Source organism: Campylobacter sp. B0100352/1, assembly GCF_020135855.1.
GTDB lineage: Bacteria > Campylobacterota > Campylobacteria > Campylobacterales > Campylobacteraceae > Campylobacter_D > Campylobacter_D taeniopygiae.
Map to the genome: position 1 here is coordinate 1 of NZ_JACHTP010000007.1, position 57,671 is coordinate 57,671.

The window sequence follows — 57,671 nt, forward strand, 5'->3', positions numbered from 1 at the left end:
TTTATTATTATTGCGCATCATCATACAGGAACTTATGCTTTAAGGGTATTTTTACAAGAGGCTTGTAATACTATAATTAGTGGTCATTTTATATGGTCAGAGGGCGCAATACAAAAATATATTTATGCATATGATGATTTATTAAATTTTAAAGACCATCGAAATATAGTGTTATTATTAAAAGATCATCATAAAGAATTTTTTGAAAAATATGTAAGCTTAATTCAAAAAGATACAAAAGCGTTAATTCTTACAAGAGATCCAATAGAAATTTTAAGATCTATTTTAAATTATGGTTATGTTGAAAAAAAAGTTTTTAATGAAGATACTGATTTAAATGAAATTTCTCTTTTAAAATATTATTCAGGCGAGCCGGATAATTATTTGGTTTTAAAAAATCATTACAAACCAGAATTTAGAGGCATATTTATAACAAATAAAATTATAAATATGTTGGAAAAATATATAAAAATAAAACCTTATTATATTCATACGAGAGATTTGATTTCTGAAAATATATTGGCAACTATGTTAAAAATATCAAAGGAATTTAACGTAAATTTTAAAAATTTACCCATTTTATATATGCAAATGGAAGGAATCATGCATAAATTATTTCCTATAAATCTAACATTAAAAAAAAATAATATAAATTTAGAAATTATTCATGAGATGACCTATACGGATAATCAAATTATTTGTCAGATAAATATTGAAAATAAATTATTTAAATCAAAATTTAAAGTAACAACTAAGGATTCTTTACAAAATAAAGAAGAGGTAATAAATGATGTTAAAAGATTTATTAGCAAATTGAATGAAAAATTAAATTTAGAATATAAAAAAAGAACTAATGAGGATAAATGCATTGAATATTTTAAAAAAAATAAAGATGAAGCTTTATTTTTAAGGAAAATCTTAGATGAAGAGTTAACTCACATCAAGCAACATCGTCCCGATATAGTAGCTTCTTGGAAGTATTATCAAGAATTTGAAAAAATGTGTGAGGAGTTGGATGGTAAAAATGAAATAAAACAAATCGAAAATAGCAGTGACTAACAAAGTAATTAAAATATTTAAGATATAATTTAAAATCAATTTAAAGGAGAGTTATGAAACAAGGTGATTTTACAGAAGTTGCAAAGCATTATCACAATAGACCTGCTTATAGTCCATTTTTATTGGAAAAACTAGTTACTTGCATCAATGACCATAAAAAAGATTTAAAAGATCTTAATATCGTTGAAGTTGGTGCAGGAACGGGTAAGCTTACTAAGATGTTAGCTCAAATGCTTGCATGTCAAATCAATGCAGTAGAGCCAAATGATAATATGCGTGAAGAAGGAAAAAAATTCACTCAAGAACTTTCTAATATCTCTTGGCACAAAGGAAGTGGTGAGCAAACTCATATGCAAGATCAAAGTGCGGACTGGGTTATCATGGCTAGTTCTTTTCACTGGACAGATCCAAATAAATCTTTACCCGAATTCGCAAGAGTGCTAAATGGGGGGGGGTATTTCACTGCAATCTGGAATCCTCGTCACATTGTAGAGGGTTCGCTTTTTGATGAGATCGAAAAGGAGATTAAACATATTGTTCCAGAGCTTGCTCGTGTGAGTAGTGGAAGTCAAAATGTTAAAAAATGGGAAGAAATCCTCGTTTCAACAGGGGATTTTACAGACTGCTTTTTTATGGAATGCGATTATAAAGAAATTTGGGATAAAGAACGCTATCTTGGAGCTTGGCATTCTGTAAATGATATACAAGCACAAGCAGGTGAAAAAAGATGGAAAGAAATTTTAGAAATGATAGAGACTAAAATTTCAAAAATGCAAAATATAGAAATACCTTATAAAATAAGGGCTTGGACAGCTAAAAAAGCATAAAAATCCTTTTTTCATCTAGCTTGGAGATGAAAAAAGGAATATAAATGGAAAAATTAGTAGAACAAGTATGGGATTATACCAAGCATGCAAAATTTTATAGCTATAGACCAAACTATGCACCAAAAACTATAGATATGTTGATTACTTTAGTTGGAGGTAAGAATTTAAAAGTTGCTGATATTGGAGCTGGAACGGGAAATTTGAGCATCATGTTGCTTGAGAGAAATTGCAACGTTGTTTCGGTAGAGCCAAATGACGCTATGAGAGAAATTGGTATTGAAAGAACTAAAGGGCAAAGTATAGAGTGGGTTAGAGCAACTGGAATTGACTCAACTTTGGAAAATTCTTGTTTTGATTGGGTTACTTTTGGAAGCAGCTTTAATGTTATGGATAGAAATGAAGCTTTAAATGAAGCGCATCGTTTGCTTAAAAAAGGCGGTTATTTTTCTTGTATGTGGAATCACAGAGATTTAAATGATCCGATGCAAAAGATCGCTGAGGATACTATCATAGAATTTGTGCCAAATTATACAAGAGGAACTAGAAGGGAAGATCAAAGACCTATTATAGAAAGTCGTAAAGATCTTTTTGATAATATAGTTTATATAGAAGAAGATTTTTATTTTCATCAAAGCATTGAAAATTATATCAATGCGTGGAGAAGTGTTAAAAATCCTTATTGGGATTTGGAAACAAAAGAAGGAAATGAGCTTTTTGAAAAGATCAGTCAAAAGATCACAGAAAGACTTCCTAAAGAATTTGATATCAAATACACTACACGTTGTTGGAGTGCTAAAAAAATATAAATGGGGAAAATATGGCGGAGTTAAATTTTCAAACCAAGGCTAAAAATCTTTATAACTTACAATCAAAATTAACCAAAGCAAAAGTTTTGCCTTTGGTTTTAACTTCGCTTAAAGAATTAGAGCAAAATGAAGAAGCGATCTTAGAAAAAATTTCTCATTTAAATACCGAAAAAGTGATTATCAGAAGTTCATCTTCAAGTGAAGATAGTATGGTAAATTCTAACGCTGGAGCTTTTTTATCCCTTGCAAACGTTTTAACTAACGATAAAATAGAACTTTTGCAAGCTTTAAAAAAAGTTGGAAATTCTATGCCTTTACAAGATGATGAAATTCTAATTCAGCCTATGCTCGAAAATATAGAGCTTTGTGGGGTTGGATTTAGTGTAGATAAAGATAATTTTGCACCCTATTTTTGCTTACAATACGATGAAAGCGGTTCGAGCAATTCTATCACTGATGGAAGTGTAAAAAATGCTAAGACTTATTATCATTATCGCCAAAGTTTAGAATTTAAAGATGAAAAAGTAAAGCAAATTATAGAGCTGATTAAAGAGTTAGAGAATTTATATGATTGTCATTTTTTAGATGTTGAATTTGCTTTTGCTAAGTTAGGACATAAAAGCGAGCTTATTTGCTTGCAAGTTAGGCCTCTTATTATGCACAATAAAAACAATCTCTTTGATGCTTTGCCGAAAGAAGCTTTAGAGAGATTTGCTAAGCGTTTTATGTCTTTACAAGAATTACGCCCTAGAATTTTAGGCGATAAAGCACTTTTTGGAGTGATGCCTGATTGGAATCCTGCAGAGATTATAGGCTTAAAACCAAAGCGTTTAGCTTTTAGTTTATATAAAGAAATTATAACAGATAATATTTGGGCTTATCAACGTGATAATTATGGCTATAGGGATTTAAGATCTCATCCTTTGATCCATTCTTTTTTGGGTATACCTTTTGTAGATGTAAGACTTTCTTTTAATTCTTTTATTCCAAAGAATTTGGATGAAAAGATCGCTGAAAAACTAGCGAATTTCTATCTTGATAAATTAAATAAAAATCATGAATTACATGATAAAATCGAATTTAGTATAGTTTATTCTTGTTATGATTTTAACACCCCGGCTAAACTCAAAGAGCTTTTAACACATGGTTTTAATGAAAATGAAATCAAGCGTTTAGAATTTAGCTTACTTGAATTAACTAATAAAATTATCAATCCTTCTTCTGGACTTTATTTAAAGGATATTAAAAAAGCTTCTAAATTAAGGCAAAGATACGAAAACATTATCAAATCCGATTTTTCTTTGATTGATAAAATTTATTGGCTTTTAGAAGAGTGCAAGCGTTATGGAACTTTACCTTTTGCGGGTGTTGCAAGAGCGGGTTTTGTAGCGATGCAACTTCTTAATTCTTTAGTTGAAATTAATTTTTTTACCAAAGAAGAAAAAAATGGTTTTTTAAATTCTTTAAATACTGTGAGTAAAATTTTAAGTGAAAAAACCTGCGAACTTAGTGAAAACAATAAAGAAGAATTTTTATATGAATTTGGACATTTAAGGGCTGGAACTTATAATATTTTATCACCTAGATATGATGAAAATTTTGATTTGTATTTTAATATCAGCGAGAAAAAAGAAAATAAATCACATTTTAACGATGAGGCATTTAAAATGTCAAAGCAAAAACAAGATCAGTTAAATACTTTACTTAAAGAGCATGGCTTAGAAATTGATTTTAAAGAATTTTTTGATTTTTTAAAGCAGGCCATAGAAGGAAGAGAATGGGTAAAATTTGAATTCACGCGTTTATTATCTAAAGCTTTATTTTATATAGAAGAACTAGGGCATTACTATAAAATCGAAAAAGAAGATTTAGCGCATCTTGATATAAAAAGTATTTTAAATCTTTATTCAAGTCTTTATTCTATCAATCCTAAAGAGCAGTTTTTAGAAGAAATTTCACGTCATAAAAAAGAATACGAATTAACTCAAGCTATAAAATTACCTTCTTTATTATCTAGTTCTGATCAAATTTTTTCTTTTTACACGCATCGTATTATTCCTAATTTTATTACTCAAAAAAGTATTGTTGCAAATACAGCTAGAGAAAATGATCAGGATTTGGAAGGAAAAATAGTTTTAATTTACGCTGCAGATCCAGGGTATGATTATTTGTTCGCTAAAAAAATTGCAGGGCTTATTACTTGCTATGGAGGTGCTAATTCTCATATGGCGATCAGAGCTTCAGAGTTAGGACTCCCTGCTGTAATAGGTGTTGGAGAAGAAAATTTTAAAACCTATCTTAAGGCAAGTAGAATTAATATAGAATGTGAAAGTGAGCAAATATTTTGTTTATAGGGATTACTCAAAGACTTATTTGCAATCAAAGCTATTTTGAAGAAAGAGAAACATTGGCTTTAGATTGGGGTAGGCTTTTTAATTTAGAAATATTTTCAGGATTTTTACCTTTGCCTTTAAGCTACGAAATCGATTTTAGCATGTATGAAAAACATCTTAGCGCTGTGATTTTAAGCGGAGGAAATGATTTAAGCATTTATGATCATGGTGCTTTATCTTGTAAAAGAGATGATTATGAGAAAAAAATTATCAAGTATTGTTTAAAAACAAATACTCCACTTTTAGGAATTTGCAGAGGTGCGCAAATGATCGCACATTATTTTGATTCTTCTTTAAATTCTTGTATAAATCACATAGGAAATCACGAAATTCTTTTAAATGATGATGCAAATTGCGTGGTTAATTCTTTTCATAATTATGCTATTACAGCTTTAGGAAAGGATTTAATAAGTTTAGCAAAAGCAAACGATAAAAGCATAGAGGCTTTTAAGCATAAAGATAAAAATATTTATGGCATAATGTGGCATATAGAAAGAGAAAACGGGCTTGAAAATGTAAATATTTTAAAAGAATGGCTTAATCTTATAAAGGAGAAGCAATGAGAGCTATTATTTTAGCGGCTGGTTTTGGATCAAGATTAATGCCTTTAACACAAAATAATCCAAAATGTATGGTTAAATATAAAAATCAAGAGCTTATATCTTATGAAATTCAGGCTTTAAAAGAAGCTGGGGTTGATGAAATTGCTATTGTGGGTGGATATTCATTTGACGTTTTAAAGAAATTTGTTCAAGAACGCTTTAAATTGGATTGTTTTTACGTCAATGAAAATTATTTTTCGACTAATATGTTGCACACTCTTTTTTGTGCTAGAGAATTTTTGCAAATCTGTGTTCAAGATAAGCAAGATTTGATTGTTTCTTATGCGGATATTGTTTATTTTAAAAACACAATCGAGCTTTTAAAAAAAGCAAAAGATCCTTTATCTATCGTTGTTGATGAGGATTGGAAAAAACTTTGGGAAAAAAGATTTGAAAATCCTCTTGAGGATGCAGAAACTTTAAGAATAGATGAAAATGGCTTTATAATAGAACTAGGCAAGAAAGCACAAAATTATGATCAAATTCAAGGACAATATATAGGTCTTTTTAAGATAAGTGCTGAATTTTTATCCTCTTTCATTGATTTTTACGATCATTTGGATAGAAATGCTTTATACGATGGAAAAGATTTTGATAATATGTACATGACAAGTTTTTTGCAAGCCTTAATTGATCATTTTCACAATGCTAAAGCTGTGAAAATTCAGGGAAATTGGTGTGAAATTGATTTTAAAAGCGATTTGGAAATTCAAATTTAATTTATAGTATTTTTAGTATTTTTAGTATTTTTTTTAATTAAAAATGATATTATTCTCTATGCCTAAAAATTAGTTTTAGTTAGTAATTTAAAGGATATAAAGATGAATAAAACATCTGTTGTGTATATAGCTATGTCAGCTGATCTAATACATCCTGGTCATATAAATATTATGAAATTAGCAAGAGAATATGCTGATAAAATTAATGGTAAGGTTGTTCTGGGCTTATTAACCGATTCCGCTATAGCTTCTTATAAGCGTCTCCCATATATGAATTATGAGCAAAGAAAAATTATTGTTGAAAGTATGGAATTTATCGATGAAGTTATTCCGCAAAATACTTTAAGTTATGCTGAAAATATTACAAAGCTAAAACCACGTTTTGTAATTCATGGTGATGATTGGAAAGAGGGGCCTCAAAAAAATGAAAGATCAAATGTGATCGCGTTATTAAAAGAGCTAAATTGTGGAGAGCTTATTGAACCTAAGTATACAGAGGGTATTAGCTCTACTGAATTAAATCAAAATGCAAGATCTTTAGGGATTGCAACTAATACTAGATTATCACTTTTAAGGCGTTTGATTGATGCTAAAAAGCCATTGAGAATTTTAGAAACCCATTCAGCAATTTCTGCATTAATAGCCGAAAATACTTTTGTAACTAAAGATGGTATAAAGGTTGAATTTGATGGTTTTTGGTCAAGTTCTTTGGCTGATTCAACTATTAGAGGTAAGCCTGATATTGAAGCTGTAGAATTATCAAGTCGCTTAAATACCCTTAATGAAATTTTTGAAGTTACTACCAAACCTTTAATTTATGATGCAGATACGGGTGGAAAATTAGAACATTTTGTGTTTACGGTTAGAAGTCTTGAAAGAATTGGCGTCTCTGCTGTGATTATTGAAGATAAAATAGGTCTAAAAAAGAATTCCTTACTTGGCAATGATGTGGTTCAAAATCAAGATAATATTGAGGATTTTTGTGCAAAAATTCAAGCTGGAAAAAAAGCTCAAATAACAAATGATTTTATGATTATTGCTAGAATAGAGTCTCTAATTTTAGATAAAGGTATGGATGATGCCTTACAAAGGGCTTTTGCTTATATTAAAGCAGGTGCTGATGGAATAATGATACATTCGCGTCATAAAGATGCAAATGAAATTATTGAATTTTTAAAAATATTTAGATCTAAAGATCAAGAGACTCCTATTGTTGTTGTTCCTACGAGTTTTTGTGGAATTAAAGCCGATGAATTAGCTAAATATGGTGTTAATATAGTTGTATATGCAAATCATATGATTCGTTCTTCTTTTGTGGCAATGCAAAGTATAGCTAAAGAAATTTTAGAGAACGATAGAAGTGAAGAATCTGAAAAAAAATGTATGAAAATTGATGAAATTTTAAATCTCATACCTGGGACAGTTTAATGCTAAAAATGGAGTTATTTGGAGAATCTTTAAAGCAAATCGGATGTTTTCAATTTAGCGGTGTTCCTTGTTCTTATCTTGCTCCTATGATTAATTATGCGATTAATACTAATTCTTTCATTATGTCTAATAATGAAGGTGATGCAGTGGCAATCGCTAGTGGTATTAGTTTAGCAAACTATAAAAAAAGTTTCGGCGTTGTTTTAATGCAAAATAGTGGACTAAGTAATGCCTTATCTCCTCTTACTTCTTTAAATTATACTTTTGAAATTCCTATTTTAGGTTTTGTATCCTTAAGAGGTGAAAGAGACGATATGGGGAATAATACAGATGAGCCTCAGCACGAACTTTTGGGAATAATTACAGATAAATTACTTCGAACTTGTGATATTGCTTATGATTTTTTAGATAGTGATTTTAATGAGGCTGAGCAGCAATTGCAAGTAGCTTACGATTATCTAGCAAAAGGAAAAAGTTATTTTTTTATTGTTAAAAACAATACTTTTGAAAAATGTGCTTTAAATCACGATAAGAATATTTTTTTTGAAAAAAAAATAAATACACTTCAAGTAAAAGATTCTAATTCTAATTTTTTACCAAAAAGAATAGAAGTGCTACAGCATTTAAGTTATTTTTCTAAAATGAATGAAATTGCTTTATTTGCAACCACAGGAAAAACAGGTAGAGAGTTATATGAAGTTGAAGACTTAGATAATCAATTATATATGGTTGGTTCAATGGGGTGCGTGAGTTCTTTAGCTTTGGGGGTAACTTTGCAAACTTCTAAAAAAGTCATTGCTATTGATGGAGATTCTGCTTTGCTTATGAGGCTTGGAGCTTTAAGCACAAATGCTTATTATGCTAGTTTGCATAATAAAGGTAATTTTTGTCATATATTATTAGATAATGAAAGCCATGATAGCACTGGAGGTCAATTTAATCTTTCTCCTAATGTAAATTTTGCAGAAGTGGCATATTTTTGTGGTTATGAGAAAGTTTTTATTATATCTTCATTTGAAGAACTTGAGCAAGCTTTGTGCTTTTTTAAAAATAGAAATACTGGAGGAGCAATTTTAATTTATGTTAAAATTCTTAAAGGAAGTAAAGAAAAATTAGGAAGACCTAAAGTTACTCCAAAGCAAGTTGCTTCAAGAATGGCAAATTTTTTGAGTAAAGATTAACAAGATGAATTTCAAATACTACAATCCTGTAAAAATGAATTTTAATGTTGAATATACTAAAGTATTAGACAGTCTTAAAACGAATTCTATATTGCTTATTACATCTAAAAGTTTTTATGAAAAAGGTTTTGTTGGAGTTTTTAAAGAAAGATTAGGACAGCGTTTAAAAGCTTACATCTTTAATATAGCTTCTAATCCTGAAATAGAATTTGTTAAAGAATTAAAAAAAGAATTCAATGGCTATAGTGAAATTATAGCATTGGGCGGAGGAAGCGTTTTAGATGTGGCAAAATATTTTAGTGTATCTGGTGAAATTTTAAAAGAAGGAAAAGATTTAAAAATTTCAAAGAATTCTTCATTTATTCCTATCTATGCTATACCTACCACAGCTGGAACAAGTAGTGAATTAACTCAATGGGCGACATTTTGGGATAGTGCTAATAATATTAAATTTTCATTATCTAATGAAAATTTATATTGTAAAGAAGCTTTTTATGATCCAAAATTATACTTAAATATACCTAAAGATTTAACAATATATACGGCTTTAGACGCTCTTTCTCATTCTATAGAATCAATTTGGAATAAAAATTCTAATGATATATCTACAAATCATGCAATTAAAGCTATTGAATTGATTTTAAAATATTTACCACAGTTGCAAAATAATTTAAATTCTAAAGAATTAAGATTAAAGTTAATTTTAGCAAGTATTTATGCAGGCTTAGCCTTCTCAAATACACAAACAGCTTTAGCTCATGCAATTAGTTATCCTTTGACTATGCAATTTAGAATTCCACATGGATTGGCTTGTAGTTTTACAATTCCAATTTTGCTTGAATGCATAAGTGATGAAAATAGCATTTTACTGTCTTACAAAAAAGATATTATAGATTTGTTTGATGTTCTTAATATATCAACAAATTTTAAAGATTATAAAATAACCAAAAAAGATTTTGAAAATATTTTTAGCAATCTTAATTCTAGAGCAAAAAATGGACTATTTAACTTGGAAAAAGTAAAACAGAAAATTTTATCTTGTTGTGAAAATATATGAAATTTTATAGTGTTTCAAAAAAATTAATTATTAATGTTCAAAATTTTCATTCTGTTTTATGGTTTAATATTTTTTCAAAATGTGAAAAGCAAGATATTTTTGTAGGCTGGGGACGAAAAAAATCTGGCTTAAAAGCGCAAGAATTAGCCCAAAAGTATAATACAAAATTTATGCTTTTAGAAGATGGTTTCATAAGATCTTTAAATTTGGGCGTTGAAAATGCACCTAGTTTTAGCTTAGTTTGTGATGATATAGGGATTTATTATGATGCCACTAAGCCTTCAAAATTAGAAAATCTTTTAAACACTTATGAGTTAAATCAAGAAGAATTAGACAAAGCTAAAAAAGCTATAGAACTTATAAAAAAATATAAAATTAGCAAATACAATAACAATTTAGATATCCCAAATGATTATTTTTTAAAAGATCAAAACCGCGTTTTAATCATCACTCAAACTGCAAACGATGCATCTTTAAAATACGGTTTAACGCAAAATTTTAATACCAGTGAAATAATAAAAGATGCTATAAAAGAAAATCCAAACTCTCAAATTTATATTAAAATTCATCCTGATGTATTAAGCGGAAAAAAACAAAGCGATTTTGATATACATTCCTTGCCTAAAGAATGCAAGATTATAAGTGAGAATTTTAATCCTATGGCTTTATTAAAACATTTTAATAAAGTTTATACTAAAACCTCTGGGATGGGCTTTGAAGCTTTGATTATGGGTTGTGAGTGTGTTTGTTATGGTATGCCTTTTTATGCGGGTTGGGGTTTGACGCAAGATAAGCAAAAATGTTTAAGAAGGGTTAAAAAAAGAAGTCTTGAAGAAGTGTTTTATATTGCCTATATGCTTTATAGTCAGTATTTTAATCCTTATTTAAATCAAAAAAGTGATATTTTTGATACGATTAAAACCTTGGCAAAATATAAAAGTATAGAACAAGAAAATTCCAATAGATTGTTTATGTTAGGATTTACTCTTTGGAAAAGGTATTTTATGAAACCTTTTTTTAAGGCTAAGGATAATGAAATATTTTTTTTAAATTCTTTAAAAGCTTTAGATAAATATAAGCTAAAAAAAAGTGATAAATTTTTCATTTGGGGTAAGAGAGTCAATTTTAATGAGTTGAGAAATACTCTGATAAAAAAAGCACAAGATGAAAATTTAACTAGCTTTATTCCAAAAATTTCTTTAGTAGAAGATGGTTTTATCCGTTCGATTTCTTTGGGTTCTGATCTTACGCGCCCTTATTCTTTAATTGTTGATGATCAAGGACTTTATATTGACCCAAATCAAGAGAGTCGCTTAGAAAATATCTTGCAAAATGAAGTTTTTGATGAGCAAATTTTATCAAGGGCAAAAAATATTATCCAAATTTTAAAAGAGAATAAATTTTCAAAATATAACGGTATCAAACATCAAGATATTAAGATTAACGCTAAAAAAGGACAAAAAATTATTCTCATCCCTGCGCAAGTTGAGGACGATGCTTCAATGATTTTAGGTGGTTTTGGGCTATCGACTTTGGATTTGATTAAAGAAGTAAGATTGAAAAATCAAGATGCTTATATTGTTTTTAAGCCCCATCCTGATGTTTTAAGTGGAAATCGCAAAGGCTTAAAGGATGAAAAAATTATTTTAAAATATTGCGATGAGATTGTAAAAAATTGTAGCATTGATAGTGCGATAAAAATTTGCCATGAAGTGCATACGATCACTTCTACTTCAGGATTTGATGCACTTTTACGCTCTAAGAAAGTTTTTACTTATGGTATGCCTTTTTATGCAGGTTGGGGTTTAACGCAAGATAAACAAAAATGTTTAAGAAGAATGAGAAAATTGACTTTAGAAGAGCTTGTAGCTGGTGTTTTGGTGCAATATCCAAGATATATTCATCCAAAAACAAAAAACTTATGTGAAATTGAACTTTGTTTAGATATAATGTTAAAAATGCAAAATGATTATTTTTCTAAACCTTGTCAAAAAATAATCATTGATTTTAGAATTTTTATATTAAGAAAAATAAGAAGAATTTACGAATTTGTAGCATTAAAATGGAATTTGATAAAAAAATAAAAAAAGAATTTAGCGGAAAAAATGTCATTCTTTTACAAGGACCAGTGGGTAATTTTTTTTATCGTTTGGCAAAAAAACTAAAAAAATACAATGCTCAAATTTTAAAGATTAATTTTAATGGTGGGGATTTTTTATTTTATCCTAAAGCAAAAATTTACAAGGATAAGGAAGAAAATTTAACACAATTTTATGAAAAACTTTTTAAGCAACACAAGACTCAAGTTATTTTGATGTATAATGATTGCCGATTAATCCATAAAAAGGCTATAGAGGTTGCTAAAAAATTAAACATCGATGTTTGGATTTTTGAAGAAGGGTATCTAAGACCTTATTGTATTACTTTTGAAAAAAATGGCGTTAATGCAAATTCTTTGCTGCCTCGCAATAAAAATTTTTATCTCAATCAAAAAGTATGTAGTAAAAAATCTATAAAAGAAATCCCTGGTGGATTTAAATACATGGCCTTTTATGCTTTTTTATATTGGTTATTTTCTTTTCTTTTAGCTCCATTTTTTAATAATGCTCTTCACCATCGTACCTTATATCCTTTTGAGTTTTTATTTTGGTTTAGATCTTTATATAGAAAATATTTTTATAAATTTGCAGAAAAAAAACTAAACAATAAGATTTATGATCTTAAAAAGAAATATTTTTTAGCCATTTTGCAAGTTTATAATGATACACAAGTTAAATATCACTATAAAAAAAGCATAGAAGAATTTATAGAAGAAACCATACTTTCTTTTGCCAATCATGCTAGGGCTAAATCTTATCTAGTTTTTAAACATCATCCTATGGATAGAGGATATAAAAATTATTCTAAATTGATTCAAGAGCTTAGTGAAAAATATCATGTTGAAGGACGAATTTTATATGTCCATGATTCTCATTTGCCAAGACTTTTAAAAAATGCTTTAGGGTGCATTACTATAAATTCTACTGTTGGCTTAAGTGCTATTTTGGAAGGTTGTCCTACTAAGGTTTGCGGCAAGGCTTTTTATGATTTTGAGGATTTGACCTATCCAAAAAAACTTCATTTTTTCTGGAGAGAAGCTCACGCTTATAGACCAAATCCGGTTTTAGTTTGCCATTTTAAAAATTATCTTTTAAGAAGTAATCAATTTAATGCTAATTTTTATAAAAATTCATTTTTAAATCATAAAAGTAAAAATTTTAATTAACAAAGTTTTTAAAAAAAATTGTTATAATTTTGAAAAAAATAGTTTAAGAAATTGATTTTTTATGGATAGAGAAGTATTTTATATAGCAGGATATGATCCTAAAAGTTATAGATATTATTATGATTTGTTTAAAAAAAATTTAAAAAAATATTCCAATCAATTTGATATTCAAGCCAGTATAAGTAAAGTTGATCATCATAAAACTTTTCCTTTTTTTCAAGTCGATACTCAAAATGTAAAGCTTAAATATCATTTTTTAACTTGGAATGATATAGTAAAAAAAAATTGGTCAGAAAGTTATTTGGATGCTTTAAAAGATTGCTACAGTTTTTTTAGAATTTATACGATTACAGGTCTTTTTATCAAATTTGGTAAAGAATCAATTTATCAATTAATCACTGGATATTATCCATTTTTTTATGTTCTTTTTTCTTTATTTTTTTCTTTATTTGCTGGTTTTGCAGCTTTTTTTCTTGCAAAAAATTATATACATTTTCCTTTTTCCATTATTTTAGGAATTTTACTTTCTTTTTTAATTTTTCGCTTTTTGTTTAAACTTGGTAAAAAATTAGCAGTATTTTGGATAGCTAGAATTTGTGCTTTTTGTGCAAATTGGCACTATAAAAAACAAGGCTTGATGGAAGAGAGAATCAAAATATTTTCCGATACAATCTTGCAAAATTTAAAGCAGAATGAAAATAATGAAAACTATGAATTAATTTTAATAGCTCATAGTGTTGGAACGATAGTTTGTATTGAGGTTTTGGATTTTATTTTAAGGCAAAATTTAGAACAAAAAATATTAAATAAGCTAAAGATTATTACTTTGGGCGAGTGCATTCCTTTGGTGAGTTATCAAAAAAAGTCCAATGATTTTAGAAAAAAATTAGAATTTGTTTCTCGATTTGATTTAAAATGGTATGATTACACTTCGGTTATTGATGGGGCGTGTTTTCCTCAAGTTGATTTTTTTCGTACAAGTGGTGTCAATGCGAAATTTACTCCGCATTTTTTAAGCGCTAAATTTCATACTTTGTATGAAAAAAATGAATATAAAAAAATCAAAAAAGATAAAAACAAAGCACATTTTTTATATCTTTATAGTCCAAGTATTAAGGGCAGTTACGATTTTTTTAATTTTGTTTTGTCATCTCAATTTTTAGAAAAGGAAATAAAAATATGAGCAGGTGTCCTTTCTACCCAAAACCTTATAAAAATAAGGCTTCAACTTTTTTAACCTTTTTGCTTAAGCGTAGATCTTGGCTTGATGGGCTTTATGAGCGTAGCTATAAAATGCAAACAGGCTATGTTAAAATGCCTAATTTTGATCTTTATGTGATCAATGATACCAAAGAAGTAAAAAGAATGATGGTTGATGAGGTTAAGGAATTTCCAAAAAGTGCCTTTTTGCATGAGCTTTTAAGTCCGCTTTTAGGAGAAAGTATTTTTACAACCAACGGAGAGGTTTGGAAAAAACAACGTGAGCTTTTAAGACCTAGTTTTGAAATGACACGCATCAATAAAGTTTTTAATCTCATGAGTGAAGCTGTAGCAGATATGATGGAGCGTTTTGGTAAATATCCGGATAATTCAGTGATTGAAGTGGATGAAGCTATGACTTTTGTTACAGCCGATGTTATTTTTCGCACTATCATGTCTTCTAAACTTGATGCACAAAAAGGTAAAAAAATTCTTGATGCTTTTGTGATTTTTCAAGAACAAAGTGTGCATACGGCTATGCGTCGCATGTTTTATTTTCCAAAATGGCTTTCTTATATTCTAGGAGATCGCAAACGAGCGAAAGCAGGAGATACCATAAGACAAGTTTTAAGCGATATTATAAAGCCCCGCTATGAGGCTGTCAGTTCAGGAGAGTTGGGAAAATTTGAAGATATTTTAAGTTCTTTGCTTTTGGTGGTTGATGCAGAAACCAATCAGCGTTTTTCATTTGAGGAAATTTTAGATCAAGTGGCTATGCTTTTTTTAGCAGGTCATGAAACTACGGCTAGTTCTTTAACTTGGACGCTTTACTTGCTTAGCCTTTATCCTGAGGAACAGCAAAAAGCCTATGAAGAAATTATTGAAATTTTAAAAGATGATACTATTGAGATTTCGCATTTGAAACAATTTAAATATTTGACTAATATTTTTAAAGAGTCATTAAGACTTTATCCTCCTGTGGGATTTTTTGCAAGAGAAGCCAATAAAGACACCATTGTAAGAGATAAAACCATTAAAAAAGGATCAGGAGTTGTAATAGCACCATGGCTTATACATCGCCATGAAAGTTTTTGGCAAAATCCTAATGACTTTAATCCTTCGCGTTTTGATGAAGAATATAAAAAAGATGCATATTTGCCTTTTGGTATGGGAGAGAGAATTTGCATAGGGCAAGGTTTTGCAATGCAAGAGGCTATTTTGATTTTAGCTAATATTTTAAAAACTTATAAATTAGAATTAGAAGAAGGTTTTACTCCTGATGTGGTAGGACGCTTGACTATTAGATCAGCAAATGGGATGAGAATTAAATTTAGCAAAAGGGATGTTAAGGGTGAAAAATAGAAATCGAGCGATTTTTTTTCATTTTAAGCATAAAATTAAAGGGAGTTTAAGAGAGAAGCTAGCGGGAACTTTATTGCTTTGTGCTATTGTTCCTTTAGCGGTTTTAGGTTATATTTTTATTGTAATTGTGGGAATTTTTTTCAATACTGCACGTGCTAGACAAGGCGTAAGAGCGCTTGATCATTTTGTTAATGCAAGTTTGTTTAATGGTTATGCTTGGGAGAGTGTGTCTTCTCATGCGTGGAGAGAAAGAAACCATAAAAAATGGGCTAGAATAGTTATTAAGATTACGGATTTTTTTCAAAAAGATCATTGCAAAAGGGCCAATAAAAGAGAGCAACCAGTTGTTGATTTTATACTTTCAAAGAATCTGGATAAACAAACTATAGGAAATTAAACTAAGACAACGATAGCAATGGCAAAACCGCCATCGTGTGAAATGCTAAGAGATGTTTGCTTGATGCAAAAATGATCCATAATTTTTTTAGAATATTGAAGTTTGGGAGCATTTCTTTCATCTTTGTCAATTTCTATATCTAAAAATCCACAAAGATCGCAAATTCCAGTCCCCAAAGCTTTACTGGCTGCTTCTTTTGCTGCCCAAAGTCCTGCTAAATTTGCAGAACTTTTGATCAATAATTGCTCTTTGGGACTTAAAAATTTATCTAAAAAAAATTTTTCATGCCTTCGATAAATTTTTTCTATTCTGCTAATAGCAACAATATCGCAACCTACACGCATCAAGACACAACAAAATCTGTAAAATAAACGTTTTTAATAAAACCATCGGTTAAAATTTCATTGATTTTACCCACCAATTCATCTTTTAAACGTTCTTTTCCTTTTTGAGTGCTGATTTCTTCAAATGTTTTTGAAGTTAAGGTTCTAATGATAATATCACGAATAACTGGCACTTTTTTATCGAGTTCAGGCTTTAAAAGTTCGCTATTTTGTTCTAGCTCTATTGTGCATTTTACGTATCTTGAGCCACTATCGCTTAAGAGATTTAGCGTGAAAGGATCAAGAGGATACATAGGACCTATATTAGCATAATCACTACCGCGTTGAGTTGGAACTGAATTTTTTGTTTTATTTGTTTTAACCTCTTCTTTAGGAGCTTCTTTGATCTTTGTTTCATCACTAGAGCTACTTGAAATAAGCCAAGCTATAACACCCATAATACTTAAAAGCAATACAAAAAGTAAAACAACTATGATAATAACAAGCATTCCGCCTTTTTTCTTTTTACCTTCTTCGTTTTCTAATTCTTCATCCATAAAAATTTCCTTATTTAGTGAAATTAATGTAAAATTGTATCAAAATTTTCTTTATCTTAATAGTTAAAATTTATTATATTGAAAAATTTTTTAATTATTTTAAGGATTTGCATATGCTTGATGTGATTTTTAGAGAATACGATATACGCGGACTTTATGGAAAGGAACTTCACGAAAAAAGCGTTAAGGCGATAGGTTATTGTTTGGGTCAGACTATGCTTAAAAGATCTTGTAAAAATGTAAGTGTGGGTTATGATGCAAGGTATAGTGCTAAAGAACTTTTTGGATATTTAGTTAGTGGATTAAATAAAGCCGGTATTAAAGTTTATAATATAGGACTTGTTCCAACTCCACTCGGGTACTTTAGTCTTTATGAGGGGTTGAAATTTGATGCAAATATCATGATCACAGCTTCACACAATCCAAAAGAATATAATGGCTTTAAAATTACCATAGGTAAGGAAAGTTTTTTTGGAACTGAATTAAAAGAATTTTCTAAAGAAGTTTATAAGCATTTAGATGATGAAATAGAAGATAATTTTGATACACAGTCATACGATATTTTAAGTCTTTATGTGGAATTTATGACTAAGCAGTTTAGTTTTTTAAAAGATTTTCACTATAAATTTGCTATTGATTGTAGTAATGGAGCAGCTGGAGTTGTGATAGAGCCGCTAATAAAAGCTTTAAATTTAAAAGCTCATCTTATGTTTGCCAATCCTGATGGACAATTTCCAAATCACAATCCTGATCCAACAGAAGAGCGAAATTTAGAGGCTGTAAAAAATTTCTTAAGTCAAAATGAAGATTATGGACTTGCTTTTGCATTTGATGGCGATGCCGATAGAATAGTGGCTTTAAGCAAAACTCATATTTTTTGTGGGGATGAGCTTTGTTATTTATTTGCTAAAAATATCCCAAATCCTAGAATTTTAGGAGAAGTAAAATGCAGCAAAAATCTTTTTGATGAGGTTGCCAAATTTGGAACTATTTTTATGGGAAAAACTGGACATTCAAATATTAAAAAAATGATGAAAGAAAAAGATATTGATTTGGCTGCAGAAGTAAGTGGACATATATTTTTCAAGCATAGATATTTTGGATATGATGATGGAATTTACGCCTTTTTAAGAGCTTTAGAACTTGTTTATAAAGGTTTTGATTTAGAGGGTATGATTAAAGAATTGCCTAAATTATACACTACGCCAGAAATTAAAATTCCAGTAAATGAAGAAGAAAAATTTCAAATCGTTAGCGAATTTCAAAAAGCAGTTGAAAAAGGTGCCTTAGAGGGTGTAAAAAGTCTTTGTGAAATTGATGGAGCAAGAATTGATTTTGGCTATGGTTGGGCCTTGCTTAGAGCGTCTAATACAAGTGCATATCTTATCACTCGTTTTGAAGCAAATTCATTAGAGCAAGCAAATGAACTTCAAGATAAAGTAATGAATTTGTTTAATCAAATAAAAGCCAAGCTTAAGGGTTAATTAAGTAGTATTTGAGATTTTATTTTAAGGAGTGATTGATGAAAATATGGATTTTAATGGCCGCATTATGCACTATGGCGTTTGCAAATGAATGCGATAAAAAAATAGAACGCATCAATAAAGAAATAGAATTTGCAAAAATTCATAATGATAATGCGAGAAAATTAAGCCTAGAGCTTGCTTTAAAAGAAGTTAAAAATGACTGCAGTAAAGATCCTCTTTTTTACGATAAAAAGCTAGAGGCTAAAAAGCTAAAAGAGCAAGAAGTGGAAAAAATAGAAAAAGAACTTCATGCTTTAGACGAAAAAAAGGATTATATGAGTAAGGTTGAGTATAAGGCTAAGAAAAAGGCTTTAAAAGAGCAAAAACATCAAATTAAAAAAGAAATTGAAGAATATATTGATCATCTTTGATTTGAAAATTTATTCTCTATGGTTTAAAAATCATAGAGAATGTTTGTTTTAATTAGTTTTATTTTTTTTCAAACTTTCTAATAATTCTTCTATATTATAAATTCCTCTATGTTCAGGTGTTAAAAGATGGATTAAAATATCACCCAAATCAATCACACTCCATTCTTCACTACTGTCTATATTTAAAAATTCTTCACCTTTGCTTTTGAGTTTGGTTTTTAGCTCATCAATTAAAGATAAAGCGTGTTTTTCTCCCAAGGTTGCAGCTATAATAACGTATTTTACAAAATATTCTTCTTTGCTCATATCAAAAGTTTTTATATCTTCTGCTTTTTTTTCATCTAAAATTTTAACAATTAAATCAATTCTTTCTTGCATTTTTTTCCTTTAATTTTTTGAAATTGTATCAATTTTTTTGAAATTTTTTATAATAATTTCGCACTTCATCTTTAATTTTTTCACACACTTCATCAGTATTTAGGGTGTTTCTTATAAACGAAGAGGCTATTTTAATATCGGTTTTTAAATCTTTAAATTGTTCTGGAATTTCTATATTGTCTCGTTTAGCGATGACAAATTCAACCAAAGAAGCTAATTTTTCAAATTGATGCCAAAGATGGAGTTTTTCTAAATGATCAGCACCAATTAAAAAATAAAATTGACTTGGCTTATAAATTTTATAAAGATATTCTACACTTTCTATGCTTGGGACTGGGCGTTTTTGCTTGATTTCAAAATCACAAATTTTTACTTTGTCTAAATTTCCCCATAGTTTGATCACCCATTCTAATCTTTTTTCCTCATCAGCAAAAAATCCTTTTTTAAATGGATTAATAAAAGTTGGCATGATAATTAATTGATCAATGTCAATGGTTTTTAAAGCTTCTTTTATGACAGCATCATGTCCTTTGTGTGGTGGATCAAAGCTGCCCCCAAAAAGTGCGATTTTCATCTATTTTTTAACCTTTTTTTAGTAGAATATTAACATAAAAAATTTGCAAAGGAAAATAAAATGGCCGTAAAAGTTGCTATTAATGGTTTTGGACGCATAGGCAGATGCGTTGCGAGGATAATTTTACAAAGGAATGATATAGAGCTTGTAGCGATTAACGATACTACCGATATAGAGCTTGCAAAATATCTTTTTAAACATGATACGGTCCATGGAGAATTCAAAGGAAGTGTAGAAAGCGAAGGTGATGATTTAATAATCAATAATAAAAAAATCAAGGTTTTTAAAAGTCGCAGTGTTAAAGATCTTGATTTTGTAAAATATGGAGCCCAAATTGTTCTAGAATGCACAGGAGCGCATTTAACAACAGAAAAATGTCAAGAATTTTTAAACATGGGCATAGAAAAAGTTATAATGAGTGCTCCCGCAAAGGATAATACCCCTACTTATGTTTTAGGTGTTAATTCTGATCTTTATCACGGCGAAAAAATTATTTCCAATGCAAGTTGCACCACAAATTGCTTAGGGCCAGTTTGTAGAGTTTTACAAGATAATTTTGGAATCAAAAAAGGACTTATGACAACCATACATGCTTATACTAATGGTCAAAGCATTATTGATGCTAAAGCTAGAGATAAGCGTCGCTCACGTGCTGCGGCGCAAAATATTATCCCAACTTCTACAGGTGCTGCTAAGGCTATGAAACTTGTTATGCCAGAGCTTGATGGAAAGCTTCATGGCCAAAGTATGCGTGTTCCAGTTGTTGATGTATCAAGCGTTGATTTAACTGTTTTGCTTGATCGTAAAGCTAAAAAAGAAGAAATTAATGACGCTTTTAGAAAGGCTTCGGATTCAAATTTAAAAGGTCTTTTAATGGTGGATGATGAAGAGCGTGTTTCAAGTGATTTTATCACTTGTTCTTATGGTGCGATTGTAGCCAGTGATTTGACTCAAGTTATAGCAGATGATTTGATAAAAGTGATTGCTTGGTATGATAATGAATGGGGTTATTCAAGTCGTTTAGTTGATATGGCCGTTTATATTGCAAATAGGAATTAAAATGAATGGCATTATTTCTATTAAAGATCTTGACTTAGATCATAAAAAAGTTTTTATAAGATGTGATTTTAATGTTCCTCAAGATGATTTTTTAAATATTACAGATGATAGACGTATTCGTTCAGCTATTCCTACTATTAGATATTGTTTAGATCGTGGTTGTAGTATTATTTTAGCTTCACATTTAGGCCGCCCAAAAGAACTTAATTCTAAATATTCTTTAGATCCTATTGCTAAGCGATTATCAAGGCTTTTGGATAAAGAAATCATAATGGCTAAAGATGTTATCGGAGATGATGCAAAAAACAAAGTTTCTACCTTGAAAGCGGGTCAAATTTTAATGCTTGAAAATTTACGTTTTGAAAAAGGTGAAACTAAAAACGACAAAAATTTAGCCAAAGAGCTTGCTTCTATGGCACAAATTTATATCAATGATGCCTTTGGGGTTTGCCATAGAGCACATGCGAGTGTTGAAGCTATCACTGAATTTTTTGATGAAGATCATAAAGGAGCGGGATTTTTACTCCAAAAAGAAATTGACTTTGCGATCAATTTGATTAAACGTCCAGTACGTCCCTTTGTTGCAGTCGTAGGGGGTTCTAAAGTGAGTGGAAAATTACAAGCTTTGACAAATTTGCTTCCTAAGGTTGATAAGCTGATTATTGGCGGAGGTATGGCTTTTACTTTTTTAAAAGCTTTAGGATATGATGTGGGAAATTCGCTTTTAGAAGAAGAGCTTTTAGAAGAAGCGCATAAAATTTTAACTAAGGGCAAGAATTTAGGAGTGAAAATTTATTTACCTGTAGATGTTGTTGCCGCTCCTTCTTGTTCTCAAGAAGCGCCTATGAAATTTTCACCCGTTCAAGAAATTCCTAGCGGTTGGATGGGACTAGATATCGGACCTGCTAGCGTAAGGCTTTTTAAAGAAGCGATTTCTGATGCACAAACAATTTGGTGGAATGGCCCAATGGGTGTTTTTGAAATTGATAAATTTTCAAAAGGCAGTATAAAAATGAGTCATTACATCAGCGAGGGACACGCTACTTCTGTTGTAGGCGGAGGAGATACGGCTGATGTGGTTGCACGTGCTGGTGATGCGGATGAAATGACTTTTATTTCAACAGGTGGAGGTGCTTCTCTTGAGCTTATAGAGGGTAAAGAACTTCCAGGTATTAAGGTTTTAAGAGCAAAGGAGAATTAAATGATTTTTGCTGCAAATTTAAAGTGTAATCATACTAGGGCAAGTTTTAAAAATTATGCTGACGTCTTAAATAAGACCATGGGTGCAAAATGTGATGATATTATCGTTTTTCCACCTAGTATTGCTTTTTTGGAGTTTCAAACCAACTTTATACAAGGAGCACAAAATTTTTATCCTTGTGTTAATGGAGCTTTTACAGGCGAACTTGGAAAAGAGCATTTAGACGAATTCGGCATTAAATGTGTTTTAATCGGGCATTCTGAAAGACGAATTTTAGGAGATGAGGCTTTGATAAAAACTAAGTTTGACTTTGCAAAAGAGCATCGTTTTAAGATAGTTTTTTGCATAGGAGAGGATTTAACAACAAAAAATTCAGGTAAAACCTTGGAATTTTTAAAATCCCAGCTTGATATAATTGATTTAAAATATGAAAATTTAATCATCGCTTATGAGCCTATTTATTCTATCGGAACAGGAGTAAGTGCAGATATTAAAGATATTAGCAGTGTTCTTGAGTATTTAGCCACTTTAACTCAAGCACCTTTGCTTTATGGTGGAAGCGTGAATGAAAGCAATATAAAAGAAATTTTAAGTATTAAAGAATGCGGAGGAGTTTTGATAGGCTCTGCTGCTTTAAAGGTTGAGAATTTTATAAAACTAATCAAAGGATAAAAGATGATAATGAAAGGTAAAAAAGGTCTGATTGTAGGAGTTGCTAACAATAAATCAATTGCTTATGGTATAGCAAAAGCTTGTCGCGAACAAGGTGCAGATTTAGCTTTTACTTTTTTAAACGATGCCTTGAAAAAACGCGTAGAGCCTATTGCTGAAGAACTTGGTTCTCATTTTGTTTATGAACTTGATGTTAATAATGAAGAACATTTATCTAGTATCGGAGATAAAATTAAAAAAGATTTGGGAAATATTGATTTTCTTGTGCATGCAGTTGCTTACGCTCCTAAAGAAGCTTTGGAAAATGATTTTTTACAAACTTCAAAAGAAGCTTTTGATATAGCAATGGGAACTTCTGTATATTCTTTACTTTCTTTAACCCGTGCGGTTTTACCCGTTTTGAATGAGAATTCTTCTATTTTGACTTTAAGTTATCTTGGCGGGGTAAAATATGTACCGCATTATAATGTTATGGGTGTAGCAAAAGCAGCACTTGAAAGTTCTGTGCGTTACTTAGCAAGAGATTTAGGTCTTAAAGGAATTCGTGTAAATGCTATTTCAGCAGGTCCTATAAAAACTTTAGCCGCTAGTGGAATAGGGGATTTTAGAATGATATTAAAATATAATGAAGTCAATGCACCACTAAAACGCAATGTTAGTATAGAAGATGTTGGAAATTCAGCGATGTATTTACTCAGCGATTTATCTCGTGGGGTTAGTGGAGAAATTCATTATGTAGATGCAGGATATAATATTATGGGAATGGGTGATGTTGAAAAAGATGAACAGGGTAATACTGTTCTTTGCTGGGATAATATAAAAGGATAAAACATGGCAAAGCTTAGCAATGAAGAATTAAAAATAATACTTCAAAATCGTATAGTTGAAATTGAAAATTCAGGTTTAAAAGATGAGAAGATTATCAATGAAGAAAGTGTAAAAACTATTGTTAAGCATTTATCTTTAGGAAATGAAATTCCATCTTTGGCTAAACAATTTTTTGAAATCGCTCCAAAAATGAAAGTAGTTTGGCTTCATCTTTGTGAGTGCACCGGTTGCAGTGAGAGTTTATTGCGTTCTGAATTACCGAGTTTTGATGAATTTATATTTGATTTTTTTTCTTTAGAATATCACGAAACTTTGATGGCTGCAAATGGAACAAAAGCCGAAGAACTTATAGAAGATATTTTAGATCAAGATTTTCTTTTGGCTGTTGAAGGTGGAGTTGCTGCGATTGATACCTTTTTCTTAACTATAGGTGCTAACGCTGAAAGTGGTCATGAAATTTTACAAAAATTAGCTAAAAAAGCTAAGGCTATTTATGCAATTGGAACTTGTTCTTCTTATGGAGGGATTCAAGCCGCATATCCAAATCCTAGTAAGACTTGTGGAATTTCTGAAGTCTTAACTCAAAAAGTGGTTAATATCCCAGGATGTCCTCCAAGCGATGTAAATATTGTTGCAAATTTGGCATTTTTTGCACTTTTTGGAATTCTTCCGGAATTAGATGAGCAAAATCGTCCTGTATGGGCATATGGTAAATGTTTGCATGATATGTGTGAAAGAAAAGCTAAATTTGAAAGCGGAATTTTTGCAGAACATTTTGATGATGAAGCAGCTAAAAATGGAGCCTGTCTTTTTAAAATAGGTTGCAAGGGTCCTTATACTTACAATAATTGTCCAAAAGTGAAATTTAATTCTAAAACCTCTTGGCCAGTTGCCTCTGGGCATGGTTGTATCGCATGTAGTGAAAAGAATTTTTGGGATGAATTTGGCAATTATGAAAAACCTATGGCAAACATTTTTTCTTATGCAAAATTGCAAAATAAAGATTTCTCAACTCAATTTATTTTAGAAGAGCAAATCAAGACTTTATCGAGTATAGATTTTGAATTTGAAACCAATATAAAGCTAATTTTGCAAAATATAGCTAAAAATAAATTAGGAGCTTTATTGGTTGAAAATTATAAAAAAAGTTTTGAAGCAAACTATGCCTTTATAGAGAAAAATTTTGACGAAAGCTCAAATATTTCAAGTGATTTTTGGAAATACCTTGAAATTAATTTTATTTTAGCTAAGGGAGAGTTTTTAAAAAATAAAGAAGATTTTTTAAATGCAGCGCAAAATTATACTTTTAAACACGCTAGTCCTTATGATTTTAAATTAAATTTAAGTGGTGAAAAACCTAAGCTTGATGTAAGTAAATCTTTTCGTATGCCTTTAATTTATCTTTGCGGTGGGCTTGATTTTGAAGGCATTGCTTTTAGTGTTTTAAAAGCTTTTGAACAGAGCGTTAAGGATGTGCTAGAATTTAACAATCCAAAAATTGTTAATCTATAAGTGGCTTTTGTTTTTTAAACAAAAGCCTTTAACTAGAGTGTAAAATCTTTTTGATTTTCTAAATTCATAATTTGTTTTAGCACATTATGAGCTTTTTCTTCTGTAAGGCTCATTTTGGCATTGTTTAAAAATTTTTCTTTTAATTCTTCAAAGCTTAAAGGGTTATCAAAATTTCCTCTATTAATAAAAACATCTTTTTGAATGACTTGTCCATTTTGCAAAGTTACTTTTATATGTCCTGGAAAATATTTTGGAAATCCTGTAGATTGTTTTTTCTCATAAGTGATTTTTTGTGCAAAATTTATAAGTTCTTTACGCGTTAAATTTTCATAAGAATTTAATGTAATTTTACCATCAAAAAAACCTAAAGCCATTAAAAAAGGTAAGGAAAATTTAGCTTCATAGGCAGTTTTTGGTTGATATTTTTTTTCAATTGGATCACAAACAAAAGAAATAGGAACCTCATCAACAAAACAATGGATATTTTTTATTTCATCGGCTTTTAAACCATCATTTTTTAAAGAAATAGCACACTCAATAAAACCATGCGTAAAATGGCAGCTTGGATAAGGTTTGATAGAAACTTGCATGATCTGCCAAAGTTGACCTAAAGCTTTATCAAGTTCTGTTTTATCTGAGTTTTCTTCTATGCCAAAGCATTTAAAAATATTATCTCTTCCTTCAAAAATACTCAAAGGCCCACTCATATTATTTTTAGCTAAATTTGCAACCAAAATACCATTTTTTACAACATTTGCTAAATGTAAAACTTTAGAATTAGATCCATTGGATAAAAATTCATTCACTCCACTTGCAAAACTTCCAGCAAGACCCAAGGCATTGATAATTTGCTCCTTGTTTAAATTTAGCAAAACCGCACTTGCACTTACACTTCCAAAAATTCCAGCAATAGCACTTGTATGAAAACCACGTTTATGAAAACTTCCTTTACTTGCGATACCCACTCTAGCGGCTATTTCCCAACCAATAATAAAAGCTTTTAAAATTTGTTTTGCGTCTTTGCAAACACTAAAACCATAGCTTAAGCAAAGTGGAGTTAAAAAAGCACTAGCATGTAAAATCGCTTCTGTGTGAGTATCATCAAAATCAAGAGCATGGGAAGCGATTGAATTAAGCATGGCTGCATTAATGGCATCTATTTTTTGCTCTTGTCCCCAAACGGTCGTATTTCCTTCGGTTTTTAAAGCATTTAAAGCATTTAAAACACATTCTTCTTTGTGGGCAGCTAAGGCTGTCCCAAAGCTATCAAGCATGAGTTCTTTAGCTCTGCAAATTACATTTTGAGGTATATCATCAAAATGTAATTTCATAATAAATTCAGCTAATTTTTCACTATAAAACATTTGCTTTCCTATTTCAAAATAGCACTATTTTTGATTTTTGCTAAAAATTCATCCACAAGTTTTGGTGCATAACCTACATAAGTAGTTGCGTCAAGTAAAGCATCAATTTCTTTTTCTTTTAAAACTTTAGAAACTCTTTTATCAGCTAGTAAAACTTCTTTGAAAGTTTTTTGTTTTTCGATACCTAACATAGCGTTTTCATAAACGATTTCATGCGCATGTTGTTTGCCATAGTGATCACTTAGAGCAAACATAACGCGTTCTGCTAAAACAAAACCATGAAGAGTATTTAAATTTTTAAGCATTTTATCTTTCTTAATTTCTAAATCACTTAATGCAAATTTCATATTAGCCAAAACTACAGAAAGCATTAAAAATATTTCAGGTAAAAGCTTCCATTCCATTTTCCAAACCTGCCCATCTCTTTCGTGTTCGTGTCTTTCTATATCGCTAAGTATGGCTAAATTTGCCTTTAAAGCATTGCTTACCGTAACAGCATTTTCACTGACTGCAGGATTTCTTTTATGAGGCATAGTGCTAGATCCTACTTGACCTTTTCCAAAAGGTTCTGCTACTTCATCAATTTCATTGTGTGAAAGTATAAGAAGTTGATGAGCGATTTTATTGAAAGTTGCATTGATATTACCTAAAACATATCCTAATTCTATAAAACGATCGCGTGCAGGTTGCCAAGAAATATTTGGCACACAAAGACCTAAATTTTCTAAAGTTAGTTTTTCAACTTCATTAGCCTTTTCACTTAAACTTGCTTTAGTTCCAACAGCTCCTACGATACTTCCAACATAAAGTCTTTTTTCAAGTTCTAATATTCTTTCAAAATGACGATCAAGTTCGCTAAGCCAAATAGAAACCTTGTGTCCAAAGGTTATTGGTAAGGCTTGCAAAGCCAAGGTTCTTCCCATCATCGCAGTATTTTTGTGAGTTTTAGCAAGTTTTACTAAGGCTTTTGCAATAGCTTTTAATTCTTGCTTAATAATTTGCATGGCTTCTTTAAATTGCAATACAATGCCTGTATCAATGATGTCTTGAGTGGTAACTCCAAAATGAACAAATTCGCCTAAATTATCTTTACAAGCTTTTTCCAAACCTCTTACTGTAGGAACTAGGGGATGCTTTGTTTTTTTAAATTCTGCAAAAATAAATTCCATGTCCATAAATTTATAATATGCTTTTTTAGCAATTTCATCGGCTGCTTTTTTAGGGATGATTCCAAGTTTTGCTTGAGCTTTTGCTAAAGCTGCTTCAACATCAAGCCATTTTTGAATGCGATTTTCTTCGCAAAAAACAGCACGCATTTCTTGAGTACTCCAAGAGTCTGCTAATAATTTATGATCAAATACACTTATTCCAGTCATTTTTTCTCCTTTTTAATTTTTTCAAAAGCTTGTTCTAAATCAGCTATAAGATCTTTAGTATCTTCTAATCCTATGTGAAATCTTACAAATGGACCTCTCTTACTCCAATCACTTGCGGTTCTAGGAGCGGTTGTTACCGTAGCTAAGCTTTCATATCCACCCCAACTTGCTCCTATAGAAAAATATTTTAAATAATCCACAAAAGCAATGGCATCATTTTGATTATATCCATCATTGAATTCTATAGTGATCATTCCATTGCTTCCTTTATGATCGCGCATAAAAATTTCATGATTTGGGTGAGATTTGAGTTTTGGATAAAAAATAGTTTTGATTTCTTTTCTAGTTTTTAGAAATTCAACTATTTCATCAGCACTTTTTTCATGGGCTTTCATTCTCACATCTAAAGTTCTCATCCCTCTAAGTACTAAATATACATCATCAGGGCTTGTAGTAAAACCAAAAGCTTCTGGAAGTTCGTTGAAATTTTTCCATTCTTTTTGATTGCAAACTACTATACCCATCGTAACATCTGAATGTCCGCTTAGATATTTTGTTGCTGCGATAACGGAAATATCAACTCCAAGCTCCAAAGGATTTAAAAAATATCCACTTGAATAAGTATTATCAATAGCAACTGGGATATTATGAGAATGTGCGATTTTGCAAAGCTTTGGCAAATCAATGATTTCATAAAGTATAGATCCTGGACTTTCACATAAAATCAGCTTAGTGTTGGCTTTGATTTTTTCCTCTACATCACTAGCATCAGCCTTTAAAAAATCAACTTCAACACCCATTTTTTCTAAAAATTTATCACAAATGGTTCTAACCGGTCCATAAATTGCATCCGTAATTAAAAAATGTGCGTTTTTGCTCGCATAATTTAAAAGCACCATAGCTAAAGCTGCAAGTCCAGTAGGAAAAAGCTGAGCTCTATAACCACCTTCTAATTCGCAAATGAGTTTTTCAAGTTCAAAATTAGTAGCTGTACCTCTTGCTCCATAGCTTAAAACTCTTTCAGTTTTTCTTAATTCTCTATATTTTTGCCAAGTTGCATGATCTTTAAAAAGTATAGTCGATGCACGCATTAAAGTTGGATTTACTGATCTTACTTCAGCATTTTGATCGCCTCTTCCTTGATGGATTAACTTAGTTTTTGGTTTCATTTTTTCTCCTTTTTAAAGATAAATATAAGTCATTATGATATTTACAATACTTGCTACTAGCATAGGAATAGCTGTTCTTTTTATCACTGCAAAGGGACTAACTTTTGTCATGGCAGATATAGCTAAAATTGCAGGAGCAATAGGGCTGACACATCTTCCAAAACCTGTCATAATTTGAATAGGTGCTATCATGGAAATGGTTTCAACTCCAAAATGCTTTGCTATATTTGGGATAAGTGAAGCAAAACTGAAAAATGCCGCATTTCCAGACCCCATTAAAAAAGCACAAAAAGCGAGAAGTATAGAAATAACAACAATAATAGCTAGTGCTCCAAAACCTGCATTTTTTAAAATTTCTATCAAAGTATCTACAAAACCAACCGATAAAAGTCCGCTAGCGAATACTTGACCGCAAACAATAAGCGAAACTGTAATCACAAACAAATGCCCCATGCCTTTAAAGAAAATCATTATTGAATTTAAAGTTTCAATAACGCTTTTATAGCGTATCATCTCAAAAACAATAGCTATAAAAGTTGAAATCATCATAGCAACAGAAACATTGATTTTAATGCTTGATTGATAATGAATTTGTAATAAAGCCAAAATGCTATCAATGACAGAACTAAAACCTAGGATTAAAATTAAAGGTATAATAGGTAAAAGTGCATATATTCTAGGTGATTTTTTGACTTCTTTTACTTTATTTTCGTTAAGTTCTTCTTCAACTTTTTTAGGATCGAAAACAAAATGTTCTTTTTTATCAAAAAAATAATTGCAAAGATAAATAGAAATTCCTACAGCTATAATGATGGGTAAAGTTGTGGGAAGTTGGTAGTGAACGAAATAAAATGCAGGATCAATTTTAGCTACATTTGAAGCCATGATGACATTGCTACTTCCAGGCCCATGATCAATATATTGACAAATTGCAATTACACTTAAAGCAGAAAGTTTGGAAACTCCCGTTCTAACCAATATCGGATACATAGTTACCATTAACAAAAGCGCTAAACCAGCATGAGAAGGTATAAAAAGAACTAAAAATTGAGAAATAAAATATGCAAGTATAAGCAAAATATAGGGCGATTTTACCATTTTTAAAGGTTTTTCAAAAACTTTAAAAAGAGCATAAGAAGCACCAACATGATCCATATAAGCAGAAAAACCTGCTATACACATCAAAGTAAGCCCAAGACCTGCTAAAGTGCTTGATAAAGTTTGATTAAAAACTTCAAAAATATTAAAAAAACCTAAATTTAAAGATCCTTTTTCAAGGATAGGGTGCCCTAATTTATAAAAATCTATACTTTTTAAATAAGTATAAATGTGAGGATAACTTATTTGAATATTTGATTCTGGAAATATACGGATTAAAAACGAAGTAATTGTTGTTATGCCAAGTAAAAAAAATCCACTTAAAAGCAATGCCATATGGGCATTGACTTTTTTATAAAGCATGAAAATAAGTAAAAAAATACTTAAAAGTGAAAAACCAAGACCTAGCATATTTATCCTTTTAAAGCGATAACTTCTATCTCCACTTTTGCTCCTTTTGGTAAATCTTTAACTGCAAACGCACTTCTTGCAGGATAGGGAGCTTGAAAAAATTCAGAATAAACCTCATTAAAAGCAGTAAAATCTGAGATGTTAGCTAAAAAGCAAGTTGTTTTTAATACTTTATCGTAAGAAATTCCATTTTCTTCTAAAATGGCTCCAATATTTTTTAACGATTGTTTGGTTTGTTCTTTTATATCTTCACTTTCTATTTCTCCAGAATTAGGATTTATAGGAAGTTGTCCTGAAATAAATAACAACCCATTAGCCTCTCTATAAGCTGAATAAGGTCCAATAGCTTTTGGATAATTTGACATTTTTTTCTCCTTGAGTATTAAATTATTATTGTTATAATAGAATATTATCATTTTAAGAATAATTTGTCAATATTTTATTATTATGATAATAAAATATTATTTATTTTTTAAAGGAAAGCTTATGGATGAAAAACAGAAGGAACAATTTATCAAATTAACAAAATTTTTAGGGCAAGTTTTAGGCAAACAATACGAAGTTGTTTTTCATGTCATAGATAAAAAAGGTGCTTATATCGCTGCTATTGAAAATAATCATATTAGCGGTAGAACCCTAGAATCTCCTTTGAGTGCTTTTGCAAGCGAACTTATACAAAAAAAAGCTTATTTAAACAAAGATTTTTTACATGATTATAAGGCTTTAATTGGAAAAAATAAACTCGTAAGAGGTTCGACTTTTTTTATAAAAAACGCTGATAAACTCGTGGGAATTTTATGTATAAATCATGATACAAGCGTTATAAGAGAGGTAATTTGCAAAATCATAGATATAGAAAAATTAGACGATATGGACGAATTTCTAAACCAAGATGAAAGCAGTAATTTAGAAATTAATGGTTTGGCCAATGTAGAAACGTTGAGTCGATCTATAGAAGAAATTTTAGCTCAAAATATTGATATGAGTTATTTAAATTCAAATTATCAACTTAGCATTACTCAAAAAGAAGAAATCGCAAAAACCCTTTATGAAAAGGGTATTTTTAATATCAAAGGTGCTGTATCTATCGTTGCAAAATTTTTAAAAATTTCAGAACCTAGCGTTTATAGATATTTAAAAAAGTTTAAAAAATAATCATTTTCTTTTTATGAAATTCAATACAGCAAAAGAAATTTTCTTTAAGAAACTTTTTTTAGAATTTTTTAACAAAAAGGCTGAAATTTCTTTGCGTCCAAACATTAAAGCAAAGGTGTAAGGAGTCATACCCAATCCATTATTTTCATCAATATTTGCACCATGTTCTACCAAAAGCTTACACATAGGTAAATATCCTTTAAAACAAACTCCAGCAAGCGGGGTTTGTCCGCGATCATTTTTTTCATCAACCTTTGCACCTTTTTCTAAAAGCATTTTTGCGCTTTCATAAGAGTTATTATAAGCGGCTAACATAAGTAAGGTATCGCCTTTATGAGTTTTTAGATTGACATTTAATCCTGCTTCTATCATTATTTGAAGATTTTTATGGTCATTATTTCTAGCAAAATTAAAAGCCATATTGCATAATTGCTCAAATCTTTTTTCTTCTTCTATACTAAGAGTTGTCATCTTTTTTCCTTAAAATTAATAATCTTTATTTTACCGCCTAAGGCGGTAAGTAAAAATTATTTTTTTAAAGCTTTTTTAACCCCATTGGCATAATCAGGTGAAATTTTTTCAAAATGCTTTAAAGCTCTATCTATAATTTTTTCATTAACATCTTCCATGGAATTAGCAATATTTTCAAAAAGTTGCTCTTTTTGGTTTTCATTCATAAGATTAAATAAAGCTCTTGGTTGGGTGTAAAAATCTTCATCAAGCGGGGCATGTCTTTGTGCTGATCCTTCTAAAAATAAATCAGGCTCGAGATAACTTCTATCTTCTTTTGGACTATCATCATAACTGTTTGGCTCATAATAAGCTTCTTTATTTTTATAGCTATCGCTATTCATTGCTCCAGCTACATTGTAAGTGTTTGTTTCATTTCTTGGGCGATTAACGGGCAAAAGATGATAATTTGTACCTATTCTATATCTTTGCGCATCAGGATAACTAAATATTCTAGCTTGAAGCATTTTATCAGGACTAAAACCTATTCCAGGAACTATATTGCTAGGACTAAAAGCAGCTTGTTCGACTTCATTGAAATAATTTTGTGGATTTTTATTTAAAATCAATTCTCCAACATCCATTAAAGGAACAACACTATGTGGCCAAATTTTTGTTAAATCAAAAGGATTGAATCCAAGTTTATCTGTATCTTTTTCAGCTAAAATTTGAAGTTGGACTTTCCATTTTGGAAAATCGCCTTTTTCAATAGCATTGTAAAGATCTCTTTGATGACTTTCTCTATCTTTGGCGATCAATTCTTGGGCTTCTTTATTGCTAAGATTTTTGATTCCTTGTAAGGTTTTAAAATGGAATTTAACCCAAAATCTTTCATTTTTATCGTTGATAAAGCTATAAGTATGACTTCCAAAACCATGCATATGACGATAAGTTGCAGGAATTCCTCTATCACTCATAAGTATAGTAACTTGATGTAAGCTTTCAGGGCATAGAGTCCAAAAATCCCAAGCAGCATTGTTGCTTCTTAAATTACTGCGAGGATCTCTTTTTTGAGTGTGAATAAAATCAGGAAATTTATACGCATCGCGGATAAAAAAAGTTGGAGTATTGTTACCCACTAGATCCCAATTACCTTCTTTGGTATAAAATTTAACAGCAAAGCCACGAACATCGCGTTCAGCATCAGCAGCACCTAATTCTCCCGCAACTGTTGAGAAACGTAAAAAGAGCGGAGTAACTTCGCCTTTTTGAAAGACTTTAGCCTTGGTATAAGCGGATAAATCAGCAGTGATTTTCATTTCCCCATAAGCTGCACTACCTTTAGCATGTACTGTGCGTTCAGGAATTCTTTCTCTATTTTGATGCGCAAGTTTTTCAAGCAATAAATAATCTTGCAAAAGTAAAGGTCCCTTTGCACCAGCACTTAAAGAATTTTGATTATCAGCGATAATATTTCCAAAATCATTTGTCATTCTTTTCATTTTTAATTTCTCCTAAATAATAATTTTTATTAATTGATAAATTGTATTCTAATAAAAATTAAAATTAACTTAATTAATTGACAAATTTTGAAATAAAATTTATTTTGATAATAAATTTCAAAATAAATTTAGTTAAGTCATATTATAATAATAATTATCAAAATATATAAGGAGGATATATGTCGGTTTTAGTTATCGGTGCGGATGAAATTACTCCTATAAAGGCTGTTTTGCATGATTTGGGTGCTAAGAAAATTGAACATTGGGACGCGCGCAATGAAAATAGAGTTAATCGCAAACCTATTCCTTGTGATACAGAGTGTATAGTTATGCTGACAAGTTTTTTAAATCACAATACTATGAGAAAAATTAAAAACGAGGCTAAAAAAAGAAAAATTCCATTAGTTTGTGCTAAAAGAAGTGTCAATTGTGTGTATTGCGAGTATTGTAAAATTTTTAATTTAAATAAAGAAATATGCAATTTTAAAGGATTTTAATGTTGTTTGGTTTTGAAAAAAATAGAGAAATAATTCCTGAAATCTATCGTTCTTTAGATAAAAAAGATCTTATAATGACTTTTTTAATTCAATATAATTCTTGCGTAGAAGATGAGATGAAAATTCCTCTTATTTATGGAAAACAAGCCAAAAGTATTCAAGAAGCTTTTGATAATTTTATAAAAGATATTTCCAAAGCAAAATTTGGAAAAATTAAAACTATTTTTAAATGGAATGAATTTCAAGAAAGAAGATTGATTTTCCAAACGAGAAATTTAAAAAAATGTAATTTAAATCAAATTCTAAAATTTTATCGCGATGGATTATATTTTGATGCGCAAAGTTTATTTAGTGATTATGTGTATGATAAAATTTCTAGGCAAAATCCAGATGAGATGATCGATCAGCAGGGAAATATTATTGTGGTAAATAAAAAATTTGCTATTTGGGCACTTTGTAAGAAAATTGATATCTATAATTTAGAAATTGAAAATGAAATTCAAAAAATATCAACTTTTGTTGAAAAAAATAATTTTGAAAAATTATACATTGTTTGCCCTCGCAATGAAAATTTTAAACATTTTATTGAAATAAAACATTTTTTGTATGATTTAAACAAAACTATGGTAAAATTAGTTCCGTATAAAATATCAAATCAACTTATAAGGAGAAATAAATGTCAGTAGCAGTAGTTTATGGAAGTGCTATGGGTAACACCGAAGGTGCAGCGAATATGATCGCTTCAAAATTGGGAATCAGTGATGTATTAAATATTGCAGATATTGATGCAGCTAAAATCAATTCTTATGATAAACTAATCTGTGGAACATCAACTTGGGGAAGTGGAGATTTGCAAGATGATTGGGATGGTTTTGATTTTTCAGGACTTAGCCTTAGCGGTAAAACAGTAGCTGTTTTTGGTATGGGTGATAGTGAAAGTTATTCTGATACTTTTTGTGGCGGTATGGGAAAATTAGCTGAAAATTTAAAAAATGCAGGTGCTAATTTAGTTGGAGAGGTTTCAACTGATGGCTATAGTTTTGAGGCAAGTGATGCTGTTGTAAATGATAAATTTGTAGGTCTTGCTTTAGATAATGACAATCAAGAAGATCAAACAGAAGCAAGAATCGATGCTTGGATAGAGCAAATTAGATCTTATTTTGCATAATAATTAAATATCGACTTTTAGTCGATATTTATAAATTACTCATACTTTTTATCATTATTTTTGCCTTGCATTCTGCACAGCAATAAAGTGTTTTAATTTTATTTTGATCTTCTTTAAATTTAGGTTTCATAAGTTCTGCTATTTTTTGCACAGCTTTTTTAGTAGCAAATTCTTTTCCGCATTCTATACATGCAAAAAGTTCATCTTTTGCCATCGTTTGATATTCAAAAAACTTAGGATTAAATTCCATTCCACTTCTTGTTAGCTTTAAGGTATCTTTTTCAGCACAGCTCATTTCACAATACCCACAGGTAGTGCAAAGCGAAGCATTAAATTTTAAAGCATTTTCTTTATGATCTGCGATTAAAGCCCCTACGTTACAAGCTCCAACGCAAGAAAGACAAAGGGTGCAAGTTTGAGTATTGATTTCTATTTTACCATATCTTATCCAATCTCCGCTTTTTAAAGAACCAAAATCATCATTTTGTATAAGTTTTTGTATTCTTTTAGAAAAATTTTCTCTTGTACTAAGAGTATTATTATGAAATTCAAAATATAAATCTTCTAAAAATTCTTGTTGTTTTAAATGAGTATTTAATTCTTCATTAGCAATAAAAATAGCTTTTTTATTAAATTTTCTCTCAAAAAAAGTATTTAAAAGTTCTATAGCTTCATGATTTCCTTGAGATAGTGTTTGAGTTAAAAAGACTATATTAGCACCGCTACTTTGTAAAAGAGCTAAAAAATGCATAGGAGTAAGCCATCCATCTTTTATGATTAGCGGTAAGGTATTTTTTGGAAGTTCTAAATTTAAATTTTCTAGAGGAATTTTTTCTGAAATGAGTAAAATTTTATTTTTTTTAAAAAAGTTGCAAATTTCAAAAAAGCTGTTTCTAGGTAAATTAGTACTATCAAGCGATCCGCTAGGGCAAATACTAATACAAGAACCACACTCCAAACAATCTATTTGTGAAAAAATTAGATTTTTATTTTCATCATCTTTTAAAATAGCTGTTGTGGGACAAATTTCAACACATTTAGCACAGTGCTCACTACGCCTTGAATGATATTGGCATATATTTAAATCATAGGAAAAATAATTTTTGTAAGTGTAATTTGGGATAATACTATTTAAAAATTCAAGCAGGGCTTCTTTATTTTTGAAATTTTGCATATCATAGCAGCCACTTTGCCTTGAAAAATCTTTTCTTAAGCATTGGTGATTGAAAATTAAAATATCAAAATCAATTTCTATTTCATCGGATATTATCGCACATAATTCTCCTATAGTCCCAAAAATACCTTTGACTTCTTCATTTTTTAAAGCAATGACTTTAAAATCATTTTTTTTCAAAAAATCAACAAGTTCTTTTTCTAGATCAATAAGAATAATGCGTTTTTGAATGGGTTTATTTTCTTCAAAATCAAGTCCAAAATCATAAATATGATTTCTAATTTGATAGAGTTTTAAAATATTTTTAGCCTTTTCTAAAGCATCATCTTGAGAATTTCTAAGGTAAAAATTAATTTCTGGAGCGTAGATGCTAGATTTTTGTTTTTTATCATTAGAGATTAAAACTTCTATATCTTTATTTGTTTCCCAAATTTCAATTTCATCAGGCAAAGGGATTAAATCTTTGTTTTTTATGAAAACAAATTCTTTCATTAAGTTTTTCCTCTAAAAAATATTTTTTTAAATTTTATGTTAAAATAACCAAATATTTTCTTAAGGTTTAAGATGGACAAAATAAAAAAATTCCCACAAATTGGAACTTTAATCAAGGATGAAACTTTAAAGGAATATCCTTTTTATTTAAGGGCTTATTTTTGCAAAAATATCGTAGCCAATCTTAAGGCTTTGGGTGAGAATAGCTGTGAAAAAAATATTCTTTTAGAAAAAATAAAATCAGAAATTCAAAAATATCTGCGTAAAGATTTACAAAGTGTGATCAATGCTACAGGTGTGATTATCCATACAAATTTGGGCAGAAGCGTGATTGATGAAAGTATTTTTAATCAATGCAAGGATCAAATTTGTAATTATGCAAATCTTGAATTTGATTTAGAAAATGGCAAAAGAGGAAGTCGCTACGCTTTAGTGCTTGAGAAACTTAAAATGCTTTTTGAGTGTGAAGATGCTTTAGTGGTAAATAATAATGCTGCAGCGGTTTTTTTGATTTTAAATTCTCTTTGTTTAAATGAAGAAATTATTAGCTCGAGAGGCGAATTGGTCGAAATAGGTGGGAGTTTTCGTGTGCCTGAAGTGATTAAGGCTGCTGGAGTTAAACTTAAAGAAGTTGGGACAAGCAATAAAACGCATTTAAAAGACTATGAAGAAGCTATCGATGAAAATACAAAGTTACTATTAAAAACACACAAATCAAATTTTGCCCTTATAGGTTTTCAAAGCGATGTAAGCATTGTGGAGCTTGATAAATTAGCTAAAGAAAAAGGAATTTTAACGTATTATGATTTAGGCTCTGGGTGGTGTGAAAATTTAAATAAAGAATTGGCAAAAAATGAACCTATGATTAAAAAAGTGCTTAAAAATTGCGATATTTTAAGTTTTAGCGGTGATAAACTTTTTGGTTCTGTCCAAGCTGGAATTATACTGGGAAAAAAAGATTTGATTGAGAAGATTAAAAAAAATCAGCTTTTAAGAATGTTAAGAGTGGATAAAATCACTTTAGCGCTGCTTAATGAAACGCTTAAAGCTTATCTTGAAAAAGATTATAATAAAATCACTACTTTAAGACTTTTAAACGATGATATTAAACATATAGAGCAAAAAGCTTTGTGGGTGCAGCAGAGGATTAAATTTGAAAGTGAAATTAAAAATAGCAAGAGTTTAGTCGGGGGTGGTTCTATGCCTGATAGAACTTTAGAAAGTCGAGTTTTGTCTTTTAAGGGCAAGGCTTTAATATTGCAAGAAAAATTTAGAGAAAAAAATATCATAGGTCGCGTTGAAAATGATAGTTTTATTTTAGATTTTAGAACGATTAGGGAAAGTGATTTGGATACTTTGATTCAATTGATTAATTCTATGGAAGATTGATGAATTCTTTACTTATTGGAACTGCAGGACATATTGATCATGGAAAAACTTCTTTAATTAAAGCTTTAAATGGCTTTGATGGAGATAATTTAAAAGAAGAAAAAGAAAGACAAATTACGATCAATCTAAGTTTTTCGGATTTAAAATTAAAAGATAAACACTTTTCTTTTATCGATGTTCCAGGTCATAAAGATTTAGTTAAAACTATGATTAGCGGAGCATTTGGTTTTAGTGCTTGTTTGTTTGTTATTGATATTAATGAAGGTTTAAAAGAGCAAAGCATAGAGCATTTAGAAGTGCTTGAAATCTTAGAAATTAAAGATATTATTATTGTATTTAGCAAATGCGATTTATGCGAAAATTATAAGGAACGTGGGCAAGAAATTTTAAAAAAGTTAAATTTTACCCCTTTAAATGTTTTTTATACATCTATAAAAGATCAAGCTAGTATCGATGTTTTAAAAGATTATCTTTTAAATTTAAAAGATAAAAATGCAAAAGATGATTTGATTTTTCGCTATTACATAGATAGAATTTTTTCACTCAAAGGCATAGGAACTGTTGTGACAGGTAGTTTAAATGAGGGAAAAATCAGTGTTAATGAAAAAATTATTTGCTTGGATAATCAAAAAGAACTTTTGATCAAAAATATACAAAATCATGATCAAGATTGTAAAGAAATTGGAGCTTTTAACCGTGTGGCATTGAGTTTAAATTGCGATCATAAAGATTTGAAAAAAGGTTTTGTTTTAAGCAAGAAAGGTATTTTTAAAGGATTTTTAGAATGCGATGTTTTAATCAAAGCTAAAAGAGGATTAAAAAATGAGAAAATGCTTTTTTGTGTAGGAAGCAAAAGTGTAGAATGTAAGCTTACAATTTTAAAAGAATTAGACAATGATGAATTTTTTGCCCATCTTGTTTTTAAAACCCAGCTTTTTTTATGTTTTGATGAAAAATTTATCTTACTTCAAAATAATCGTATTGTCGGGGGTGGTAGAATTTTAAATCCTGTAAGTGAGCCTTTAAAGAAAGAATTAAAAAATAAATTATTATTTTTACTTAAAAATAGAGACTTTAAAGCGGTTTTTAGTTTTTTAAAAGATATCCATAAAATGGGATTTGGTTTGCTTTCTAGCTATCAAAGATTTAAATTACTTCATAAAGAAGCTTTGGATTTGGCAAAGAAATTAAACGGGGTTTTTGTGGATGAAAAAAATCTCAATGTTTATAATCTCTTAGCTTTGGATGAATTTAAAAAAATGATTATTTTTATACTAGAAAAAAATCCTTATGCTATGTTTTCTCCGACTTCATTATCTTTGAGAATCTCTTGGGCGAGTGTGGAATTTTGTGAATTTGGGCTTAAAAATATGCAAAATTTGCTCGATTTTAAAAATGGAATATATTTTAAAAAAGGGATTGACTTTGAAAAACTCAAACAAAGAAACAACAATGAACTCTATGAAATATTAAAAAAACAAGGCATTAAGCCACAAGCTCCTTATAATCTTTATGAAGATTTAGATCTTGATCGAAAAAGCGGTGATGAAATTTTAAAAAAACTCACTCAAGAAAAGTTAGTTATCAGACTTTCTCATAATCTTTTTGTAGAAAAAAAAGCTTTAGATCAAATGATGCAAGAATGTTTGAAAATTTTACAAACAACAGAGCTTGATGTGCAAAAAATGAAAGAAATTTTTCATCTATCAAGAAAATACGCAATAGCGTATTTAGAGTATCTAGACAAAGATGAAAGGGTGCAAAAAAAAGAGAAAAAAAGATTTTTAAAAACAAGTATTTAGAAAATCATTATACAATAAATCTATATTTTATTTTTTAAGGAATATGAATGAGAAAATTAAGCTTAATTTTAGCTTGTTCAGCATCTTTATTTGCTGCAAGCAATAGTGAAATCAGTGATTTTTATTCAAAAAGTATCAAAATGCAGTTTCCAAATGCTACCGTAAGTGTCAAAGATCGTCAAAAAGTTGGAAATACAGGATTTGAAAGTGTGATTGTTAGCGTGAGTGTTGATGGTCAAACTCAAGATCAAATTCTTTTTACAAAGGATAATATTATAGTTCCTGATATTATTGATATAAAAACAAGAACTTCTTATGCTCAAGAATATGAAATGAAAAAATTTAAAGAAGCTAGAGAACATTTTGCTAAAAATGCCAAACCTGTGGCACAAAAGGAAAAGATGGTGATTGCTATGGGTGATAAAAATAAACCCGCAATGTATGTATTCTCTGATCCAGAATGTCCTTTTTGTAGAGAGCAGCTAGAGCAAATTAAAGATGAGCTTAAAGATTATCAAATCAATTATATTTTAACTCCAGTGCATGGAAAATCAGCTTTTGAAAAGTCAGCACTCATTTATAAAGAAGTTAAAAAAGCTAAAAATGATGATGAAAAAATAGCGATTTTAAAGAAATATTATAATCCAAATATTAAAAACTACCCAAAAGTCAGCGATGCTGAATTAAAACAGATATTCTCTCTTTATGAAAAATATCGTGCTTTAGGGCTTAGCGCTACACCAACCATCATAAAATGAAAATTTTTATTTTTATATTTTTGGCACTCCTTATGAGTGCCTGTGCTAATTCTACCTTTGTTGAAAGTTCTATACAAACTAATAATGAAGGCATATTTCTTCAAGCACATCCTAATGAAACTTTTGAAATTCTTTTTCAAAATCCAAGTAAAATTAAAAGCGAGCTAGAGTATAAATTAGCCAATAAATTGCAAAATTTAGGACTTAAACAAAGCAATCAAAATCCAACATATAAAATTTATCTCAATCTTGTGGATATGAAAAAACATTCTTATGCACAAAGGATAAGCACTTCAGCTAGATTTTTTTATGATTTTGATCCTTTGGAAAGCCAAGGAGAATGGCTTGTTGAGAATTATTACAGTATGCAATTAAATATAGAGATTATTAAAAATGGTAAAACTCAAAGAACAAGCTTAATCGCTAGAACAGCTTATTTATCAAACAAAGAGCGTTGTCAAGCTTCATTAGAAGATAAAATTCTCAATCAAATTGCGAGTTTTTTCTATTTTAAATTTTAGCTTTTAAACTTTCTTCATTTGTAATTTTACTGTCAAATTTAATAATTAAATTTTTGGAATTTTTATAAATATCTATAACCCCTATATTTTTTCCAAATTCTTTTAAATCCAAAGATGTATTTAAAGGTAGGTAAATATTTTTAAATTCAGATGGATTTTTTAAGAAAAAGAGACTAATCAACCAAAAAATAGCTAAAACAACTAAGATAATTGTTAAAAGATTTAATTGATTAAGATGTAAAAATATTCCACCAACAGAACCACCTATAAAACTTCCTGCGTAACCAAAGGCATTAAAAAGACCTAATGCTGCACCTTTTTCATGGACTTTACAAAATTTTGATGCACAACTTTGCATAATAGGCTCATGTAGGTTAAATCCGATAAAAAATATAACAATAGCAACAATAAAAAGATTGATGGAATTAGAAAGACTAAAAAGAACATAAGAAAAAATAAAAAATACCACACCAAGTAATAAAATTTGCTTAGCCAATCCTTTTTTTTCTCCTAAACTTCCGGCAAATCCCATGGCAATAAATCCCGCAATCATAGAAGGCGTATAAACAGCCCAAAGTTTATTTTCATGAAAACCTAGATGTTTAACTAAAATAATAGGTATGCTTAAAAACGCTATACTCATAAGCATTTTTTGCATACAATTAGTAATATTCATTAGGGCTAAATTTTTTTGTCTAATAAGATGTAAAAAAGGTGTTTTTTGATTGTGATGAGTGATTTTATTTTCTTTTGGAACAACGCTATAAAGTAAAACAATACATAAAGCCGATAAAGCTGCACTCAAATAAAAAAGACTAGATAAGCCCCATTTTGCACTCATTAAAGGAGAGATAACCATAGAACTCGCAAAACTAAGACCTATAAAAGAACCCATGATAGCCATAGCTTTACCGCGATTTTCTTCTGTGATAAAATCGCTAATCATAGCTGTAGCGACGCCGCCAATAGCCCCAGCACCTTGAAGCATTCTGCCTAATAGCATCATGTAAATATCATGGGAAAAGGCACAAATTAAAGAACCTACAATAAAGACTAAAAGTCCTATAAGCATTGTTTTTTTACGACCTATTTTATCGCTTAAAATTCCAAAAGGCATTTGTAAAATCATTTGCGTAAGAGAATAAATTCCTACCAAAAATCCCACTAAGAATTCATTCGCATGTTCTAATTTTAGAGTATAAAGACTTAAGACAGGCAAAACAATGAAAAGTCCAAAAAATCTAGTTCCAATTATAAATGATAAAGCTAAAACATTATTTAACATTGCTACCTTCCTAAATTTTAAATTGAGATAATTTTACTATCATTTAGATTAACTTATTTTTAATTTTATAGGATATTTTTCTTGTAAGCTTTTAAAAATTATGCTAGACTTTTTTCAAAGTTTTCATAGCTAAAAAAAGAAAGGATAGGGTATGAAAATTCTTTTGGCAACAAATAACGCACATAAAGTTCTAGAATTTAAAGACATGATTAAAGATTATTCTTTATATTCCTTTGGTGATATTCTTAAGCCTTTTGAAATCGAAGAAAATGGTAAAAGTTTTAAAGAAAACGCTTTGATAAAAGCTAGAGCTGTTTTTAATGCTTTAAATCAAGAACAGAAAAAAGATTTCATTGTTTTAAGTGATGATAGTGGAATTTGCGTTGATGCTTTGGGAGGAAAACCTGGAATTTTCTCTGCTCGTTTTAGCGCTAAAGGTGATGATAAAAGCAATAGAGAGAAATTACTTTCTGAAATGAAAAATTTAAATATTTATGAAAGTAAGGCTCATTATAAAGCTGCTATTGCTTTAGTGACTTTAAATGGGGAGTATGTAACCCAAGCAAGTATGCATGGAAAAGTCATCAATAAAGAAAAAGGAGACAAAGGCTTTGGTTATGATAGTCTTTTTATTCCAAAGGATTTTGAACAAACTTTAGCTGAACTTGAATCTAGTCAAAAGAATAAGATTTCGCATAGATTTAAAGCTATGGAGCTTGCTTTAATTATTTTAGAAATGATTAAAAGGGAAAAAGAAAGATGAAGAAATTTATAAAATACATGATTGCGGTTGTTCTAATTTATGCTATTTATGTTGGTTTTCAAGTTTGGCTTTCTTAGAATAAATACTGATTAAAAAACTAGGGAGTAAAAATAAACTCCCACTTAAAAGTAAAATCATAACAAAGACTGTTAAAACCCCAAAATAGATTGTAGGGATAAAATTACTACTCATCATAACGCTAAACCCTAATACTATGCTTATAGTAGTATAGTAAAGTGCTGATCCTATGCTAAGATGAGAGTTGATTATAGCTTCTTCAATACTTTTGCTTTTAATTTCTTCCTTAAAACGATAGATATAATGAATAGCATCATCAACTCCAATGCCAATAGCAATAGCAGCTATTGTAATACTCATCATATCAAGAGGAATTTGACACAACCCCATTAAGGCAAAAACAACACTTAAAGGAATAACATTAACCAGTATAGCTATAATGGAAAATTTTAAATCACGAAAAACAAAGATAAAAAGAATAAAAATGGCTAATATAACAAATACAAGTGTATCAAATTGCGAAGAAAAAAGACTTTGAAGCATATTATTGTAAAGCACCATAATACCTGTGATTTGTATTTGCACATCATCATTTTTTAAAAGCTTGTGTAAATTTTCATTAAGCTTGATCAAAAATTCGTTACGTCTTAAATTTGGATCAGAATCAACAATACGCATTGTAAATCTTAATTCATTGTTTTTTATATTGACAAAAGGAGAAATAAGATCTTGTTTGAAATTTTGAGGCAAATTTTCATTTAAAAATGCCAATGCAAAATCATCTAAATCCTCGCCATGATTGATATTTTTACCTAAAATCAAAAGACTGTTTAAACTAAGAACTGAACCGACAAATTTTTGATGTTCTAAAAATTCATGAACTTTTTTAGCAATACGTGTTTTTTTGGAATTAAACCAATAGGTATCTTTTTTCTCTAGATCTTCAAATTCATCTTCAAAACTATCTAAGGCTTTATTTGAGTTGGTAGCTGTTTGATTATTTTTAAAGCGTATGATTACATCTAGAGGCAAGGTTCCGCCTAAATTTTTATCAATAACAAGTAATCCTTTTTTAATCTCACTGCCATCTCTAAAATAATTCACAAAAGAATTTTCAACCCTTAGTTTAGAAATTCCAAATAAGGATACTAAAATCGCTATACAAGAAATTCCATAAATGATATAACGTTTTTTTTGATCAAGACTTATTTTTGCGCAAAATTCTAAAAGATTGAATTTAAATTCTTTTTTGTGGTATTGCTTTGGCTTGAGTAAAACTAGAATACTTGCTAAAAATAAATAGCTAAAAATCAAAGCCAAACCAATGCCCACGCTCATCATAATGCCTAATTTTATAATAGGCTCTATATTTGAAAATATAAGGGAAAAAAAGCCTATCATGGTTGTAACTATAGCATAAAGGCTAGGTTTTGCTTTAGCCAGTAAGGTTTGAAGCACAAGGCGTTGAATTCTTGCATTAGGGTAGGTTTGAGAGATTTCTATAAAATGAGTGATTAAATGTATAACCACGCTTAAAGTTATGATTAAAACTAGAGCAACGTAGTTAGAAGAAATAACCGTGATTTGAAAATTTAAAAGAGCAAATACTCCACTTGCCGCACTCAAACTGATAAAACATATAAAAAGGGGCACAAGAACAAAACGCCAAGTTCTAAAAAAATAATATAATGCAATTGCCAATAAAAAAACTAAAGAAACTCCATAGATTAAAAGATCGGATTTTATATAGGTGATCATATCATCAGCTATCATACTGACACCGCCAAGATAAAGTTTATCTTGATTGGTTTCGTATTTTTTTATAATATTTTTTATAAAATCTAAATTTTGTTTATTGAGAATTTTTTGCTGATCTTGATGTTTTTTAATCGCTAAACGAATAGCATTTTTTTCTTTTTCATTTTTAGCTAAATCTCTTTTTTCTATAAGTTCATTGTAAATATAATCTGTTTTTAGATAAATGATAATTCCTGTGATTTTTCCATTTTTTGAAATAATATTATTTTTATAAAAAGGATTGTTTAAAATTTCATTTTTTGCCTTTGTTTGATTAACATCTTTGCTTTGTATATCGGGTATATTTTTTAAAAGTTCTTTAAGATCTGTGTTTTCAGAGCTTTGTAATAAGGGTGCATTGATGATACTAAAGACGCGTTCAACTAAAGGTGCTTTTTCTAAATCATTGTGAAGTTTTTGTAATTTAGATAAATTTGTTTTTGAAAAAGGATTTTCATCTTGAGGTTTAAAAGCAAGAATCAAAAAATTATCATTTTTATAATGTTTTGAAATTTTTCTAAAGGTTTTTAAATCGGTATCATCTTCGAGCAATAAACTTTCAGCACTTGCATCAACACTTATTTTAAAAGCAAAAAAACTAAGAAATAAACAAATAAAAAAGGTTCCCAAAAAAGTAGTTTTTGGGTAAGAAATAATCAGTTTTAAAAAATTTGAAAGCATTTATTTAATGGTAATGCTTTTGAGTTTTTGCAATAAAGCGTTAAATCCCTCACTCGATAAAATGTCTCCAAATTGAGAGCGATAAGTTTGAATGATGCTAACCCCCAGTACATCAACATCATAAATTAACCAATTATTATCATTGTTGTAAAATTTGAAAATAATATTTTTTTCCTCTCCATTATCCACAATAGAAGTTGTAAGAAAATATCTTTTTTCGTTTTTAAGTTCTCCATTTTTTACTTTTAGAATTTGATCTTTATAAAGACTTAATTTATCAGTAAAGCTTTTTTTAAGACTTTGCTCAAAAGCTTTTGAAAATTCTTCTTGCTCTTGTTTGCTAAGTTTATCATAGTTTTTTGAAAGACTAAGTTTTGCCATAAGTTTATAATCAATGATATCATCAAAGAGTTTAAAAATTTCATTTGCGACTAAAGTTTTATCTTTTTGAGTTTTTAAAAAATTCAAACTTTTATCAATATTATTTTGCATAGTATGTGGGATATCGTTTAAATTTAAAGCCCAAATATTTCCTAAAAAAAAGAATAATAAAATAATTTTTTTCATTTGCTTCCTTATTTACTTAATTCTTGCCTTCTTTGTTCGTAAGCATCTCTTAAAAATGGATATAAATTTGGTGAATTATAATAAATTTCATCAATTTCATCAAGTTTGAAACTAAGTTCATTGCTAAAACCATAAGCACTGATTGCTATACTTTCCCATTGAGGATTTATATAGCTTATAGGATCTGCATACCAAATTGCAGGTAAAGTTAAAGTATCTCTTAAATTACTAGGCCCCAATACAGGCAATACTAAGTGAAATCCTCCGCCAACTCCCCAGTGTCCTAAGATGGTTCCAAGATCAGCAGGATGTTTTTTTAAACCCATTTGACTAGCTGGATCCATTAAGCCACCAAATCCCATAATTGTATTTGTCGTAAATCTTTTAAATTCCTCTCCGGCATTTTCAAATTTCAATTGTAAAACATTACCAACAAAACGTAAGGGTGAAAATAAATTGTCAAAAAAATTCCTTACTCCTGTGCGTAAAAACTGAGGTGTAACTTCATTATAACCCTTTAAAATAGGACGAAATCCATAAGTATATAAGGCTACATTAAAATGAGTCATGGCTTTATTATAACTTGCAAGTGGATCATTGATTTGATAACTTTTATATTCTTGCTCAAAATCTTCAAAATTTTGATCCAACGCAAAAGAATAGCTTAATAATAACAATAATATGATTTTAATTTTCAAAATTTAAAACTCCAAAAAATAACGACAAAGATTAATTAATTTTTATATCCCAAAAGAAATCTATCCATTCTTTAGCTTCTTTAACCTTGAAATCAGGTTCTAAAAGAGCTGTTTTTTTATAGAAAATCGTTGCAATTTTTAATTCTATATGAGGAAATTGTTCTTGTAGTCTTTTTTTAATTTCAGATAAGCTTTCTCCGCTATCTACTATATCATCAATGAGTAAAATTTTTTTATAATTTTTAAGATCTGGGATATTAAAAATTTCAATGGTATCGAGTTTTTTAGTATCGTCATAATGTATAGAATTGAGACTAAAAAGGTTGCGAGTATCTAGGGCAACGGCTAAAGAATGTCCTAAAGTCATACCGCCTCTAGCGATGGCAATAAGAGCATCGGGATTAAATTCTTTTTTTATTTGTGTGGCTAAAAATTTAACGTCTTCTTCAAAATAATCATAAGAATAAAAAAACATCCATCCCCTTTTTATTGTAGTGCTATCAGTAAAAAATTACCTAAAGAAATCAAGCTTAAAACAACAATGCCTAAGCTAATTTGATCCCATTGGCGTTTAAAAACTCTTATTAGTAGATAAGTGAGAAAACCAAAAGCAAAACCCGAGGTAATAGAATAGGTTAGTGGCATCATGATGATGGTAAAAAAGCTACCCACTGCTATAGCCTCATCTTTAAAATCTATGTTTTTAACTTCCATAAACATTAAAATTCCAACCATGATAAGAACAGGATAAATCGCATTTGCAGGTATGGCTTTAAAAAGTGGAAGTAAAAAAAGAGTTAAAATAAAACATAAAGCCACAACAAGTGCTGTAAGACCAGTTCTGCCACCGCTTTCTACTCCGGTTGTGCTTTCAACAAAAGCTGTTACAGTGGATGTCCCAACCAAAGAACCAAGAGTAGATCCTGTAGCATCTGCCATTAAAGTTTTCCCAAGTTTTTTTTCACCATTTTTAGCATCATCAAATATTTTTCCTCTTTCTCCTACGCCAGTAATAGTACCAATGCTGTCAAAAAGTTGAGTGATGAAAAAAGTAAGTATGATAGGAATCATACTAATATTTAAAGCACTTTTTATATCTAATTTTAAAAAGATTGCCCCTAAGCCATTGGTAGAGTCAAAAGCAGGTAGGGAGAATAGCTGAGTAGGAAATTGTGCTTGATCGATATGGAAAATCCAAGCAATGATTGAGCTGATTAAAACTCCAAAAATAAAAGCCCCTTTAAGTTTTATAGCCCAAAAAAAGATAATAAGTGCAAGAGTAAAAATTCCAAAAAGCACATGAGAGCTTCCAAAATTTCCTATTCCCACTAAGGTATCTTTATTATGCACAATAATCCCCATTTGACTCAATCCTAAAAAAGTGATAAAACAGCCAATACCTGCACAAATCGCTAGTCTCAAATCTTTAGGGATATTTCTAATAATCCAAAGGCGAAAGTGTGTAAAAGAAAGGATAAGAAAAATAATACTTGAAATAAAAACTGCTCCTAAGGCACTTTGCCAAGGAATTTTTTGTGCCCCACAAACCGCAAAGGTAAAATAAGCATTTAAGCCCATACCAACACTCATAGCAACTGGCGTATTAGCAAAAAAAGCATTAAAGGCACTTGCTACGATAGTAACTAAGGCAGTTGCTGTGATTAAAGCCTCTATAGGCATACCAGTATTACTTACAATTGCTGAATTAACAGGGATGATATAAACCATAGCTAAAAAAGTGGTCAATCCAGCAATCAACTCTGTGCGAAAATTAGTTTTATTTTCTTTAAGTTTGAACAAATTTATCTCCTAAATTAATAAATTTTTAACTCATTATATAAACTATCTCGTTCTACAGGGATTAAATTAGCAGTTTTTATCATATCTATGAAAGTTTTCAAGCTTGTTCCTTTGGCTGATTTTGCCCCTCCGGCACTTTGAATACTTTCTTTTTCAATGGTTCCATCTAAATCATTAGCGCCAAACTCTTGAGCTACCATAGCTAAATTTAAAGTCATCGTTGCCCAATAAGCTTTGATATTTTTGATATTATCAAGTACTAAACGCGAAATAGCAACGGTTTTTAAAATCTCTTCGCTGTCCATAATTTTATCAGTTTGTATAAAGCTATTATCCCTTTGCCATACTAAAGGAATAAAAGCGTTAAATCCGCCGGTTTCATCTTGTAAATTTCTAAGTCTAAACATATGATCGATTCTATGTTCTCTTTCTTCTATGTGCCCAAAGAGCATAGTAGCATTACTTTGTTTGCCTTTTTGATGCCATAGTTTGTGAATTTTCAACCAATTCTCACTGCTAACTTTTCCATGACAAATTTTTTTACGAATTTCTTCATCAAAAATTTCAGCCCCACCACCAGGCATTGAATCTACGCCATATTCTAGCATTTTTTCAATCACTTCTTCATAACTCATTGCAAAGCGTCGATGTAAGAAATCAATTTCAGCTGCTGTCATAGCTTTTATGTGGATATTAGGATATTTTTCTTTAATCATTTTAAAAATTTCTAAATACCATTGCCAACTTGTATCTTTATTATGAGCAGAAACTATGTGCACTTCTTTTGTGCCGCGAGTTACGGTTTCATCAACTATTTTCATAATTTCTTCATGAGTCATTATATAAGGATTTGGATTTTTGCGGTGAGCTGAAAAGGCACAAAATTTACAAGTATCTGCACAGATGTTAGTTGGATTGATATGGCGATTGATATTGAAATAGACTTTTTTACCATGAAGTTTTTCACGTCTTTTGTGGGCTAATTTGCCTAGGGTAAAAAGATCTAAATCCCAAAGTTTATTTGCTTCTTCTTGATTGATTCTTTCTTCATTTTCTAATTTTTTAAGTAAATTTTTCATTTGATGATCACTTTTTGTTTTTCAAAATTTTAAAATAAACATTATAAATTCTTACTGAAAAAAAGATTTAACTTATAAGTAAATTTCGATAAAATAGTGTTTTATCGGTATTTTTTAATAAAGAAAATCATAATTTTAGGATAAATCATTAAAAAAGATAAGTTAAAATTCATTATTTAAAATAAATTAATAATTTTTAAGAGAGTAAAAATGTGTGGAATAGTAGGTTATATAGGAAAAAATGAAAAAAAACAAACCATAATCAATGGACTTAAAGAACTTGAATATCGCGGCTATGATAGTGCAGGTTTAGCAGTAATGAAAGATAAAGAACTTAGTTTTTTTAAAGCTGTAGGAAAACTTGAGAATTTATCTAATAAATGTAGCGGTTTTTCTAGCGAAGGTTATGGATTTGCCATAGGCCATACGCGTTGGGCAACACATGGAAAACCAACAGAAATCAATGCTCATCCACATTTGGGGCAATACTCTTGTGTGATTCATAATGGAATTATAGAAAATTATAAAGAAATTAAAGACAAATTAGAGCACAATGGCGTTCATTTTCTAAGCCAAACTGATACTGAAGTGATAGTGCAACTTTTTGAATTTTATGCTAAAGATATGGATGCATTTGAGGCGTTTAAAAAGACTATTGATGAGTTACGCGGAGCTTTTGCGATTCTTTTGATCACAAAAAAAGATCCTAATCGTGTCTTTTTTGCTAAAAATGCAGCTCCTTTAATTGTGGGAAAAAATGAAGAGAATGAAATTTATTTTGCTAGTGCTGATACACCTTTAATTGGACTTTGTAGTGAGGTGATTTATCTTGAAGATTTGAGTTTAGGCTATGCTAATAAAGAAGAATTGGTGATTTTTGAAAATCATAAACTTAAAATCAATTCTTTTACAAAATTGCGAGGTGATAAAGCTTTTGCTAAAAAAGATGGTTTTCGCTTTTTTATGGAAAAAGAAATTTATGAACAAAGTCGTGTTATGAGTGAAGTTTTAATGGGACGCATCAATGGAGATGAGGTGGTTTTTGATGAGCTTGAAAATGAAAATTTAAGCAATATTGATGAAATTACTTTATGTGCGTGCGGAACAAGTTATCATGCAGCTATGGCAAGTGCTTATTTGTTTGAACGTTTAGCAAAAATTAAAGCTAAGGTTGAAATTGCAAGTGAATTTCGCTACCGCGAGGCAGTGATTAAGCCTAATTCTTTATTTATTGTAATTTCTCAAAGTGGAGAAACTGCAGATACATTAGAGGCTTTAAAAATAGCAAAGGAGCAGGGTGCAAAAACTTTTGCAATTTGTAATGTGGATAATTCTAATATGGTGCGTTTAGCACATTTAAGTCTTTTAACCCGTGCAGGTATTGAAAAAGGTGTAGCCTCGACAAAGGCTTTTGCGACACAAATTTTAACCCTTTGGATGTTGGCTATTTTTATTGCACAAAAGAAAAATTTTGATACTTCTATAGAAATTCAAGCATTACTACATACACCAAATTGTGTTAAAGTGGATACTAAATTACACGAAAAAATTCATCGCTTATCTAAGCGTTATCTTGATGGACATGGATTTTTCTTTATAGGACGTGATGTTTTTTATCCTCTAGCTTTAGAGGGTGCTTTAAAATTAAAAGAGCTTTCTTATTTGCATGCTGAAGGTTATCCAGCGGGAGAAATGAAACATGGTCCTATAGCGTTGGCTGATTCTAAGCTTTATACCATTGCCTTAATGCCTAAAAATATGCTTTATGAAAAAACAAAATCTAATGTTGAGGAATTGATTGCTAGAGATTCTACTGTACTTAGTATTTCTCCTTTGGAATTTGATTTGAGTGATGATTTTATAAAAACTAATAAACAAAATCATTATATGTGTGAATTTTTTGAAATGATGGTGATTACTCAACTTTTGGCTATGGAAATTTCTATTAGAATGGGTAATGATGTAGATATGCCAAGAAATCTTGCAAAAAGTGTAACAGTAGAATAAAAAATCATTAGTGTGCAGTTTTGAAACAAAGTTTGTTTAAATCTGTGCTTATTTATTTAAAATTTAAATTATAAGCTAATTTTATGTCTATTTTTGTTTAAATCATTGTATGAAATTAAAATTGAAGGAAAATACAATGGAGTATAGAATAGAGCATGACACTATGGGTGAAGTTAAGGTTCCAAATGATAAATATTGGGGAGCACAAACCGAGAGAAGTTTTGAAAATTTTAAAATTGGTTGCGAGAAAATGCCAAAGGTTTTAATTTATGCTTTTGCTAATCTAAAAAAATCTTTAGCTTTAGTTAATTATAAACTTGGCAAACTCGATGATGCTAAAAAAAATGCTATAGTTCAAGCTTGTGATGAAATTATTGCGGGTAAATTTGATGATAATTTTCCACTTGCGATTTGGCAAACAGGTTCAGGCACTCAAAGTAATATGAATATGAATGAAGTGATTGCAAATCGTGCCACTGAAATCATGGGTGGAGATTTTCGTAAAGAAAAACTCGTACACCCAAATGATCATGTCAATATGAGTCAAAGTTCAAACGATACTTTTCCAACAGCTATGAGTATAGTTGCGGTTGAACAAGTTGAAAAAAAACTAATCCCTGCTTTAGATGAACTCATTACAACTTTTGAAAAAAAAGTAAAAGAATTTGAAGGTATTATTAAAATAGGACGTACTCATTTGCAAGATGCTACACCGCTAACTTTAGCACAGGAATTTAGTGGTTATCTTTCCATGCTTTTACATTCTAAAGAGCAAATCATTGTTTCTTTGCCAAGCTTAAGAGAATTAGCTATTGGTGGGACAGCTGTAGGAACAGGTCTTAATGCCCATCCAGAGCTTAGTGAAAAAGTTAGCGAAGAATTAAGCAAACTTATGGGGACTAAATTTATTTCAAGCCCAAACAAATTTCATGCTTTAACAAGTCATGATGCAATTAATTTTACTCACGGAGCTATGAAAGGTTTAGCTGCAAATTTAATGAAAATTGCTAATGATATTAGATGGTTATCTTCTGGCCCAAGATGTGGCCTTGGGGAGCTTAGTATCCCAGAAAATGAGCCAGGGAGTTCTATTATGCCAGGTAAAGTAAATCCTACTCAATGTGAAGCTATAACTATGGTTGCAGTTCAAGTTATGGGAAATGATGCGACGATTGGATTTGCAGCGAGTCAAGGAAATTTTGAACTCAATGTATTTAAGCCTGTGATTATTTATAATTTTTTACAAAGTCTTGATCTTTTAGCTGATTCTATGCATTCATTTAATATCCATTGTGCTATAGGTATAAAACCAAATCGTGAAAAAATTGATCACAATCTTCATAATTCCTTAATGCTAGTTACTGCCTTAAATCCACATATTGGTTATGAAAATGCTGCAAAGGTAGCTAAAAATGCACACAAAAAAGGAATTTCTTTGAAGGAAAGTGCGATGGAGCTTGGTTTAGTTAGTGAAGAAGATTTTAATCAATTTGTTGATCCGACTAAAATGATAGGACCAAAGGCTTAATTTGAATTTATCTAGCTTTAGCTAGATAAATCAGATCAATTTCTTATCTTTTAAAATCACGTACATTCTAATTGTAGAAATGAAAAAGGTTAAAATTGCAGGACCTAAAATAATACCCCAAAAACCAAAGCTTGATATCCCTGCCATCATAGCTAAGAAAATCAAAAGTTCATTGATTTTTGTTGGCGTTTTAACGAGTTTTTTATTGATCCATTTTATAATTAAAGGTTTGATTAAAGTATCAGCGATAAAAGAAATAACAACGACAGAATAAATTAAAATTACAAGTGCCGAATTTAAACCATTAGACGCAAATTCATAAAGACTTACAGGTATATAAACTAAAGCACCACCAACGGCTGGTATTAAAGAGCTAATAGCAAAAATGGAACCCATTAAAATACCATCATATCCATAAAATAGGGTAATAATCCCAAAAAGAGTTCCTTGAAAAATAGCAATGATTACCATAGAATAAAGCACAACAGCCATCACATTGCCCACTTCAGATAAAACATCATCTAATTCTTTTCTATCTACTGGCACAATTGATTTTAGATAAATGACAAGTTCAGTTCCGTATAGATTAGCAAAAAAGTAAAAGACACAAATTAAAGCCATATCTATGAGAAATTTGGCTCCAGATTTTGTAAAACTTGAGGCATAATTTAAAACTTGTTTTGAAATATTGTTTAAATCTATAGACGCTAAAAATTCTTTGATTTTTGGTTCTAAAAAATTCAGTCCTTCAGGCAAGGTAAATTGATAGTTTTTGATATAATCTAGTGTGTGAGAAATTAAATTAATATCAAAGTTTTTTAAAGTTTTAGCTAATTCTATCATAGTGTAAAAAAAAGGAGCAAAAAATAAAATCACCATGCAAGAAGTTGTTAAAATTGAAGCAAAAAATTTATGCCCTTTAGTCAAATGCAAGAATTTCGCATTTATATTTGATGTTGCCACTGCCATTAAACTTGCGATAATGATCACGAGTAAAAAGCTTTTAAAAAGATAAAGTAAAAGCGATAAAATAACCAAAATAAAAGAAATTAAAAATATTTTTCCATTTTTCAAAAAATTACTCCTCAAATAAATTTTTTTGATATTTCATTTTTAAAGCTTGAAAACTTTTATGACTTGCTATGCGTCCCTTAGCGGTGCGTTCTATATAACCATTTGCTAATAAATATGGTTCTATAACATCTTCAATTGTATTTTCATCTTCGCTTAAAGCTGCAGCTATACTCGCAAGTCCCATAGGTTTTTGTTTTGCTGCTGTTAAAAGTTCAAGGTATCTTAAATCCATCGCATCAAAGCCTAATTCATTTACCCCTAAAGAATTTAAAGCCTCATTAGCCCTTTTTAGAGTAATATTTTTTTCATCATTCACATCTGCAAAATCTCTTACTCTTTTTAAAAGTCTAAGTGCGATTCTAGGTGTTGATCTTGATCTTTTTGCGATTTCAAGTGCTGCATCTTCTTCGCAAGTTTTATTAAGTTTTAAGGCAGCTTTTTGAAGTATAGTTGCAAGTTCATTATCTTTATAAAATTCTAAACGAAATTGCATACCAAAGCGATCTCTTAAAGGATTGCTAAGCATACCCGCACGTGTAGTAGCGCCTATGAGTGTGAATTTAGGTAGATCAATTTTTATCGTTTGTGCCGCAGGGCCACTCCCTATAATAATATCCAAACGATAATCCTCCATAGCCGGATAAAGCACTTCCTCAATAGCAGGACTTAGACGATGAATCTCGTCGATAAATAAAACATCTCCTTCGCTTAAATTCGTTAAAATGGCAGCTAAATCTCCGCTTTTTTCTATCATCGGTGCGGCTGTTGTTTTGATATTCGCTTCCATTTCATAAGAGATTATGTTAGCTAAAGTTGTTTTTCCAAGTCCAGCTGGGCCACTAAAAAGAATATGATCTAAACATTCATTACGTTTTTTAGCTGCAGCAATAAAAACATTTAAATTTTTTTTGATACTTTCTTGCCCTATATAGCCATCAAAACTTGAAGGACGTAAGGAATTTTCATAAGTTTCATCAAAAGAATATTTTTCTATTTCTACTATTCTATCCATTTTTCATTCTTGTTTTTCTAGGAAAATTAAAATAAGATTTTAACTAAATTTTGCTAGAATTTACTTAAACTTTATAATATGGTTTAAAAATGGGAATTTTAACAAAATTAGAATTAGAATATGAAATTGACGATATAGAAAAGTTTTTGCAATTTTTTAGAACAATGTGTGATAGGTTTGAACCCTTGATTATAAAGCTAGGTAGCGATAGTGTGCGTTATAAGGAAGCAATTAAGGAGCTTGAAACCTTAGCACACAATACTGCATGGGCTGCGAGGCGTTTAGAACTTAATGAAATCACTGATTTTTGTGTATTTTGTGAAGAAATGATGGCACAAGCAAATCGTTTTGAGGGTCCAGCTAGTGAAGAATTTACAGATTGGATGCTTTTAGTGAGTGATCAGTTTGAGAAATATTGTCGTTCGTATGAAAATGATGATTCTGTTTTAGCTGTTTTTAATCCTTTAATTGTTAATGTTCCAAATATTATTTCTAAATAATGGGAGCGACTTGGCTTCGACAGGAGTAAGTCTGCTTAGATGGCATGTCGCTTTAGGCAAAGCGTAAAAAGCCTAAATAAAATTAAACGCAAACAACGTTAAATTTGCTCCTGCTTACGCTAAAGCTGCGTAAGTTCAGTTGAGCCTGAATTTTAAGTGATACTATCTAGCTTGAAATTTGGTCATCTTAAGATAGTGTAGCTTAAAACTTGACACATTTTAAGTGAAATTAAAGTCTTAGCTATATTTTTAAGTTTTGGAAGATGAGCGAAATATAGTGAAACAGTCATCTTTGCTAAACATGTAGAGATCTTTGTAGGGTTATTTTTGGACAGGGGTTCAATTCCCCTCGCTTCCACCATTAATTCTCCTTAAATAATTTTGACGCTAATTGTGTTGCTCTGGTTTGATCCGTATCCTTTTTCAAGGTTTGATATATCTTATTGACATAATCCTCTAAGGTTTGTTGAGAATCTATGGTTTTATCATTTTGCCCAACTTTGATATATTCTCCATCGCTTTGTAATTCATAAGCTAAAGTATTATCGCTAAGTTGCAAACGTAAAAATTGCGCTAATTTAGCTTTATTTCTTTCATCAAAAATTGGAGTCATCAGTTCTAAGCGACGTTCTAAGTTTCTTGGCATCCAATCCGCACTTGATATAAAATAATTAGGTTCGCTATGTTTAAAATAAAACACTCTTGCATGCTCTAGATACTTTCCTATGATGCTTCTTACACGTATATTTTTACTGTATTCTTGATTGGGTTTTAAGCAGCAAATTCCTCTGACAATAAGATCAATTTGAACTCCTTGCATGCTCGCTTCATAAAGAGCTTTGATAATATGACTATCCACAAGAGAATTCATTTTAGCAATGATAACACCTTCACTACCTTTAGCAGTTTCTATACGGATCATTTCTAGAATTTTTTCTTTAATTTGATTAGGACTCATAGAAAGGGTTTTAAGCCGACGATTTTTATTAAAACCAGATAAAATATGAAAAAAGCTTGTTACATCTTGAGCGATTTCAGCTTTATTAGTAAAATAACTCATATCTGTATATATTTTTGCACTACTTGCGTTATAATTTCCCGTGCTTAAATGGATATAAAATTTAAGTTTTTCTCCTTGTTTTCGTATAACTTGAGAGACTTTAGCATGGACTTTAAAACCTCTAATTCCATAAATAACATGCGCACCTGCATTTTCTAAAGCTTTTGCCCAGTGTAGAT

Annotated in this window: 55 protein-coding genes and 1 other RNA gene (1 of these 56 running past the window's edge); 34 read left to right on the forward strand and 22 right to left on the reverse strand. The window is 30.0% G+C overall.

The genetic code is table 11. The annotated features are described in order from the left end of the window. The 14 genes from H2279_RS03180 to H2279_RS03245 all read left to right on the forward strand — a co-directional run. Window positions 1-1,059 (forward strand): DUF2972 domain-containing protein (locus tag H2279_RS03180; protein ID WP_337195566.1); only part of this gene is annotated, 1,059 nt, incomplete at its 5' end. Window positions 1,060-1,112: 53 nt separating this feature from the next. Beyond that, a complete protein-coding gene (locus H2279_RS03185) occupies window positions 1,113-1,886 on the forward strand; it encodes a class I SAM-dependent methyltransferase (RefSeq protein ID WP_337195567.1) in 774 nt (257 codons plus the stop codon). 44 nt (window positions 1,887-1,930) lie between these two features. Further along, the gene (locus H2279_RS03190) at window positions 1,931-2,692 is read left to right on the forward strand and encodes a class I SAM-dependent methyltransferase (RefSeq protein ID WP_337195568.1); all 762 of its coding nucleotides are present in this window, start codon (window positions 1,931-1,933) and stop codon (window positions 2,690-2,692) included. Between the two features lie 11 nt (window positions 2,693-2,703). Next, window positions 2,704-5,046, forward strand: a complete 2,343-nt coding sequence (locus H2279_RS03195; RefSeq protein ID WP_337195569.1) for a PEP-utilizing enzyme — start codon at window positions 2,704-2,706, stop codon at window positions 5,044-5,046. Further along, entirely contained in the window at window positions 5,037-5,648 is a 612-nt protein-coding gene (locus H2279_RS03200) for a gamma-glutamyl-CDP-amidate hydrolase (protein WP_337195570.1), read from the forward strand. Before H2279_RS03195 ends, H2279_RS03200 begins: the two co-directional genes overlap by 10 nt. After that, window positions 5,645-6,406, forward strand: coding sequence for a phosphocholine cytidylyltransferase family protein (locus H2279_RS03205; protein WP_337195571.1), 762 nt, complete (start codon window positions 5,645-5,647; stop codon window positions 6,404-6,406). Before H2279_RS03200 ends, H2279_RS03205 begins: the two co-directional genes overlap by 4 nt. A gap of 102 nt (window positions 6,407-6,508) precedes the next feature. Continuing rightward, a complete protein-coding gene (aepX, locus tag H2279_RS03210) occupies window positions 6,509-7,834 on the forward strand; it encodes a phosphoenolpyruvate mutase (RefSeq protein ID WP_337195572.1) in 1,326 nt (441 codons plus the stop codon). Further along, a complete protein-coding gene (aepY, locus tag H2279_RS03215; RefSeq protein WP_337195573.1) occupies window positions 7,834-9,015 on the forward strand; it encodes a phosphonopyruvate decarboxylase in 1,182 nt (393 codons plus the stop codon). Before aepX ends, aepY begins: the two co-directional genes overlap by 1 nt. 4 nt (window positions 9,016-9,019) lie before the next feature. Then, entirely contained in the window at window positions 9,020-10,072 is a 1,053-nt protein-coding gene (locus H2279_RS03220; RefSeq protein WP_337195574.1) for a phosphonoacetaldehyde reductase, read from the forward strand. Beyond that, window positions 10,069-12,156 (forward strand): capsular polysaccharide biosynthesis protein, encoded by a 2,088-nt coding sequence (locus H2279_RS03225; protein WP_337195575.1) that lies wholly within the window; start codon window positions 10,069-10,071, stop codon window positions 12,154-12,156. The genes H2279_RS03220 and H2279_RS03225 overlap by 4 nt, the downstream gene beginning before the upstream one ends. Beyond that, window positions 12,135-13,337, forward strand: a complete 1,203-nt coding sequence (gene kpsS / locus H2279_RS03230) for a capsule polysaccharide modification protein KpsS (RefSeq protein ID WP_337195576.1) — start codon at window positions 12,135-12,137, stop codon at window positions 13,335-13,337. Before H2279_RS03225 ends, kpsS begins: the two co-directional genes overlap by 22 nt. A 61-nt stretch (window positions 13,338-13,398) precedes the next feature. Continuing rightward, the gene (locus H2279_RS03235) at window positions 13,399-14,520 is read left to right on the forward strand and encodes a DUF829 domain-containing protein (RefSeq protein ID WP_337195577.1); all 1,122 of its coding nucleotides are present in this window, start codon (window positions 13,399-13,401) and stop codon (window positions 14,518-14,520) included. Continuing rightward, window positions 14,517-15,899 (forward strand): cytochrome P450, encoded by a 1,383-nt coding sequence (locus H2279_RS03240; RefSeq protein WP_337195578.1) that lies wholly within the window; start codon window positions 14,517-14,519, stop codon window positions 15,897-15,899. The genes H2279_RS03235 and H2279_RS03240 overlap by 4 nt, the downstream gene beginning before the upstream one ends. Next, window positions 15,880-16,296, forward strand: a complete 417-nt coding sequence (locus H2279_RS03245) for a hypothetical protein (RefSeq protein ID WP_137623783.1) — start codon at window positions 15,880-15,882, stop codon at window positions 16,294-16,296. Before H2279_RS03240 ends, H2279_RS03245 begins: the two co-directional genes overlap by 20 nt. On the opposite strand, the gene acpS is transcribed toward H2279_RS03245, so the two are convergent. Together acpS and fliL are read right to left on the reverse strand one after the other, a co-directional pair. Then, the gene (acpS, locus tag H2279_RS03250; RefSeq protein WP_337195579.1) at window positions 16,293-16,640 is read right to left on the reverse strand and encodes a holo-ACP synthase; all 348 of its coding nucleotides are present in this window, start codon (window positions 16,638-16,640) and stop codon (window positions 16,293-16,295) included. The genes H2279_RS03245 and acpS overlap by 4 nt on opposite strands. Then, window positions 16,640-17,176: a flagellar basal body-associated protein FliL gene (fliL, locus tag H2279_RS03255; protein ID WP_137623781.1), complete on the reverse strand. Its 537-nt coding sequence runs from the start codon at window positions 17,174-17,176 to the stop codon at window positions 16,640-16,642. The genes acpS and fliL overlap by 1 nt, the downstream gene beginning before the upstream one ends. 113 nt (window positions 17,177-17,289) lie before the next feature. On the opposite strand from fliL, the gene H2279_RS03260 reads away from it, so the two are divergent. Next, a complete protein-coding gene (locus tag H2279_RS03260) occupies window positions 17,290-18,660 on the forward strand; it encodes a phosphomannomutase/phosphoglucomutase (RefSeq protein WP_337195580.1) in 1,371 nt (456 codons plus the stop codon). Between the two features lie 38 nt (window positions 18,661-18,698). Beyond that, window positions 18,699-19,073 (forward strand): DUF1090 family protein, encoded by a 375-nt coding sequence (locus H2279_RS03265; RefSeq protein WP_337195581.1) that lies wholly within the window; start codon window positions 18,699-18,701, stop codon window positions 19,071-19,073. Between the two features lie 48 nt (window positions 19,074-19,121). Here the strand turns inward: H2279_RS03265 and rsfS are convergent, their stop codons facing one another. Continuing rightward, the gene (gene rsfS, locus H2279_RS03270; RefSeq protein ID WP_137623778.1) at window positions 19,122-19,451 is read right to left on the reverse strand and encodes a ribosome silencing factor; all 330 of its coding nucleotides are present in this window, start codon (window positions 19,449-19,451) and stop codon (window positions 19,122-19,124) included. A 28-nt stretch (window positions 19,452-19,479) separates the two neighbouring features. After that, window positions 19,480-20,025: a nicotinate (nicotinamide) nucleotide adenylyltransferase gene (gene nadD, locus H2279_RS03275; protein ID WP_137623777.1), complete on the reverse strand. Its 546-nt coding sequence runs from the start codon at window positions 20,023-20,025 to the stop codon at window positions 19,480-19,482. Between the two features lie 60 nt (window positions 20,026-20,085). Between nadD and gap the strand changes: the two genes are divergently transcribed. Genes gap through H2279_RS03300 form a run of 5 tightly spaced genes read left to right on the forward strand, consistent with a single transcriptional unit; the run spans window position 20,086 to window position 25,297 of the window. Then, window positions 20,086-21,084 carry a type I glyceraldehyde-3-phosphate dehydrogenase gene (gene gap / locus H2279_RS03280; protein WP_337195582.1) on the forward strand — a complete coding sequence of 333 codons (999 nt, stop codon included), beginning with the start codon at window positions 20,086-20,088 and terminating at the stop codon, window positions 21,082-21,084. Between the two features lies 1 nt (window position 21,085). Then, complete coding sequence (locus tag H2279_RS03285) at window positions 21,086-22,285, forward strand: phosphoglycerate kinase (RefSeq protein ID WP_137623775.1); 1,200 nt, start codon at window positions 21,086-21,088, stop codon at window positions 22,283-22,285. Beyond that, window positions 22,286-22,957 (forward strand): triose-phosphate isomerase, encoded by a 672-nt coding sequence (locus H2279_RS03290; RefSeq protein WP_137623774.1) that lies wholly within the window; start codon window positions 22,286-22,288, stop codon window positions 22,955-22,957. Between the two features lie 3 nt (window positions 22,958-22,960). Next, window positions 22,961-23,785, forward strand: coding sequence for an enoyl-ACP reductase FabI (gene fabI / locus H2279_RS03295; RefSeq protein ID WP_137623773.1), 825 nt, complete (start codon window positions 22,961-22,963; stop codon window positions 23,783-23,785). A 3-nt stretch (window positions 23,786-23,788) separates the two neighbouring features. Then, complete coding sequence (locus tag H2279_RS03300; RefSeq protein WP_337195583.1) at window positions 23,789-25,297, forward strand: hydrogenase small subunit; 1,509 nt, start codon at window positions 23,789-23,791, stop codon at window positions 25,295-25,297. A gap of 32 nt (window positions 25,298-25,329) precedes the next feature. Here the strand turns inward: H2279_RS03300 and H2279_RS03305 are convergent, their stop codons facing one another. Genes H2279_RS03305 through H2279_RS03325 form a run of 5 tightly spaced genes read right to left on the reverse strand, consistent with a single transcriptional unit; the run spans window position 25,330 to window position 31,080 of the window. Beyond that, window positions 25,330-26,661, reverse strand: a complete 1,332-nt coding sequence (locus H2279_RS03305; protein WP_137623771.1) for an MmgE/PrpD family protein — start codon at window positions 26,659-26,661, stop codon at window positions 25,330-25,332. 8 nt (window positions 26,662-26,669) lie between these two features. Beyond that, window positions 26,670-28,037: an adenylosuccinate lyase gene (purB, locus tag H2279_RS03310; protein WP_337195584.1), complete on the reverse strand. Its 1,368-nt coding sequence runs from the start codon at window positions 28,035-28,037 to the stop codon at window positions 26,670-26,672. After that, window positions 28,034-29,206 (reverse strand): cystathionine beta-lyase, encoded by a 1,173-nt coding sequence (gene metC, locus H2279_RS03315; protein WP_337195585.1) that lies wholly within the window; start codon window positions 29,204-29,206, stop codon window positions 28,034-28,036. The genes purB and metC overlap by 4 nt, the downstream gene beginning before the upstream one ends. A 12-nt stretch (window positions 29,207-29,218) precedes the next feature. Continuing rightward, complete coding sequence (gene dcuC, locus H2279_RS03320; RefSeq protein ID WP_337195586.1) at window positions 29,219-30,715, reverse strand: C4-dicarboxylate transporter DcuC; 1,497 nt, start codon at window positions 30,713-30,715, stop codon at window positions 29,219-29,221. A gap of 2 nt (window positions 30,716-30,717) precedes the next feature. Continuing rightward, complete coding sequence (locus H2279_RS03325; RefSeq protein WP_137623767.1) at window positions 30,718-31,080, reverse strand: RidA family protein; 363 nt, start codon at window positions 31,078-31,080, stop codon at window positions 30,718-30,720. A 121-nt stretch (window positions 31,081-31,201) separates the two neighbouring features. On the opposite strand from H2279_RS03325, the gene H2279_RS03330 reads away from it, so the two are divergent. After that, window positions 31,202-31,870, forward strand: a complete 669-nt coding sequence (locus H2279_RS03330; RefSeq protein WP_137623766.1) for a helix-turn-helix transcriptional regulator — start codon at window positions 31,202-31,204, stop codon at window positions 31,868-31,870. Here the strand turns inward: H2279_RS03330 and H2279_RS03335 are convergent, their stop codons facing one another. Together H2279_RS03335 and H2279_RS03340 are read right to left on the reverse strand one after the other, a co-directional pair. Beyond that, window positions 31,871-32,341: a Cj1386 family hemin-binding protein gene (locus tag H2279_RS03335; RefSeq protein ID WP_337195587.1), complete on the reverse strand. Its 471-nt coding sequence runs from the start codon at window positions 32,339-32,341 to the stop codon at window positions 31,871-31,873. It lies immediately after the preceding gene. 56 nt (window positions 32,342-32,397) lie between these two features. Further along, entirely contained in the window at window positions 32,398-33,822 is a 1,425-nt protein-coding gene (locus H2279_RS03340; protein WP_337195588.1) for a catalase, read from the reverse strand. Window positions 33,823-34,001: 179 nt separating this feature from the next. On the opposite strand from H2279_RS03340, the gene H2279_RS03345 reads away from it, so the two are divergent. From H2279_RS03345 to H2279_RS03355, 3 genes are read left to right on the forward strand one after another with little or no spacing between them, the layout of a single operon-like run. Next, entirely contained in the window at window positions 34,002-34,319 is a 318-nt protein-coding gene (locus tag H2279_RS03345) for a DUF2325 domain-containing protein (protein WP_337195589.1), read from the forward strand. Beyond that, window positions 34,319-35,005: a hypothetical protein gene (locus tag H2279_RS03350; RefSeq protein WP_337195590.1), complete on the forward strand. Its 687-nt coding sequence runs from the start codon at window positions 34,319-34,321 to the stop codon at window positions 35,003-35,005. Before H2279_RS03345 ends, H2279_RS03350 begins: the two co-directional genes overlap by 1 nt. Next, window positions 34,996-35,487, forward strand: coding sequence for a flavodoxin (locus H2279_RS03355; protein ID WP_137623761.1), 492 nt, complete (start codon window positions 34,996-34,998; stop codon window positions 35,485-35,487). The genes H2279_RS03350 and H2279_RS03355 overlap by 10 nt, the downstream gene beginning before the upstream one ends. A 28-nt stretch (window positions 35,488-35,515) precedes the next feature. Here the strand turns inward: H2279_RS03355 and H2279_RS03360 are convergent, their stop codons facing one another. After that, window positions 35,516-37,153: a 4Fe-4S dicluster domain-containing protein gene (locus H2279_RS03360; RefSeq protein ID WP_337195591.1), complete on the reverse strand. Its 1,638-nt coding sequence runs from the start codon at window positions 37,151-37,153 to the stop codon at window positions 35,516-35,518. Window positions 37,154-37,225: 72 nt separating this feature from the next. On the opposite strand from H2279_RS03360, the gene selA reads away from it, so the two are divergent. Genes selA through H2279_RS03380 form a run of 4 tightly spaced genes read left to right on the forward strand, consistent with a single transcriptional unit; the run spans window position 37,226 to window position 41,623 of the window. After that, the gene (gene selA, locus H2279_RS03365; protein WP_337195592.1) at window positions 37,226-38,542 is read left to right on the forward strand and encodes an L-seryl-tRNA(Sec) selenium transferase; all 1,317 of its coding nucleotides are present in this window, start codon (window positions 37,226-37,228) and stop codon (window positions 38,540-38,542) included. Continuing rightward, a complete protein-coding gene (gene selB, locus H2279_RS03370) occupies window positions 38,542-40,344 on the forward strand; it encodes a selenocysteine-specific translation elongation factor (RefSeq protein WP_337195593.1) in 1,803 nt (600 codons plus the stop codon). The genes selA and selB overlap by 1 nt, the downstream gene beginning before the upstream one ends. 47 nt (window positions 40,345-40,391) lie before the next feature. Next, window positions 40,392-41,102 carry a thioredoxin fold domain-containing protein gene (locus H2279_RS03375; protein WP_337195594.1) on the forward strand — a complete coding sequence of 237 codons (711 nt, stop codon included), beginning with the start codon at window positions 40,392-40,394 and terminating at the stop codon, window positions 41,100-41,102. Window positions 41,103-41,134: 32 nt separating this feature from the next. After that, window positions 41,135-41,623 (forward strand): hypothetical protein, encoded by a 489-nt coding sequence (locus H2279_RS03380; RefSeq protein WP_137623818.1) that lies wholly within the window; start codon window positions 41,135-41,137, stop codon window positions 41,621-41,623. Here the strand turns inward: H2279_RS03380 and H2279_RS03385 are convergent. Beyond that, the gene (locus tag H2279_RS03385; RefSeq protein WP_137623756.1) at window positions 41,613-42,908 is read right to left on the reverse strand and encodes an MFS transporter; all 1,296 of its coding nucleotides are present in this window, start codon (window positions 42,906-42,908) and stop codon (window positions 41,613-41,615) included. The two genes, H2279_RS03380 and H2279_RS03385, sit on opposite strands and share 11 nt — an antisense overlap. A gap of 151 nt (window positions 42,909-43,059) precedes the next feature. Between H2279_RS03385 and rdgB the strand changes: the two genes are divergently transcribed. Next, entirely contained in the window at window positions 43,060-43,671 is a 612-nt protein-coding gene (rdgB, locus tag H2279_RS03390; RefSeq protein WP_337195595.1) for an RdgB/HAM1 family non-canonical purine NTP pyrophosphatase, read from the forward strand. A 42-nt stretch (window positions 43,672-43,713) separates the two neighbouring features. On the opposite strand, the gene H2279_RS03395 is transcribed toward rdgB, so the two are convergent. Genes H2279_RS03395 through mqnE form a run of 6 tightly spaced genes read right to left on the reverse strand, consistent with a single transcriptional unit; the run spans window position 43,714 to window position 50,311 of the window. Beyond that, window positions 43,714-46,167 (reverse strand): efflux RND transporter permease subunit, encoded by a 2,454-nt coding sequence (locus H2279_RS03395; protein ID WP_337195596.1) that lies wholly within the window; start codon window positions 46,165-46,167, stop codon window positions 43,714-43,716. Then, entirely contained in the window at window positions 46,168-46,734 is a 567-nt protein-coding gene (locus H2279_RS03400) for an MlaC/ttg2D family ABC transporter substrate-binding protein (RefSeq protein WP_337195597.1), read from the reverse strand. 8 nt (window positions 46,735-46,742) lie between these two features. Further along, window positions 46,743-47,432, reverse strand: coding sequence for an MlaA family lipoprotein (locus H2279_RS03405; protein ID WP_337195598.1), 690 nt, complete (start codon window positions 47,430-47,432; stop codon window positions 46,743-46,745). Between the two features lie 31 nt (window positions 47,433-47,463). Continuing rightward, the gene (locus H2279_RS03410) at window positions 47,464-47,907 is read right to left on the reverse strand and encodes a phosphoribosyltransferase (RefSeq protein ID WP_137623751.1); all 444 of its coding nucleotides are present in this window, start codon (window positions 47,905-47,907) and stop codon (window positions 47,464-47,466) included. 11 nt (window positions 47,908-47,918) lie between these two features. Beyond that, on the reverse strand, window positions 47,919-49,238 hold the full coding sequence (locus H2279_RS03415; RefSeq protein ID WP_337195614.1) for an NCS2 family permease: 1,320 nt from the start codon (window positions 49,236-49,238) through the stop codon (window positions 47,919-47,921). An 8-nt stretch (window positions 49,239-49,246) separates the two neighbouring features. Further along, a complete protein-coding gene (gene mqnE / locus H2279_RS03420; protein ID WP_137623749.1) occupies window positions 49,247-50,311 on the reverse strand; it encodes an aminofutalosine synthase MqnE in 1,065 nt (354 codons plus the stop codon). Window positions 50,312-50,521: 210 nt separating this feature from the next. Here mqnE and glmS point away from each other — a divergent pair, with 210 nt between their 5' ends. Further along, window positions 50,522-52,318 carry a glutamine--fructose-6-phosphate transaminase (isomerizing) gene (glmS, locus tag H2279_RS03425; RefSeq protein ID WP_337195599.1) on the forward strand — a complete coding sequence of 599 codons (1,797 nt, stop codon included), beginning with the start codon at window positions 50,522-50,524 and terminating at the stop codon, window positions 52,316-52,318. 136 nt (window positions 52,319-52,454) lie between these two features. Beyond that, window positions 52,455-53,846 (forward strand): class II fumarate hydratase, encoded by a 1,392-nt coding sequence (gene fumC / locus H2279_RS03430; protein ID WP_337195600.1) that lies wholly within the window; start codon window positions 52,455-52,457, stop codon window positions 53,844-53,846. A gap of 30 nt (window positions 53,847-53,876) precedes the next feature. Here the strand turns inward: fumC and H2279_RS03435 are convergent, their stop codons facing one another. Together H2279_RS03435 and ruvB are read right to left on the reverse strand one after the other, a co-directional pair. Next, window positions 53,877-54,920, reverse strand: a complete 1,044-nt coding sequence (locus tag H2279_RS03435; protein ID WP_137623746.1) for an AI-2E family transporter — start codon at window positions 54,918-54,920, stop codon at window positions 53,877-53,879. A 4-nt stretch (window positions 54,921-54,924) separates the two neighbouring features. Further along, window positions 54,925-55,932 (reverse strand): Holliday junction branch migration DNA helicase RuvB, encoded by a 1,008-nt coding sequence (gene ruvB, locus H2279_RS03440; protein WP_337195601.1) that lies wholly within the window; start codon window positions 55,930-55,932, stop codon window positions 54,925-54,927. Window positions 55,933-56,021: 89 nt separating this feature from the next. On the opposite strand from ruvB, the gene H2279_RS03445 reads away from it, so the two are divergent. Together H2279_RS03445 and ssrA are read left to right on the forward strand one after the other, a co-directional pair. Next, window positions 56,022-56,432: a histidine phosphotransferase gene (locus tag H2279_RS03445; RefSeq protein ID WP_200280663.1), complete on the forward strand. Its 411-nt coding sequence runs from the start codon at window positions 56,022-56,024 to the stop codon at window positions 56,430-56,432. A gap of 1 nt (window position 56,433) precedes the next feature. Next, window positions 56,434-56,793, forward strand: a transfer-messenger RNA (tmRNA) gene (gene ssrA, locus H2279_RS03450). On the opposite strand, the gene H2279_RS03455 is transcribed toward ssrA, so the two are convergent. Continuing rightward, window positions 56,794-57,671 carry the 3' end of an RNA degradosome polyphosphate kinase gene (locus H2279_RS03455; RefSeq protein ID WP_337195602.1) on the reverse strand. 1,207 nt of this gene lie beyond the right edge of the window, so 878 of the gene's 2,085 nt are visible here — the last part of the coding sequence; the start codon falls outside the window, past its right edge; it ends in the stop codon at window positions 56,794-56,796.

Bases quoted from the DNA above. Each gene is read 5' to 3' on its own strand.
- H2279_RS03340 (WP_337195588.1), bottom strand. From the start codon at position 33,822: ATGAAAAGAATGACAAATGATTTTGGAAATATTATCGCTGATAATCAA.
- H2279_RS03290 (WP_137623774.1), top strand. From the start codon at position 22,286: ATGATTTTTGCTGCAAATTTAAAGTGTAATCATACTAGGGCAAGTTTT.
- H2279_RS03325 (WP_137623767.1), bottom strand. From the start codon at position 31,080: ATGTCAAATTATCCAAAAGCTATTGGACCTTATTCAGCTTATAGAGAG.
- H2279_RS03225 (WP_337195575.1), top strand. From the start codon at position 10,069: ATGAAATTTTATAGTGTTTCAAAAAAATTAATTATTAATGTTCAAAAT.
- H2279_RS03240 (WP_337195578.1), top strand. From the start codon at position 14,517: ATGAGCAGGTGTCCTTTCTACCCAAAACCTTATAAAAATAAGGCTTCA.
- H2279_RS03265 (WP_337195581.1), top strand. From the start codon at position 18,699: ATGAAAATATGGATTTTAATGGCCGCATTATGCACTATGGCGTTTGCA.
- H2279_RS03355 (WP_137623761.1), top strand. From the start codon at position 34,996: ATGTCAGTAGCAGTAGTTTATGGAAGTGCTATGGGTAACACCGAAGGT.
- H2279_RS03195 (WP_337195569.1), top strand. From the start codon at position 2,704: ATGGCGGAGTTAAATTTTCAAACCAAGGCTAAAAATCTTTATAACTTA.
- H2279_RS03350 (WP_337195590.1), top strand. From the start codon at position 34,319: ATGTTGTTTGGTTTTGAAAAAAATAGAGAAATAATTCCTGAAATCTAT.
- fabI (WP_137623773.1), top strand. From the start codon at position 22,961: ATGATAATGAAAGGTAAAAAAGGTCTGATTGTAGGAGTTGCTAACAAT.
- rdgB (WP_337195595.1), top strand. From the start codon at position 43,060: ATGAAAATTCTTTTGGCAACAAATAACGCACATAAAGTTCTAGAATTT.
- H2279_RS03285 (WP_137623775.1), top strand. From the start codon at position 21,086: ATGAATGGCATTATTTCTATTAAAGATCTTGACTTAGATCATAAAAAA.
- fliL (WP_137623781.1), bottom strand. From the start codon at position 17,176: ATGGATGAAGAATTAGAAAACGAAGAAGGTAAAAAGAAAAAAGGCGGA.
- H2279_RS03190 (WP_337195568.1), top strand. From the start codon at position 1,931: ATGGAAAAATTAGTAGAACAAGTATGGGATTATACCAAGCATGCAAAA.
- H2279_RS03305 (WP_137623771.1), bottom strand. From the start codon at position 26,661: ATGTTTTATAGTGAAAAATTAGCTGAATTTATTATGAAATTACATTTT.
- mqnE (WP_137623749.1), bottom strand. From the start codon at position 50,311: ATGAAAAATTTACTTAAAAAATTAGAAAATGAAGAAAGAATCAATCAA.
- fumC (WP_337195600.1), top strand. From the start codon at position 52,455: ATGGAGTATAGAATAGAGCATGACACTATGGGTGAAGTTAAGGTTCCA.
- aepX (WP_337195572.1), top strand. From the start codon at position 6,509: ATGAATAAAACATCTGTTGTGTATATAGCTATGTCAGCTGATCTAATA.
- H2279_RS03245 (WP_137623783.1), top strand. From the start codon at position 15,880: ATGTTAAGGGTGAAAAATAGAAATCGAGCGATTTTTTTTCATTTTAAG.
- H2279_RS03345 (WP_337195589.1), top strand. From the start codon at position 34,002: ATGTCGGTTTTAGTTATCGGTGCGGATGAAATTACTCCTATAAAGGCT.
- kpsS (WP_337195576.1), top strand. From the start codon at position 12,135: ATGGAATTTGATAAAAAAATAAAAAAAGAATTTAGCGGAAAAAATGTC.
- H2279_RS03205 (WP_337195571.1), top strand. From the start codon at position 5,645: ATGAGAGCTATTATTTTAGCGGCTGGTTTTGGATCAAGATTAATGCCT.
- dcuC (WP_337195586.1), bottom strand. From the start codon at position 30,715: ATGCTAGGTCTTGGTTTTTCACTTTTAAGTATTTTTTTACTTATTTTC.
- gap (WP_337195582.1), top strand. From the start codon at position 20,086: ATGGCCGTAAAAGTTGCTATTAATGGTTTTGGACGCATAGGCAGATGC.
- H2279_RS03410 (WP_137623751.1), bottom strand. From the start codon at position 47,907: ATGTTTTTTTATTCTTATGATTATTTTGAAGAAGACGTTAAATTTTTA.
- H2279_RS03400 (WP_337195597.1), bottom strand. From the start codon at position 46,734: ATGAAAAAAATTATTTTATTATTCTTTTTTTTAGGAAATATTTGGGCT.
- ruvB (WP_337195601.1), bottom strand. From the start codon at position 55,932: ATGGATAGAATAGTAGAAATAGAAAAATATTCTTTTGATGAAACTTAT.
- nadD (WP_137623777.1), bottom strand. From the start codon at position 20,025: ATGAAAATCGCACTTTTTGGGGGCAGCTTTGATCCACCACACAAAGGA.
- selB (WP_337195593.1), top strand. From the start codon at position 38,542: ATGAATTCTTTACTTATTGGAACTGCAGGACATATTGATCATGGAAAA.
- purB (WP_337195584.1), bottom strand. From the start codon at position 28,037: ATGACTGGAATAAGTGTATTTGATCATAAATTATTAGCAGACTCTTGG.
- H2279_RS03445 (WP_200280663.1), top strand. From the start codon at position 56,022: ATGGGAATTTTAACAAAATTAGAATTAGAATATGAAATTGACGATATA.
- H2279_RS03380 (WP_137623818.1), top strand. From the start codon at position 41,135: ATGAGTGCCTGTGCTAATTCTACCTTTGTTGAAAGTTCTATACAAACT.
- aepY (WP_337195573.1), top strand. From the start codon at position 7,834: ATGCTAAAAATGGAGTTATTTGGAGAATCTTTAAAGCAAATCGGATGT.
- acpS (WP_337195579.1), bottom strand. From the start codon at position 16,640: ATGCGTGTAGGTTGCGATATTGTTGCTATTAGCAGAATAGAAAAAATT.
- rsfS (WP_137623778.1), bottom strand. From the start codon at position 19,451: ATGCAAGAAAGAATTGATTTAATTGTTAAAATTTTAGATGAAAAAAAA.
- H2279_RS03260 (WP_337195580.1), top strand. From the start codon at position 17,290: ATGCTTGATGTGATTTTTAGAGAATACGATATACGCGGACTTTATGGA.
- glmS (WP_337195599.1), top strand. From the start codon at position 50,522: ATGTGTGGAATAGTAGGTTATATAGGAAAAAATGAAAAAAAACAAACC.
- H2279_RS03185 (WP_337195567.1), top strand. From the start codon at position 1,113: ATGAAACAAGGTGATTTTACAGAAGTTGCAAAGCATTATCACAATAGA.
- H2279_RS03360 (WP_337195591.1), bottom strand. From the start codon at position 37,153: ATGAAAGAATTTGTTTTCATAAAAAACAAAGATTTAATCCCTTTGCCT.
- H2279_RS03330 (WP_137623766.1), top strand. From the start codon at position 31,202: ATGGATGAAAAACAGAAGGAACAATTTATCAAATTAACAAAATTTTTA.
- H2279_RS03385 (WP_137623756.1), bottom strand. From the start codon at position 42,908: ATGTTAAATAATGTTTTAGCTTTATCATTTATAATTGGAACTAGATTT.
- H2279_RS03220 (WP_337195574.1), top strand. From the start codon at position 9,020: ATGAATTTCAAATACTACAATCCTGTAAAAATGAATTTTAATGTTGAA.
- H2279_RS03395 (WP_337195596.1), bottom strand. From the start codon at position 46,167: ATGCTTTCAAATTTTTTAAAACTGATTATTTCTTACCCAAAAACTACT.
- selA (WP_337195592.1), top strand. From the start codon at position 37,226: ATGGACAAAATAAAAAAATTCCCACAAATTGGAACTTTAATCAAGGAT.
- metC (WP_337195585.1), bottom strand. From the start codon at position 29,206: ATGAAACCAAAAACTAAGTTAATCCATCAAGGAAGAGGCGATCAAAAT.
- H2279_RS03335 (WP_337195587.1), bottom strand. From the start codon at position 32,341: ATGACAACTCTTAGTATAGAAGAAGAAAAAAGATTTGAGCAATTATGC.
- H2279_RS03300 (WP_337195583.1), top strand. From the start codon at position 23,789: ATGGCAAAGCTTAGCAATGAAGAATTAAAAATAATACTTCAAAATCGT.
- H2279_RS03235 (WP_337195577.1), top strand. From the start codon at position 13,399: ATGGATAGAGAAGTATTTTATATAGCAGGATATGATCCTAAAAGTTAT.
- H2279_RS03375 (WP_337195594.1), top strand. From the start codon at position 40,392: ATGAGAAAATTAAGCTTAATTTTAGCTTGTTCAGCATCTTTATTTGCT.